Here is a 57,671-nt window from a genome sequence, read left to right as displayed (position 1 = left end):
ATCTTGGTACCACAACCGATGCCAACGGTACCTATACGCTCAAACTAAATCCGGGTACGTATACCCTGCGGATTAGCTTTGTCGGTTACGAAACCATTAGTGTACCTGTAACTGTCTCTACGGGCGAAGCAACCGCCAACGTATCCCTGCGCGAAACAACCGCCAGCCTGAGCGAAGTAGTGGTAACGGGTTCGAGAGGTGCCGGACGGGTAAAAACCGAAAGCCCAGTGCCGGTGGATGTCATCAATATCCAGCAGCTAACCACGCAGGCGCCCCAGAACAACCTGAACCAGATCATGAATTTTGTGGCCCCTTCGTTTACGTCCAACACCACGACGGTAGCCGATGGTACCGACCACATCGACCCGGCTCAGTTGCGGGGTCTGGGTCCCGACCAGGTGCTGGTGCTGGTGAACGGAAAACGACGTCATCCTTCCTCCCTGGTGAACGTAAATGGCTCACCGGGTCGTGGCTCCGTTGGTACCGACCTGAACGCCATCCCGGCCTTTGCCGTGGAGCGGATTGAAGTCCTGCGGGATGGTGCATCGGCACAGTATGGTTCGGATGCCATTGCCGGGGTTATCAACGTAAAAATGAAAGAAGCGACCGGGAAACTGGCCCTGTCGGTATATGGCGGTGGCAACTTTTCGCAGGGATCGAATAATTTCAAAGGCGGTATGGACGGTGGTAATGTTCAGGTCGATGCCAACTACGGCGTTCGGATTGGTAAAGCGGGTTTTATCAACGTAACGGGGTCGGCCCAGATGCGTAATCCCACCAGCCGGGCCATGCCTACCACGGGTAGTATTTTCAATGCGTATAACGCCATTGAATACAGCACACAGCAGGCCAATGGCAATCTGGCCACCCTGCCTACCAGTATTGATGCCATCAAACGAGGTGCTTTGAGCGTGCCCTACTTCGATGCGACTACCCAGACCAACATTGCCGGAGCAACGACCATTGCTGGCCTGCGGTCTCTTCTGGGTGCCGACGTAACGGAAAATGAGTTGACCCGCCGTGGCCTCGTTCGGAGTGATTTCAACATGCGCGTGGGTCAGTCGAGTTTGCAGAGCCTTCAGTTCTTCGTTAACTCAGCCATACCCATCAACCAGAACCACGAGTTTTACGCGTTTGGCGGCTACGGAAATCGCCGGGGTAATGCTGCCGGCTTTTACCGCCGACCTAACCAGAGCCGTACCTACACACCAATTTTCATCAATGGTTTCCTCCCCGAGATCCATTCTGAAATCATCGACGCATCGGCAGCCGCTGGTTTCCGCGGAAAGTTAGGTTCTTTCCGGTACGACCTGAGCAACACCTTTGGCTCCAACACCTTCGATTATGGCGTAGAAAACACGGTAAACACTACCCTGCTGGCTAACTCTCCTACCGTATTCAAAGCGGGCGGGCTGAATTTCAAGCAAAACACTGTCAACCTCGACCTGAGCCGGAAGTATAATGCGTTTGCCGGACTTAACCTGGCCTTCGGAGCAGAGGCTCGTTTTGAAAGCTACCGCATCAAAGCGGGTGACGAGAATTCCTGGGCGCAGTACGATGTAAACGGGAGGGTAATTACTACCTCGACGCAGGCTCCGCCTACGGATTTCTTTGGGGCAGCCCGTCCGGGTGGCGCACAGGTATTTCCTGGGTTTCGGCCGGCCAACGAAACCGAAACGAAGAATGCCAATCGTAACAGTGTAGCCGTGTACGGTGATGTCGAAATTGACTTTACGGATCGGTTACTGGTAGAAGGCGCTGTGCGTTTTGAGAACTACTCCGACTTCGGCAGTACGACCAACTTCAAACTGGCTACCCGTTATAAACTAACGAACAATATCAATATCCGGGGCGCGGCCTCAACTGGTTTCCGGGCACCATCGCTGGCGCAGATTTACTTCAACTCCACCTCTACCCAATTCGTTGGTGGTGTTCCGTTTGAAGTAGGTACGTTCAGCAATGCGTCGCAACCCGCCAAACTGCTGGGTATTCCACAACTGAAGCAGGAAAATTCGCGGAGTATCAGCGCCGGTTTCACGGCTACGGTACCCAGTGCGGGTCTGACCATCACGGCTGATGGTTACTTCATTGGTATCAATGACCGCGTAACCCTGACCGACCAGTTCTCGCGGCCAAGTGGTGCGCAAACTGGTGCGGGCCTTACCTTGCAACAGTTGTTCGATCAGGCAGGTGCCACAGCGGCTACTTTCTTCGCCAATGCCATCGATACCCAGACGAAGGGAGTTGATATTGTTATTTCGCACCGGTTACGGCTGGGCAACAACCTGTCACTTAGAACGGATCTGGCCGGTACCATTTCGCAAACCGAGCAGGTGGGTGGCATTAAGTCGTCGCAGATTCTGGCCGACAATGGTCAGGTAAACCGCTACTTCTCAGAAGCTTCCCGCGTGTATTTGCAGGAAGCGGTTCCCCGTGTGAAGTTCACGATGGGGCATAGCCTGACTGCCAACAAATTCGATTTCTTCCTTCGGAATGTGTACTTCGGTAAAGTTACCGACCCCAACACGGTCGACGTGAACGGCGATGGGCTGGTAGGCGCTATTGTAGTAAATGGTCAGGCAGTAGAAAACGAACACCCAATCTGGGGTGCCAAAGTAATCACCGACTTCTCAGTGGGTTACGCCATCACCCCTATCGTGAAAGTAGTGGTTGGGGCCAACAATATCTTCGATATTTACCCTGATAAAAACCTCGGGCCGGTAGCGGCAAGGCGACCAAACGCCACGTTGGACGCTGGTGGCAACATCACCTACGCGGCTGCACCATCTACCATCGATTTATCGAACGCCAACCAGTTCGTGTATTCGCGTAACACATCGCAGTTTGGTATGAACGGCCGATTCCTGTTTGCCCGTCTGAACTTTACGTTCTAACCGGTAAACGGGGGCGTTATCCTCTCGTTGACAGATTGCATAAAAAAAGGAGAGACCGGGCAGCCGGTCTCTCCTTTTTCGGTAATACCCATCAAAAAATGGAACCATCCGTTCGTTTTTCTCTATTTCGGCGCCATCCGGATCGCACCGTCCAGCCGGATAACCTCGCCGTTCAGCATGGGGTTTTCAATGATGCTTTTGACCAATAGGGCATACTCGTGAGGCCGACCCAGCCGGGAAGGGAAGGGCACCTGCTGCCCCAGCGACAGCCGGGCTTCTTCCGGCAATGCCGCGAGCAAAGGCGTTTCGAACAAGCCGGGAGCAATGGTCATCACCCGGATACCGGACCGGGCCAGATCGCGGGCAATGGGAAGTGTCATGCCAACAATCCCCCCTTTGGAGGCTGCATACGCGGCCTGCCCCATCTGCCCATCGTAGGCCGCTACGGAAGCGGTATTGATGATAATACCCCGTTCTCCGGCAAAGGGCTCAGGGGCGGGTTCGTTATGTTCCATCGCCAGCGCAGCCAGCCGGATTACGTTGAACGTGCCAATCAGGTTGATGGATACCACCTTCTGAAAAACGGCCAGCGAGTGCGCCCCGTACACACCCTCTACTTTGCCGAGCGTTTTTCGGGCTTCGGCCACACCGGCACAATTGACGTTGATGTGCAACGCGCCAAAGGTGCCAATAGCCATATTGACCGCAGCCTGTACACTGGCTTCATCGGTCACGTTCGTTTTGGCAAACCGGACTTTCCAGCCCAGTTCCTCGGCCAACGCATTACCCCGTTCGTCGTTCAGGTCCAGTATCACCACGTTGGCCCCCTGCGATACGAGCAGCCGGACGGTGGCTTCCCCCAAACCGGACGCTCCTCCGGTAACCAGGGCGGTTGATTTATTGATGTTCATAGAGTTTGGAGTTTATTTCACCAGTCGTTTCGTCTGCGCCTGAATCCGTTGCTGCAATGTCGACAGGTCGATTTCCTGAACGGATTTTCGGGTGTCGATGGCCAGACAGGCTGCCTGTGCTGCCGATTGGGCCAATACCATAAACACCGGTTCCATCCGAATCGAGCCGTAGGCAATATGACTGGCCGACAAACACACTGGCACCAGCAGGTTTTGAATACTGCCCTTTTTGGGGATAATGGCCCGGTAACTGACCGGGTAGGGCGGGAAGCCACCCACCTGTACGTCGCCCTCGTTCCGCACCATCGGCACCCCATTGGCATCGCGCACGATGAGCCGCTGGCAGTTGTGCGAATCCATCGTGTAGGCCGCCATACCAATGGGGTCGGGCACTACGGCTTTTCCTTCGCAGTTGGCCTGGGTCATCACGTATTCACCCACCAGCCGGCGCGCTTCACGGATGTAGAGTTGAGGGGTAAAATTATCGGTATCGGTGTATTCATCCTTAGGGTAACCCCATTGCAGCATCTCGTCGCGCAGGTGTTTAGGCATACGCGGGTCGTGGCCGATGAAGTAAAATAAGCCTTTGGTGTACTGTTCATGGGCGCGGATGATGGCGGCCCGCTGGGCGTAGGTACCGTTTGGGTAGTCGTAATTGGCCCCAATCATGTCGGTAGACAAACCCCCGCAGTTGTTGATGTCGGTTTTACGGTTGGGCATCATGATGAAGTGCATCAGGTTCCAGGTCAGTTCCTTCGGCACGTTCTTCACAATTTGCCGCAGCAGCAATTCATACTTCGTGGAGTCATACCCGTCGGGGCGGGTGATGGCAATACGATTGGCTGGGTCGTCGGTAAAGCAGAGCCGGTAATTGTAGGCCTGTACGGTTTTGTCGCCCGTGCCGTTGGGGGCCAGTTTTGTCGTGTCAATACCCCAGAGCAATCCGCTTTCGGACTTACCGGGAATCACATAGGGGTCAACACCGTCCGGAAACTGGTGCTTATCCCGAAACTGAACGCCATTGAGGGTTTCGTTGTACTGACTGTTGGCTTCGCGACCAACGGTAAACTCAACCCCGGCCTGCGCCATCAAATCCCCTTCGTACGAGCAGTCGATGAACTGCCCGGCCCGTACAGTCCGGTTTGATGCCGGACTACCCGATGAAGCGGATTCAACGGTGATTTCCTGAATCCGGTTATCCTGGGTTTTGGTACCCGCCAGCCGGTAGTTGTACCAGACCGGCACGTTGGCTTCGTTGATGTACTGGTTAAACACGGCTTCGGCCACGTGCGGCTCAAAGGTCCACTGTTCCGGCTGGCCGTAATGCCGCCCAATCCGTCGGTAATAATCCCGCGACAAGCCTGTAATGGCCTGCTTATTTCCAATATCGGTGGCTCCCAACCCACCCGATGACATACCGCCGAGGTGACGGCCCGGCTCAATCAGCACCACCGATTTTCCCGCCATCTTCGCTGAATAAGCCGCAATTACGCCCGCCGACGTGCCACCGTACACACACACATCAACCGTGATGGATTGACCAACGACCAGGAGATGACTTAGAAAGCACAGGAGTAGGGCAGTACAAAACCGGTTCATAGCAGAGGGCTGGTTCAGGTTATATATGATAGAACCTATTTGACTAATACGCGGTATTGAGATATCCTCTGCGTCGAAATGACAAAAGGATAAGTGTGTATATCTTACAAAATAGCCATTAACTCTTTCCAGTGCCGGATATCGTAGGTTGGTTTGTCATCTACAACTATAGCCAGCGGGTTATAAAAAACGGTGTCCAGATTCACGCTTTTGGCCCCCAGAATATCGGCTTCGTAATTGTCACCAATCATCAGGCTTTCAGCGGCTGTGGTGCCGCTAATCTGCATGGCGTAGGTAAACACCAGCGGGTCTGGCTTCTTGGCATTGGCGGTTTCGCTGGTGATAACGTTCGTAAAATAATGACTGATACCCGCACTATCCATTTTGGTTGCCTGAATTTCGGCAAAACCATTGGTGATGATGTGTAACGTGTAGCGTCCCTGTAGGTAATCGAGGAGTTCCAGTGCCGAATCAAGCAGGTGCGACTTACAGGGTAGTAACTTCAGATATTCAGCGTTGAGGTCTGCTCCGATAACCGACGCGTCGATACCCAGCGCCTGAAACACCATCGGAAAACGATGCTGCCGGATATAGCTGTGCTCGATCAGGTTTTTGTCGTAATCGCCCCACAATTTCCGGTTGATGGTGATAAAATGCCGGCTGAATTCATCGGCAGAGGCAACACCCGCATCGGCCAGACCGAACGTATCGAATAATTCGGTAATGCACTCCGATGAGTTACGGTCAAAATCCCATAACGTGTGGTCAAGGTCGAAAAAGAGGTGTTTGTACATAGAAATGGGCATTCAGTTTACGGTACTCGGTTTACGGTGTGAGATAAAACCACAAACCTAAACCGAATACCATATACTGAATGCGTTAATAATCCAGCTTTAGCCGCTCAACGGGCTGGTCGTTAACCAGATGACTATCAACAATTTCATTAATATCTTCCAGTTGAACGTTACCATAGTAGGTACCTTCCGGGTAAACCACAACGGTAGGACCGAAGGCGCAGGCATCCAGGCAGCCCGTTTTCTGTGCCCGCATTTCTTTTAATAGTCCGCGCTCGGCAAGGGCGGCCTTAAAGGCGTCGACCAGTTCATTGCCGTGGGCCTCGCCACACGATTTTTTTGGAGCGGCTTTCTGGTTGGTACAGACAAAAACGTGCTTTTTGTATTTCATGACAATTGGTTATTGCTCAAAGGTACGAATGAACCCGGTGTCATTGGCATGGGGCCCATTCCCGAACGAATTTTATCCGTGCGTACGAATCAAAAAAAAAGAAAACAAAACGGATTGACATTATCTTGTAGGTACATTAATTAATTCGACCTTTCGTTCGAATGAGTAAGTTATCCCTCCCCTACCCCTAACGTATCGTGTATAAACAACTCCCTGTTATCAATAGCCGTACGCTGCCCACCCCGGCATTGGCAGGCGAAGGAAAAGCTACTGACAAGGCTAATTTTTCTGCCCTGTATGACCGCTTTGCGCCTATTCTGCTCGGTGTCATTACGAACATCATACCGGACAAAGCAGCATCGGTTGTCGTGCTGGAAGACGCCTTTTTAGCTATTCATGCGCAGCTGGACCAGTTTCAGCCGGGGAAACAACCCTTGTTTACGTGGCTGTTACACATCACCCGGAACACTGCTATCGACGCTCTCCGCAAGCGCCGACAGATCCTGCCGGGCAACCTGAAACTCTCCGAAACGGGAGAAGTCATTCGCGTAGCTGACCCTGGTGCCCCTGCTGATGCCCAGCAGACGGCGTTGCTCGATGCTGTTCTGTTCAAAAACTGCACACCCCAGGAAGCGGCTCTTTCGCTGAACATTCCTGTCGAACAGGCGCAGCAGCAATTGCGGCTGGCCGTGCAGAACCTGCGTCAGCGATCCGACGTTTAATGACCTTTTTGAACGGTTACCTGCAAAGCACCCCACGCCCGGTTCAGTACCCGGTCAACTTGTTTCCAGTCGGCTTCAGTTGCTCCTCCATCTCTCCTGCCGGCTTCATCGCTCAGCCGCATGGCATCGGCACGCAGTGGGCCGTAGATAGCAAAGTTCCTCGTGGGTTGATTATACAGAGCTGCCGATGTCTGCATCAATGCATCCGACAGGTCGCTGTACGAATACCGGTCCCGCTGCCGGTGTACAATCCACCACTCCAGTTCCATTTCTGCCACCCGGGATATGTTGAACTGTTCGATAGTGAGCGACTGGATGGATTCATAATAGGCGACCAGGTCGGGTAGTGTTTCCTGATAATCGGCACGGGATTTTCCCTGTTTAAATGTGAATGCCGCTTTGGTTGCCTGAAATGCCAAAACGACCGACCGCCAGAAAGGAGCGTGAAACTGCTGCCGCAATCCACCCGCCAGCTGCCAGAATAATAGCGCAGGATTTTTATCGTAGTAGGACCGCCACATGGCCGTTTCCAGCCGGGCCACTTCCGCCGGGTCGAACTGCCGAATGCTGGTCTTGCGGGGTACGTACAAATCGGTGAGCACCCAGAGTAGTAAAGCCAGCAGAACACCCCACCAAAGCCAGCGAGCTTGTTTAGATACGGAGGAAAGAGCAGGCTTTTGTTTGTAGGTTTCCATACTGTTGGCGTAATATCAGGACCGGGCAACAGACTATATACTGTCCGCAACGCCCAATTGGTTTTAACGACAGACAAAACCCCATCGGGACATAAATATCCCGATGGGGTTTTGCAGACAGGCACGGCTGGTACTGACAGAGTTACGCGGTCTAGGTTTTCTTGGTGACTGTTTTTTTCTTGGGAGCGGCAGTGCCCGGTCCGCTTTGCTGGGTCATAGTGACCGGGTCCCAGTACACTACTTTTTGCTCGAAATAGCTTTCATTACAGGCCAGTACCGGTGCAGCCGCCCGGAAGCCGAATACGGGGTCTTCTATCGTGCCCTGGCTGCCTTTGCGAACATTCTCGAAGAAGTCACCGAAGTGTTTGGCATGGGCATCATCATCTTTAGGCGCTTCGAACCGTACCTCTTTCACGGGTTCGGCTTTGCGGGTTTCGGGGGGATATTTAGCGTCGTACTGCTTCACAAATTCCTGCTGTACGGGTTCGGTGAAGGTGAAGAAACTGTCATACCCGCCGTAACCGGGGGCAATGGGCAGTTTCTTTTTGGTCATAATCAGGTTGTTTTCCGAAAACTCGATTTGCCCCTCGTTGCCAATGATGCGGGTAACATCGTTGATTTTACCAGCGTTGGCAAAGTTGACCCGCAGTACCATCTGGAAAGCCTCGTGCTGGTCGGTTTTTGGGTAATCCATGATGCACGACATCACGTCGGGTACATCGCGGCCATCTTTCCAGTAGGCCAGATTGCCCGACGAAAAAATACGCGTCGGGCCTAACGTGTTGGTTACGAAGTGAACGCCCGTGATGAGGTGAATGAACAGGTCGCCCGCTACGCCCGTTCCGTAGTCGCGGTAGTTGCGCCAGCGGAAAAAGCGTTTGGCATCGAACGGATGTTTGGGCGCATCGCCCAAGAACCGGTCCCAGTCGACGGTTTTGGTAGACGCATCGGGTGGGATGGAATATTCCCAGGCCCCGATGGCATTGAACCGGTCGTTGTTGGATTCGATGTAATTGACAGCCCCGATTTCACCCGCCTGCACGAGCCGTTTGGCTTCCTGGAAGGCCGCGCTGCTGATGCGCTGGCTACCCACCTGCATGGTTTTACCCGACTTTTTCCAGGCATCTACCACCGCTTTGCCTTCGTTCAGGTGCTGTACCATTGGTTTCTCGCAATACACGTGTTTGCCCGCTTTCAGGGCAGCAATAGTGACGTGGTCGTGCCAATGGTCGGGCGTAACGACGAGTACAGCGTCGATATCCGGACGAGCCAGTATTTCGCGGAAATCGCGGGTGGCAAACAAATCTTTATCTTTGCCATAAGCTGTTTTGGCGTGTTCGAGCCGACCGTCGTATAAATCAGCCACACCCACCAGTTCTACATCGGGATTACGAAGGGCCGCCTGCGTATCAAAATTGCCCTGGATGCCCATGCCAATAGTGGCAAAACGAATTTTGTCATTCGGGCTGATTTTGGCCAAATTCGGAATATAAGCCGGGAAGCCAAAGGGTTTAGCCAGACTTTCGGTAGCTGCCAGTGCTGATGCCGCCGACAGGCTTTTTATAAAGACACGTCTGTTGGATTGCATAAAAACGATTGCTTGCAGTATACCGGGTAAAGCAGTTGTTCCCTGAGATTTACCCGACGGGCTGCTACCCAGCATTGCTACAAATCCGGAATTTCATTGATTCGAACTTTCATGCGGGGCTTTTCATTATCCGGAACGATAACAATAAACGAATTGCTTACGGTCTCGCCGTTTCGCAGCACATAACCCGCCTGAATGTTGGTTGTCGAGTAGGCATCTTTACCGTCGGCCGTCTTTATTTTTTGCTGGTACGGCACCGTAAAAGGGCGAGCCAGTACTTTCCCGCTTTTATTAGTCATTCGTTTGCCGGTGGCATTCAGGCAGTCAAATTCGGCTAGCTGGTTGGGGTCGGTTGAGCTAAAGAGAGTTGGTTTGGGGAAAAATAGTTTCGAGCAGTTACTCTTGTTCGTGGCGTAAATGGCCACTTCATACCGCATAAACGGGCCACCACTACTATCGACCTGACTCTCGTTTTTAATCTCGAAGCCATAATCAATACCGTTTAGCTGGGCAGGTTCACCGGGTGTTACATCGTACGCCTGCTGGGCAAAAAGAGCGCAGGTCGTTGTCATCAGTAGCAGGAAACAGGTAAAAAATCGGTTCATAAGCGTAGTAGCTGGTTAATAGGAGTCGCAAAAGTATAGATGGAACCCGCTTTATTGCAAGAGGGGGCGGCTGGTAAAAGAAGAGTGGGAGATGCCGGGTAACTCCTGCTCATTCCACGCTTATTATTGGACCAAGAAACGTCGTTTGTCTGCTTGTATGATGGCCTTTTTTCCAGCCCGTATTTTCCTGTTTATTGCCGTTTGCCTGCTTTGCCGGATAGACGACGGGCTTGCCCAGCGAAGTAATTCCGCCTTTCGGGTTATTGCCTTTTATACCGCCAAAAATGATAAGGCGCACATTAGCTTTGTTCACGAAGCGAACCGTTGGTTCTCCAAGATGGCGGCTACGCATCAGTTCACCTACGATTCAACAGCTAACTGGGCTAACATGAATGCCGGGTTTCTGACTACGTACGACGTTGTGCTTTTTCTGGATACCCGCCCCGAAGAACCCGCACAGCGGGAGGCATTTCGCCAGTATATGGAAAAGGGAGGAGGCTGGATGGGCTTCCATTTTTCGGCGTTTGCTCTTACCCCTTCCACCTATCCACAAAACTGGGACTGGTATCATAATGAGTTTCTGGGTTCGGGTACCTACAAAAGCAATACCTGGCGCCCTACCTCAGCCGTCCTGCGCGTGGAAACCTCGAAGCATCCGGCCACGAAGGGATTACCCAAAACCTTTACCTCCGCCCCCAACGAGTGGTACCGCTGGACGAACGACCTGCGTGCCAATCCGGACATTGACATTTTAGTGGCCATCGACTCCACCAGTTTCCCGCTGGGCACCGGTCCCAAACCGCACGAAATATGGAACAGCGGCTATTATCCGGTGGTATGGACCAACCGGAAATACAACATGATTTACCTGAACATGGGCCATAACGACATCGATTACGAAGGCAAAACGAATCGGGAACTATCCTCTACCTTTGCCAGCGAAATACAGGACAAACTCATAATCAACAGCCTGCTGTGGCTGGGGCGTCGAAAAAAATAGCGGGAAGGCACTTGCTGCCGGTAGTTTAGTGCCGATTCGTACTTATTTAACAAACCGCCTGAACAGTTAGTAAATCTCCGTGAATTCTCATCTTTTTATCAATGAATAGTCTATCACTCTCTGCCCGGCAACTGCTTCGTTTGCTGTTAGTCACCGGAACCACCGTTTCACTCTACGCTTGTCTGAACAGCCAGAAAGCGACTACTCAGTCGGTGTCGGCATCCGCGACCGAGTCGGTAGCAGCGGCTCCGGCTGCGATGGCCCCTGCGGCTCCGAAACGGATTTTGATTTTCTCCAAAACAAAAGGCTGGAACCATACGTCCATCCCGGCGGGAATTGCCGCCATTCAAAAACTCGGCCGGGAAAATAATTTCCGGGTCGATACCACCAAGAATGCCAACTACTTTAACGACGATAGCCTGAAGCAGTACCAGGCTGTGGTGTGGCTGAGCACAACCGGCAACGTACTCAATTCTGTGCAACAGGCCGCTTTCGAGCGGTATATTCAGGCGGGGGGGGGCTACATGGGCATCCACGCGGCTGCCGATACCGAATACGACTGGCCCTGGTATAACAGACTGGCAGGCGCCTATTTTGCCAGTCACCCCAGCCAGTCCAACATCCGCAAGGCAACGGTCGATGTGCTGGACAAAAATCATCCCTCCACCGCCCACCTGCCTGACCATTGGGAGCGCACCGACGAGTGGTACAACTACCGTTCGCTCTACTCTGACCTGCACGTGCTGGCTAACCTGGACGAAAATACCTACGAAGGTGGCATCAACGGAAGCAATCATCCCATTGCCTGGTACCATGACTTCGATGGTGGACGGGCGTATTACACCGGCGGTGGGCATACCGACGAAAGCTACACCGAACCACTGTTTGTGCAGCATTTGCTGGGTGCCCTGAACTGGACCATGAGTTCGGGAAAAGCCCTCAATTACGGCAAAGCTTACGCCGTGGTAACGCCCGAAGAGAATCGGTTTGTAAAAACCGTACTGGTCAATGACCTGAACGAGCCGATGGAACTGGCCATTGCCGACGATGGTCGCGTATTTTTCACCGAGCGCAGCGGGAATCTGTCGGTCTATGATGCCAAAACGAACTCCCACCAGCTGGTACATAAGTTTGATGTGATAACCAAAACGGGCCACGGCGTGCAGGGAATTACGCTGGATCCCAACTTTGCCACCAACCATTTCCTGTATATCTACTACACGCCCCGGTTCGAGAAAGACCCGTTCTATAACCTGTCGCGCTTTGTGGTGAAGGACGATAACACGCTCGATGTAGCGTCCGAAAAAATCCTGCTAACAGTGCCTAGCATCGACCAGCCGGGGTCACACCACGGCGGTTCGCTGACGTTCGACCCGGCGGGAAACCTGTACCTCTCCACCGGCGACCATACCAACCCGTTCCCATCCAACGGCTACGCCCCCATCGACGCCCGACCCGACCACCTGGCGTCTGATGCACGCGGAACGGCGGCCAATACCAACGATTTGCGGGGTAAAATTTTACGTATTCGTCCTCAGGCTGATGGCACCTACACCATTCCCGATGGAAACCTGTTTCCAAAAGGAACCGAACCGTCGGACCGCGCCCAAACACGACCTGAAATTTATACGATGGGTCTGCGGAATCCGTATCGTATTGCCATCAACCCAAAATCGTCGGTTCTGTACTGGGGTGAAATTGGCCCCGATGCCGGTAAAGACAGTACGCTGGGACCGAAGGGATTCGATGAGTTTAACCACGCCAAAAAAGCCGGTAACTTCGGCTGGCCACTGTTTATCGGCAATAGCCAGCCTTACGCCGAGCTGGATTTTGCGACGAACGTTGTGGGACCGCGTTTCGACCCGAACGCGCCGGTCAACAACTCACCCAAGAATACCGGGCTGAAAAACCTCCCGCCGACAAACCCCGCCATGATCTGGTACCCGTACGGGGTGTCTAAAGAATTTCCGGAGCTGGGGCAGGGTGGCCGGAGTGCGATGGCCGGTCAGTTTTACACCTACGATAAAAATTCGCCGTCGAAAAATAAATTCCCGGAGTACTACGACGGGGCCCTGTTCATCTTCGACTGGATGCGTAACTGGACGCTGGCCGTTCGGGTAGATAAAGATGACAATTACATTCGTAATGAGCCGTTCATGGCCGCCAATGGCGATTTCCGCCGACCTATCGACCAGGCATTCAGTAAAGAAGGGGTTATGTACATGCTCGAATACGGGTCGGTGTACGGAGCGGATAATGACGATGCCCGACTGGTGAAAATTGAATACAACACCGGCAACCGTCCGCCTACCGTTCGGGCTATGGTGACTGATTCCGTGGCAATGGCCGTGCACAGTTCCCGCTCGTACCTGACCTCCGACGGTCGGAATGCGCCCTCCAGTCGCGAAGCCACCGGGCAAGCTCCCCTACGCGTAAGGTTCAGTGGGCGCGGCACCGACCTCGACGACGATAACCTGACCTACGAATGGCTGTTCGATGGCAAGACCGTTGGGGCTACCAAGCCAAACGCGACCTACACCTATACGAAGCCGGGTGTGTATAATGCTATTCTGAAAGTAACGGATCAGACGGGTCAGGTGGGCATGGATACCATTGCGGTGAAAGTAGGTAACGCCCTGCCACAAGTGACCATCACGACCCCCGATAACCGGTCATTCTTTTGGGAAAACAAGCCGTTCGTGTACACCGTACAGGTAGCCGACAAGGAAGATAAAACCATTGACCAGAAGCGGGTAAAGGTGGTGTACGAATACAGTGCCCAGCCCGGTGGTACACCCACAGCGGCCCCGCAACAGGGCCACCAGGATTACGCCGAGATTGGTAATGGGTCCATCGGTAAAACGCTGATGGCCGCCAGCGACTGCAAGGCCTGCCACATTATTGACAAACCGTCCGTTGGCCCCACGTTTCTGGCCGTTGCTGACCGCTACAAAGGGCAGGCTGGCAGCATCGAGCGACTGGCCCGGAAAATTATTGAAGGCGGGGGCGGGAACTGGAGCAAAGACCACATCATGAGCGCGCACCCGCAGGTGCCGGTGCAGGATGCACAGGAGATGGTGAAGTACATCTTCTCGCTGACCGATGCCCGCCAGCAGAAAACCATTCCGCTACAGGGTCAGATTACCCTGAAGGAGCACAAAGCCGAGGAACCACGCGGACAATATTCCATCGTGGCCTCCTACACCGATAAGGGCGGTAACGTAGTAGGGCCACTGACTGGTACTGACGTAGTTACCCTGCGCAACGCAACCGTGAAAACCATCAACGCCGATGCCTACGTAGGCTTTAATCGCTTCGGTAACCGGCTCACGGCGGGTAACCACAAATCGTATGTGTTGCTGAAAGGAATCGACATGAACACCATCAAATCGCTCACCTACGAGTATTCGTCCCAGAACAAGGACGGCTACATTGATGTCCGGCTGGATTCCTACGCCGGACCGGTCGTCAGCCGAACGCCCTACACGTCCACGGGTGCCTGGAATAAAACCAACGAAGTAACGGGTACCTTTGAGAAACCGTTTACCGGCAAACATGATGTGTACATCGTAGTGATGAAACCCGACAAACCCAACGACGGAATCATTCAGCTGAACAGCATTCGGTTTAATCAGTGAGGAGCGAAAAGGCCGTAAGGAGTAGATATTAGCTATTCAGGATTGAATAAATCATTTTCTTGTCATTTCGACGGCAGGAGAAATCTCGACATAGCTTATTAGTCAAGCTTGAGATTTCTCCTGCCGTCGAAATGACAAACATGGAATGATAAAAAATCAATGTAAACCACAACTACATGAATGAAGCAAAATTTAATATCGCCATATTAATCGACGGGGACAATGCGCAGGCGAAACTGATAAAAGAACTGATCGAAGAAGTGTCGAAATATGGCAAGGCAACTATTCGCCGGATTTACGGGGACTGGACAACGCCCCACATGAACAGCTGGAAGGAAACAATCAACCAGTTTTCAATTAACCCCATTCAGAAGTTTTCGTACACCGCCGGGAAGAACTCGACGGATAGCGCCATGATTATCGACGCGATGGATATTCTGCACGGTAACAGCGTCGATGGGTTCTGCATCGTGTCCAGTGACAGCGATTATACGGGCCTTGCCAAACGGATTCGGGAGCAGGGTATGTTCGTGATGGGCATTGGCCGGAAAACGACCCCCATTGCCTTCGTCAATTCCTGTGAGATATTCACGTTCAGTGAGAATTTGCAGTTGGAAGAGGCAGAGGTTTTAGAAGAGGAGACGCCAAAAGAGCCGTCCAAGTCGAGACCGGCCAGAAAAGAGCGCCCTAAAAAAATAGAGACTACCGAAAAATTCCCGAGGGTCAATATGAACATTATCGACAAGGCCTTCGATATTGCCATCAATGAAGATGAAGAGGCTCATATTTCCAAACTCGGGCTGGCCCTGCGAAAGATTGACCCCAGCTTTGACCCCCGAACGTACGGGTTTAAAACCCTGACCCAACTGCTGGCGAGTCTACGGAAATATGAAATCGTTCGAAACCAGGTCAATGGCCTGAACCATCCCCGGTTGAAATTAAAATAACGGCAGCACCTGTAAACAGATTCGGTAAAAAACTTTACGGTGGCAAACGGGTTGTTTAGTCGTAGAAACTTCGTTGGTTTCTATTGACTCAACAAACGTTCTTTTCGCTATGCGTGCCATCCTGTTTTTTATTTTCATTAGCCTGTACGGCTCCATCGCATTCGCCCAAGGCGACTCATCAAAAACGACAAAGATGCCCGTACGGCGGGAAGTGTTTATTCCGGGAGTTAACACGCCAATTTCCGGCGGGGGCATGACAGCGCAAACGCCGGTTAACTCAACTATGCCCGCGCCGGATAATGGCAAGAAACGCAAAACACAGCCCCCCAGTGACCCACGAGCTTTCGGCGTGTCGATTCCACTGGAAAAAGATAAAGCAATGAAGGATACGCTGAAGTAGTTTGAGGTTTAAAGTTTGATACCATTTTCTAAAGCGCTGACTTCAAGAGAAATGACATCGACCGTCAAACGACAAACAAAATCATTGCTTTAGCTGGTGGGCCGGTCGGGCAAGGGCATGGACGCGTGAAACTCCTGGTAAATTCGCTCCATGTACTCGTCCAGCAGGCTCAGAATACGGGCCCGGTCGGGGGAGTGCACGATTAACCCAACGTGATACTCCTTCTTCATCCGCCAGTATATCTCCGACTCCGTAAAAATCGACAGGTCGGGCCACTGATGCCGGGCCAGTGATATAATCAGACCGGCATACTGCCCCGTATCGGCAGGTGGCACATAATGTTCTTTTTTAGCCATAGCCACCTCCAGCTTGGCCCATTCGCGCCAGAGATTGACCCCCGAAGAAGCTTCGACCAGTTCGGCAATGTTGGCCCCTCCTACCCGCGAGGAGGTTTCCAGAAAGTACAACTCCCCATCGTGGTCACCCCGGATATATTCGGAATGAGAGGCACTAAAGCGCATCCCGAAAGCCGATAGTACCTGGTCATTTATCTGGCGCAACGCCATTGTTTCGGGCGTATCGAGCGGTAAGGTAGCGGTGCGGAAGACCCCTCCCCCATGTGCCACCTCCATCGGCGTGGCCAGATACTGACTCACCCGCGAAAAAACCGCTTTCCCATCCACCGACAGCGAATCGACATGGTATACTTTCCCCGGTTTAAACTCTTCGATGAGGTACGTAAATCGGTTATCCCCCAGCAACTTGATAGCTGACCAGGCTTCTTCCAGCGAGTGTACTTTGCGGATGCCCGTGGCGGAGGCTTCAGAACGGGGTTTTATTAGCCAGGGAGCCTCCGTCGTTTGCAGGAAAGCAGTAACGGTTTCATCGTGGAAAAGTGAACAAAAAGCCGGCACGCGGATACCAGCCTCAAAAGCCCGCGTCCGCATAGCCAGCTTATCCCGGAAATAACGGGCCGTTGTTTGCCCCATACCATCAATGCGGAACGTTTCCCGAACGAGAGCGGCTTTCTCCACGTCAAAATCATCCAGCGCCACTACCCGATCTATTCGGCGGGACTGCATCATGTGGCCCAGCCCAATAATCATTTTTTCCAGATCCTCCGGTGCATTGCTGGGCGATGACAGAAAAAAGAATTCGTCGATAGCTTCCCGCGGCCAGTCTTCATTGGCCAGTTTCTGGTCGGTCAGTAAATAAACGGTGTTCCCCAACTCCTTGCAGGTCCGCATAAACTCCTGCCCCTTCAGAAAGGTGGCAATGCACAAAAAAGACAACTGACTCATAAGCAAAGGCGTTTGTTCGACGAAAAAGAAGCGGCCAAAATAGGAGTCCAGGAATTTCTTCTACCGGATTTCGGCCATTAACATCCTCAAATAAGCGATTAATAGTCGAATACCAAATCCGGTTGCGTTTTTTTGTGACCCAAATTCGGTATCAGCGAAGGCCATACCCGCAATATCCAGGTGCGCCCAGGTAGGGTGATTCTCCGTAAACACTTCCAGAAACTTGGCCGCACTAATGGAACCGGCAACGGGTTTGCCACTAAAATTTTTCACATCGGCCACGTCTGATTTGATGTCTTCTTTGTACACATCCCAAAGTGGCATTCGCCAGAGTCGCTCGCCGGTTTTGTCAGCGGCCTGGGTAAGCTGCGTGGCCAGTGCATCGTTCTGCGTAAACATCCCTCCCGCGTTCAGGCCCAACGCAGCAATGACACTCCCCGTCAATGTGGCCAGATCGATGAGGATATCGGGCTGAAAATGGCGTACCATGTAGGTCAGTCCGTCGGCCAGAATGACGCGTCCTTCGGCATCGGTATCGATAATTTCGATGGTTTTACCGCTGTAGGACGTAATCACGTCGCCGGGTTTGGTCGAACGACTATCCACTGAATTTTCGGTGGCGGGCACGATACCTACTACGTGAATCGGCAGGTTTAGTTTGGCCACTACCTCCAGCGTTCCGAGTACGGCAGCTGCCCCGCCCATGTCGCTTTTCATGAGGTGCATACTGGTCGATGGTTTGATGGATAGCCCACCCGTATCGAACGTTACCCCTTTGCCCACCAACCCAACCGTAAGCCCGCTGGGATTGGTTGCCGGTTTATGTTCCGCAATAATCAGCACGGGGGGAGCTTCACTGCCTTCGCTCACGCTCAACAAGGCACCCAGTTTCTGTCTTATGAGTTCCTCCCTGTCCAGTATCGTTACGGTGTATCCGTGTTCACTACCCGACAGAACGGCCCAATCGGCCAGGGTCTGGGGTTTTTTGTAGTTGGAAGGGGCATTCATCAAATCAAGCATCTGCCGATGCGTTTGGGCAATGGCTTCGGCCCGGACCAGAGCTTCTTGCGCTGCGGTCCGCTGACTGTCTGCAACGAGCAGCGTCAATTGCCCGGTTTCCGAATAAAACACCGACGTTTCAGTCTTATCCGTCTGGTACAGTTTAAGGTCATAGCCGCCCCAGCGAATGCCCAGCACAGCGGCTTCCACCACGCTTCCGTCAAAGGCAGTCAGGTCGAGGGTGAGCTGAGTTGGTAGTGTTTGCCGATGGTCGAAAAAGAATTTCCGGAGCGTTTTCAACCAGTCCATCTCCTGCGGACTGGTGCCCAAACCAACCAGCCACGTCGTTACCTCACCGGCATAAAGGGGCAACACGCTGTTAGCATCCGCTTTAAAATCGCGCTCCAGCACGGACAAAGGTACCTGATGCGTCTTTGCGAGTTGGGTTAACTGGTTAGTCAGCGTGTCGTCCTGTAGCAGCGGTTTGATCAGGTCACCAGCAGCCGATTCCTGTGTAGAAAGGGAAATTATCATTGCTTCATTAGGTTGTTTATTCATAAAATAGCCATTCCACGGCCTTGGGAAACTCACGGCTCCAGTGTACTTCCTGATGGGTGCCCGCGGGGTCTACCGACAGATGAATATCAATAGGCTTACCGCTATATCTCTGCCGCAGCAGGGTTTCGTTGAATCGGCGGATGCTGGGCACCATATAACTCGATTCCTTCTCGCCCCCGTAGGCGTATATTTTCATGGGAACCGGAGCCTGCAACCGAATCGCGTCGAAGTAAATTTTGGGCGAAATCCAGAGGGAGGGCGAAAAAACCATCAGTCGGCCAAATACATTGGGGTGCATCAGACCGGCATAAATACTGATCAGTCCGCCCAATGAACTGCCGCCAATACCCGTATGTTCGGGGTCGGGCAGGGTACGGAAGGTCCGGTCTACGAGCGGCTTTAAGGTACGGCGGATAAAGTCCAGGTAAAACTGCCCTTTTCCGGTACCGGCGCGGGTACGGTGGAAGGTGAACTCCCGGATACGTTCATCGTGCGCATGGTCGATAGAAATCAAAATTACTTCGTGGTGGTTTCGAGCTGCCAGAAGCGCCATTTTCTGGTCGACCTCCCAACTGCCGTACCCGGCACCACCCCCAAAAAGATTCTGTCCGTCGTGCAGGTACAGCACCGGATAGTGTTTGTCTGTTTGCTCGTAATCGTGCGGAAGTAGCGCATGAACCCGGCGCACCTGACTAATGCCCGGCACCCTGAACTCCTCCCCCAGCAAGTCAATTTTGGGTAGCAATACCGGGTTGTAGGGGGAGCCAAACCAACGCCAGTGGGGTACATGTTCCCGTTTTACACCGTCCGTTCGCAGGGCGGTCCGATTGGCAACGCCCTCGCCGGAGGCATCCAGTTCTACGTGGTCCCAACCTCCCCGCGTGTACTTATATTCCAGTGTTTCGGGTAACTCACTATCGGCCGGGAATTCGTATGCAAACTGCCCCGGGCCAACGGGTCGCATTTGAAACGCCCGTACATCAGGAAGCCATTCGCAGAAGTTACCCGACACGAATACCGGGCGGTCGTCAATGCTGGGCGTAGTTAATTCCAGCCGTAGGGATGAAGCCATACGTACAGAATCGGATACCACTGGCAGATGGTTCAGATTAGGTCCGGAAAATTCCCCCGACCGGGCCGGATGCTTCGCTTACCGGAAGTCTGTCAGACAGAGTTCATTCGTCGGTTGAGTCTACCGCCAGGGCAATCAACTACTCCTACAGTCAGTGATTAACACCGGGTAGGTACAGAGCTATTTAAAAATATTCTAAATAGTTTATTAGACTTAGTCTAAATAGTGTTTACCTTTGCAGCAGTTAGTACAAACTCCTGAATTACGTTATGCCTACACATACTTTATTCGTACGCCTTCTTGCTTTATGTCTTGTATTTGGTAGCCTTGTTGCCTGTAAAGACGAGGAAAACCCACTCACCATTACCCCTCAGCTTCGCCAGCAGGTAGCCTACACCAAATTAACCGACACAACAACCTACGCTACTTTTTTTGTCGATAATAACGGCGCAAAAACAGTTGACCTTACCACGGGAAACAACCGCCTGCTGATGTTCAGAGCCATTAACACCTACCTCGGCACGGCCGCTGGAACGGGTGCTGCGCTGGATGCTACGGTACTAAAGAATATGTTCTCGAATACCGCCAGCCCCTTTTCGGGTACGGCCAATACAGGTCTGAACACAGCGGGTGTACAATTACGTAATGTGACAGCCTCTTCGTTTTCGGCAACGGACGCCGAAAAGGAACGCCAGACGATTGAGGCCGCTTTCCCGGCTATAGCCAACGCCAGTAAATCGGTATCGGCGGTAGCGTCGGAAGGGAAAGCCGGGAAACTGGGTACGTACCTGGTCGATGAAAAAGGCATTGAATGGGGTCAGATTATCCAGAAATCGCTCATTGGTGCTTTTCAGCTCGATTACATTAGTAACGTACTCCTGAGCGACGCCCGCCTGTCGGCTGATAACACAACGCTGGTGGCGGGTAACAACTACACCCAACTGGAGCAAAACTGGGATGAAGCATTCGGCATCCTCACGACGAACGGTGCATACGGCGGTAAAACTACGGCTACCTCATCGGGTGAGAGTTTCATTGGCTCCTACCTGTGGGAATACAACAGGGAGGACTTTCCAAAACTGCACAAGGCATTACTAACCGGACGGGCCGCTATTGTGAACAACGATACCAAAACGCTGAACGAACAAGCCACATTCATACGCGCAGCTATGGAAAAAGCCATTGCCAACGCGGCTCTGGGTTACCTCGGCAAGTGGAAAACGGGTACGACTGATGCCGCCCGCGCTCACGCCATTGGCGAAGGACTGGGCTTCATCTACGGCCTGCGGTACGCGAAGTTAAATAAAGGGGATGCTGCTTTTTCAGACAGTATACTCAACAACCTGGTCTACTCCGCTCCTACTGGCTTCTGGGCGTTGACAAACGCCAAAATTGATGCCGCGACCACAGCCATCAAAACAAAGTTCAATTTATAAAGTCAGCCTACTTAAACAACTATACAGCGCTCTGCACCAGGCAAAGTGCTGTATTTTATAAAACAATATGATACAAGTCAACTGGAAACAACTTGGGTTTGCCTGTGCAGTTGTAGGAACGCTCTGGGCCTGCTCCAGTAGTAATACCAATGACCCATCGCCCGTAACGCCAACGACCTCAACCGACCAGGCTGGTAGCGACCGCAAGGCCATGCTGACCAACCTGGCCGACAACATCATTCTGCCGAGCTATGCCAACTTCAAGACCCGGCTCGATGTAATGGTGACGAAGGCCGATGCCTTTTCGGCTAAACCCGACAAAGCTACCTTAACCGAGCTTCGGCAAGCCTGGGTCGATGCTTATACCGAATGGCAAAAAGTGGAGCTCTTTGATGTAGGGCCAGCTGAGCAATATACGCTTCGTAATTTTTTTAATATTTACCCCGCCAATACCACCAGTATTGACGAGTACGTTGCGGCCGGTGCGGGAACATTTGATGTACCAGCCTCTTATCCCAAACAGGGTTTTCCGGCGATGGACTACCTGCTCAACGGCCTGGGCGATACCGACGATGCCATTGTAGCCCGTTACACTACGGCTGCCGACGCGGCTAAACGCCTTGCTTACCTGAAACGGCTGACGGCTCAGATGACATCGCAGTTTGGAACGGTTTACACGGCCTGGAATACGGGCTACCGGGACACGTTTATTAACTGCACCGCCCTGAATGCCGGTTGTTCAACCTCCAAACTGGTCAACGGCTACGTACTCAATTACGAGCGCTACATCCGGTCGGGTAAATTTGGGATTCCGTCCGGTGCAATGACCAGCGGCACCACTGCTCCTGCTACCGTTGAAGCTTTTTATAAGAAAGATCTGTCGCTACTGCTGGCCAAAACGGCTCACCAGGCCTCCGTAGACTTCTTCAACGGAAAAAGTGTTAAAACTGGTCAGGAAGGGCCGGGCTTAAAAAGTTACCTGAATGCGCTTGGCGTTAAAGACAGCAGCACCGGCACACAGCTTACTGATCTGATCAATAAACAGTTCAACGCAATTACGCAGCAGCTAAACACGCTGAAACCTGATTTATACAACGAGGTAAGGACCAACAACGCAGCCATGGTGGAGACCTACACCCAGATGCAAAAAATTACCCGGATGCTCAAAGTGGATATGACCACCGCTATGAGTATTATAATTACCTATACGGATAATGATGGGGATTAAGAGTAGTGTACGGTTTTCGGTTTATGGTTTTCGGCCGCGTAAGGCAGAATTTTTCACCCCTGGTAGAAGTAGTGCCAGTTTACCAAAAACCACAAACTACAACCCATTTACATCTGCCGCTCCTCTGGCCGTTTTCCGGATACTGTTTGGACTAATGCTCTTCGGGAGCATTGTTCGTTTCTGGAGTAAAGGCTGGATCAATGAACTATACATCCAGCCCCGGCACTTCTTCCCGTTTTACGGGTTCGAGTTTGTTCAGCCATTGGGGTCCTACACGTATCTATTATTTGCCGTTTGTGGTCTCTCTGCCCTGCTGGTAGCTATTGGTTTGTTGTACCACATCGCCAGCATCAGCCTGTTTTTAAGCTTCACCTACATTGAACTGATTGACAAAAGCACGTATCTGAACCATTACTATTTTACGAGTATGGTTAGTTTACTGCTGATTTTCCTGCCCGCCCACGCCTATTTTTCAGTGGATGCTTACCGTCGGCGGAGCTTGTTGGCCAGCCATATTCCGGCCTGGTGTCTCGCGTCGTTAAAACTACTGGTGGCCCTGCTCTATGTATACGCCGGTCTGGCCAAACTGAATAGTGACTGGCTAGTACACGCTCTCCCGCTGCGCATCTGGCTTCCGGCGCATAATGATTTCCCGATTATAGGCTTTCTGTTTAATTACGCGTGGGTTCCTTACGTGTTCAGTTGGTTCGGCTGCCTGTATGACCTAAGTATTCCGTTTCTGCTCTGGAATGCCCGAACCCGCCCCTTGGCCTACGCTGCCGTGGTCATTTTTCATGGTTTAACGGCGCTGCTGTTCCCAATCGGTATGTTTCCGTATATCATGATCGTTACGGCGCTGATCTTTTTTTCACCCGATTTCCACCAGGGTGTTATCCGGAAACTAAGCGTTTGGCTGGCTCTACCTGTCACTTTTCTGGCGGTTCATCGTACCTACCAGTACCCGGTTTTTCGGGAGCGGATCCTGCTGGGCTTTCTTTCCCTTTTCTTTTTATTCCAATTGCTGTTTCCATTTCGCTACCTGCTCTACCCCGGTGAGTTGTTCTGGACCGAAGAAGGGTATCGTTTCTCCTGGCGCGTTATGCTGATGGAAAAAGCAGGCTACGCCCAGTTCACAGTCAAGGATGATGCAGGGCACCAAACCATTGTGAATAACACCCAGTTTCTGACACCATTACAGGAGAAAATGATGAGTACCCAGCCCGATATGCTCCTGCAGTATGCCCACCTGCTGCGGGACCATTATCGCCGGCAGGGGTTTATAAACCCGCAGGTTTACGTGGACTCCTACGTGGCACTCAACGGCCGGTTAGGCAAACCACTGGTCGACCCCACTACGAATCTGGCGAATGAACAGGATTCATTCCGCCATAAACCATGGATTACTCCTTTCAATGACACGATTTACGGTTTTTAGTTTTCTGATTAGTGTGTTGGTTGCCACCACGGGATTTGCCCAGTACCAGCTTTCCGGAACCGTGCTGGACCAGCAGGCTAGTGTACGCCTGAGCGGATGCACCGTTTATCTGAACGATGGGAAACGCACCGCTACCACGGATAGTCTGGGGACGTTTGTATTCACGAATCTGCCCAATGGGTCGTATACCCTCCAAACTACCTGCCCCGATTTCAAAGCAGCCAGAATAACCGCTGCGATTGATGGAATTGACCGCGTAGTTACGATTGCCCTGGCAAGTCGGCTTGAGACACTCAGCGAGGTTACCGTAACGGATAAACAAGCTGATTTCGGCTTTACCCGGATGCGGGGCGTAGAAGGAATGGGGATTTACGAGGGTAAAAAATCGGAGGTGATCATTCCGGAACAACTGGTAGCCAACTTATCGACGAACAATGCCCGGCAGATTTACGCCCGTGTGGCGGGTTTGAACATCTGGGAAAATGAAGGTGCCGGTTTACAGCTGAGCATTGGCGGGCGGGGCCTCGACCCGAACCGGAGTTCCAACTTCAACGTGCGGCAGAATGGGTATGACATTAGTGCGGATGCTCTGGGTTACCCCGAAAGTTATTACACCCCCCCTATTGAAGCCGTGGGCCGGATTCAGATTGTACGCGGGGCGGCTTCACTTCAGTACGGAACGCAGTTTGGTGGACTGCTCAACTTTGTCATGAAAAAGCCTGATACCGAACGCGCCTTTTCGCTAACAGCTCGCCAAACCATTGGGTCATTTGGCTTTTACAATGCTTTTACCAGTGCCAGCGGTACGGTGGGCAAATTAAGTTACTATACATTTTTCCAGTATAAGAAAGGCGATGGCTGGCGCCCCAATTCACACTTTACCAATTACACGGCCTACGCGGATCTGGATTACCGGTTTTCGGAGAAAACAACGGTGGGGTTCGATATTACCCAGATGTATTACCTGGCCCAGCAACCCGGTGGGCTGACAGACGCCATGTTTGCCGATAACCCTCGCCAGAGCAACCGTGAGCGCAACTGGTTTGCCGTGAACTGGACCATGCCCGCCCTGCACCTCGATCATAAAATCAATACCAACAACGAGGTTAATCTGCGGGTATTCGGGCTGAATGCGTACCGCTATTCGCTGGGTTTCCGGCCAAACCGGGTAGCTAGCGTCGATGACAACAGCGAACGGGATTTAATCAAAGGCAACTTTACCAACTGGGGGGCCGAAGCGCGCTACCTGAAACGGTACTACCTGGGTAAACAGCAGGCGGTGCTGCTGGTAGGTAGCCGGTATTATCATGGTTTCAACCAGAGCACCCAGGGGTTAGGCAGCACCGGTAAGGACGCAGATTTCAGGTACATCAATGACCCCAATGCCATCTCGTACGATTACCGTTTTCCCAACCGGAACCTGGCCCTGTTTGCTGAGAATATCCTCTACATAGGGGAGAAACTTTCCTTTACGCCCGGCCTGCGCTACGAATACATCTACACCACAGCCGACGGCTTTTATGGAACCACTACCCGCGATTTGGCCGGGAATATCATCAGTTCAGTACGTACCAATGAATTCCGGACCAACGGACGCGCTTTTTTGCTGGGTGGCCTGGGAATCAGTTTTAAGCCAACCACACAGCTGGATATATACGGTAACCTGTCGCAGAACTACCGTTCCATTACCTTCAGCGATATGCGGATTGCCAATCCATCGCAGGTGATTGACCCTAACCTACAGGACGAAAAAGGATACTCCTTCGATCTGGGTATTCGCAGTACCCAAACCACGCTTTACAATTTTGATGTCAGTGCCTTCTACCTCCGGTACAACAACCGCATTGGCGAGGTTCAGTTCTACGACCAAAACGACCGTATTCTTCGTCGGCGGGGTAATATTGGCCAGGCGGCTATTATGGGCCTGGAAACATACGTCGAGGCCGATTTGATTCAACTGACCAATCCCGCTACTCCTACCCTGAGTGGGGTACTTTTTACCAATGTAGCCCTGATAAACTCTACCTACAGGGCCAGCGAAATAGCGGGTGTCGTGGGAAATCAGGTTGAGTTTGTGCCGACTGTAAACCTGAAAAGTGGCGTGCGTATTGGCTACAAAAACCTGAAAGCTTCTTTCCAGTATACCTATCTCTCCGACCAGTTTACGGATGCCACCAACGCACGCGACGGGGGCGTTTCGGCCGTTATTGGCCTGATTCCGGCCTACAGCATTATGGATGCCAGCCTATCCTATCAGTTCAGCCGGTTTCGGCTGGAGGGTAGCGTAAACAATCTGGCGAACAAGGCTTATTATACCCGGCGGGCTACGGGCTATCCCGGCCCCGGTATTCTCCCCTCCGACGGCCGGGGCATTTACCTGACAGTACAGATGAAATTGTAAGGAACTACAAAGCGGGTACCAACTGCATGGCTATTTTTTGGTAGTCTGTTCGTAGGCTACCACATCGTTATGCCCACGGAATTTTGATAAACCATTTCGGTGTATATTTTACATAAATCGATCAACCGAGGGCTGACACGCACCGGTTCTACACCCTTATTTCCCTTATCTCCAATTACCATGTGTAGTTTTCGGTGCATCTTTAGGGCCACGTAAAAAAGAGGTTATTCACCTACCCGGGAAACCATGAAGAAGGAAATGCACATAGCACGAGCACTCATTTTAGGGGTACTGACCTACCTAATAGCCACCGCTGCCTACGCGCAGATTGGCCCAACCCGGGGCCGTGATACGTCGTTTACCGTGCAGGGCTCCTACCAGCGTGAGAAGAAATACCACCCTGATATAACCCTGGCCGATTCGACCCTGCCGCCCGGTGTTCATATCGCCCGAAGCATCCCGTACAGCACCCCCACACCCGGCCGCAAGCTGTTGCTCGACGTGTATACGCCCCCCGTTTCGGCAAAAAAACTATTTCCCGCCGTGCTGATGGTTCACGGTGGGGGCTGGCGTTCCGGCGACCGGTCGCATAACAACACGCTGGCCGGGCAACTGGCCACCAAAGGGTTTGTGGCCATCCCGGTCGAGTATCGGCTATCGACGGAAGCGTTGTATCCGGCTGCGGTGCACGACCTGAAAGCGGCCCTCCGCTGGATGCGGGCCAATGCCCGTACGTACGGTATCGACCCGAAACGGATAGCCGTGCTGGGCTTTTCGGCGGGTGGGCAGTTGGCGGCACTGGTTGGCAGTACTAACCAGAATCCGGCATTGGAGGGGGCGGGTGGCAACGCCCGGTTTTCGAGCAGCGTGCAGGCCATCGTCGATATTGACGGAGTGCTGGCGTTCATCCATCCCGAATCGGGCGAGGGGGAAGACTCGAAGTCAACGTCGGCGGCTACGTACTGGTTTGGGTACGGCAAAACCGAAAAACCAGCCCTGTGGCGGGAAGCGTCTGCGCTAACGCACATCGACAAAAACACCCCGCCTATCCTGTTCCTGAATAGTTCGGTAGACCGTATGCACGGCGGACGGGACGATTTAATCAAGAAGCTCGATGCGTTCGGGACCTATTCGGAAGTGCATACGTTTGCCGATGCGCCCCATACATTCATGTTCTTCAACCCCTGGTTTACACCCACGCTGACGTACATCACTGATTTCCTGCACCGGGTACTGCCGGGTAAGTAGGCGATTGAGTACCCCGAAATAACGCGTTCGATCTACTTAGTATGGAACCATCCGCCCCTGCGCATCATCCACATGCGGGCGGCTAATGTCCAGTCCATCCAGCACCAGTACACCCTGAATGGACGACTGCTTATCCGGATCCTGCTTCCACGACCACACCAGCTTACCCGCCGGGGTGTATTCCAGTATCTGCGTACCACTGGCCCCGTGGTCGGCGCCGTGCCCCTGCCAGTTTGCCACTACCCAGTTTCCATTGGCCAGTACCTGAAAACCAGCGTAAAAATGAGGATTCACGACTGGCGGCCCACTGATGCTATCGACAAAAACACCTTTTTTATCGAACCGCTGAAAATTAGCCGAATAGCCCCCACTAACCAGCGTCTGACCATTACCCAGCCGTTGCGCCTGCCAGGCATGCTGCGCTTTTGCCTGCTTCGTTAGTGTTGCCTGCCACATGATAGAGCCGTCCGGTTTACCTTCAAAAACCCGGTCGTTGGCTGTAATCAGGAACGTACCTTCCGTCGTTTCGCGAATCAGCCGGACGTAATTGAAGTCCGGGTAATTGATGGTTCGCTGTACTGCCTGATTCTGGTCCAGTTCAATCAGAACGATACCCTTTTTCCCCTGCCAGTTCAGGCCAGCCAGCACTGTATGCCCATTGCGTAAACGCCGGGCGGCAACAGTGCCGTCGTAGGTGGTCAGTTCGGCTACTTTGTCGCCCGTTTTAATGGCGCGTTCCTCATAGCCTTTGCCGGTACCCAGCATCACCCGCCCCTGCCCAACCAGTTGCATATCCCTACCCGCCGGAATAGCAATGAAATAGTTTTTTTCAGGATGCGCCAGGTCAATATAATTCAGTTTGGATAGTCCTTCGTCGCGCAACAAAAGCTGTCGGGACGCATACCGATTGTCGGAAGGCTGCGCAACACTATGCTGGCACAGCATCAGGGAAAAGGCAAAAAACAGATAAATGAAGAGGCTATTTCTCATTGGATGAACAATTGATTGAATTGACGTTGCCCCAGGGCGTGTCAGAGTTCCTTTCTTATAATTTTCCATTCGAGTTGACGGCCTGCTGAATGGTGTCAATGTTGCCACTCCCATCCTGCGCCACGGTAAGCGTTATCGATGTAGCAGGCACTAGTATCGCCTGACTTCAGGCATGACTCGTAAAAGCAGTAAGCAACTAGCAAGCAACAGGTAGTTCATTTGATTGACTGGGAACGAGTTCAACACCCTTCCCGAATGAGCGATGAGCCATACGGCCTATTTATCGAGAGAAGCCTAAAGACAATAGAAGTAACAGCAGCCGAAAAATACCCGATTCAGCGGCCCGACTTTTCATAAAACCTCCTCTATACGTTGAGTAATACCCGGTATGCCCGTCTGATCTTATCCCGAAAAAGTCCGTTTATACAGTAAGAAAAGCGGGAATCCTGACCCCAAATGGCTATTATTGCCGTATGGCACATCAACATACTACCGACCATGCGGCCAATGATCACGCCGGGCATAGCCACGGCCCCGTGGTGCTGACCAGCATCAACCGGGCTCTGATTATTGGGGCCGTGCTCAATACGGTCTATGTACTGGTGGAGTTCGGCATGGGGTTTTATTACAACTCACTGGCGCTGGTGGCCGACGCGGGGCACAACCTGAGCGATGTGGCCAGCCTGCTGCTCTCCCTGCTGGCGTTTCGGCTGGCGCGAGTCCGGCAAACCCCAAGTTTTACGTACGGCTACCGAAAGAGTACAGTGCTGGCCTCCCTGACCAATGCCGTTATTCTGCTGATCACCATCGGAGCCATTCTATGGGAGAGCTTCCAGCGGTTCCGTCACCCCGCCCCAGTAGAAGGTGGCGTTGTGGCCTGGGTAGCCGGGTTAGGGCTGATTGTCAATACGATTTCGGCCCTGCTTTTTTTCCGGAATAAAGAACACGACCTCAATGCGAAGGGAGCCTATCTGCACCTGGTAGCCGATGCCCTGGTATCGCTGGGTGTAGTGGTGGCGGGTATCGTTATCAGCTACACCGGCTGGGTCTGGCTCGACCCCGCCATTGGTGTTGTGGTTGCCATTGTCATTATGGGGTCGACCTGGAGTCTGTTGACCGATAGCCTGCGGTTGTCGATGGACGGGGTTCCGGCGGGCATCAATATGGAAGCGGTGCAGACCGACCTGCGGGCAGTTAAGGGCGTTCAGGATGTGCATCACGTACACGTATGGGCTATGAGCACCACCGAAAATGCCCTGACGGCCCACCTCGTCTTGCAGGACGACCTGTCCGGTGATCAGATTAGTTCGCTCAAGCGCGATGCCCGTCACCGACTCGAACACCGCAACATCAGTCACGTCACGCTCGAAACAGAGACGAGCAGGCACGACGACTGCGAATCCGAAGAATGCTGACGATTTTCAGAAGTTCTATCCTTGTTGACTTGAGCCACACAGGTTATATAAATAAAATTTGTTCGGGCGAAAAAACACGCCGAAACTGCTCTCGTTTTTTTCCTTTGCTAAAGCCCTCCAGGCTAATGTGAACGATTTTAAAAAGGGGAGTTGACGAAAACTCCGTCACATATGCCCTTATTTTTGGAGCGAAAAGAGATTGATGCTCCCACAAGAGCGTGGGCGTATCCAGCAAGATAAGGGTAAATAATAGCTTGTCAAGATTCTGCTGAAAGGGTAAATTTTTGTCAGCGGTGATGAAAAACGCAAACGCACCTTCATTTATTTTTTCGCTTAGAACGCCATTTTTAAATCCCTGCCAACCCATATCAACGAGTGTATAGACATCTAACTCAGCCAGCACGGTTTTTAGCCGAACATCAATTTGTTCGTCAAGAAGTAGCTTCATGATTTCTTTTGCGGGGAGGGACCGACACTTGTCTGGCAATATCAGCTAATACCTGATTGACCATTTGGCGGCTGATATGCGGATAACCAAGTAGAAATTCATCTATTGAACTGAATTGCAGGTAATCGAATAAAGCCCGAATCGGCACTCGTGTCCCGTTAAAAACAGGCGTTCCTCCCAGAATATCGGGGTCAGAAGTAATACTAGTTGCTTTCATAGGATTAGCCATCATTATTCAAAGATACCAACTCGCCCGCTTAATTCAGCGCAGGTAGTTGAATCACAAACGTCGTTCCCTCCCCTTCCTGGCTTTCCACCGTCAGGCTTCCACCGTGTCCCTTGGTAATAATGTCATAACTCAATGACAAGCCCAGACCCGTGCCCTCCCCCGTAGGCTTGGTGGTGAAAAAGGGTTGGAATATCTTGGCCTTGACAGCCTCAGGAATACCCGTCCCATTGTCGCTGACTCGGATTTCTACTTTCCCATTGGCCTGAACGGTGCTGACCGTGACGTTAGGTTGGTAGTTATTTAAACCTGTAAGGTCTTGAAGACCTTGCAGGTTTTTGCTCCGTTGCTGCACAGCGTAAAAGGCGTTGTTGTAGAGGTTCAGCAGCACCCGGCCAATCTCCTGGGGTACCACGTTAATCATACCCAAATCAGGCATAAAGTCCGTGACCAGTTCTGCATTAAATTCTTTGTCTTTAGCCTTTAGGCCGTGATAAGCCAGCTTGAAGTATTCATCGGCTAGGGCGTTGAGGTTGGTGGGTTGTTTCTCGCCGGTGGAGCTGCGAGAGTGTTCGAGCATACCCCGTACAATGGCGGAGGCCCGGCTGCCGTGGTGGGTGATCTTTTGCAGGTTCTGCTTTAAATCGACCAGTAGTTCGGCTTCCAGATCGGTATCGCGGTTGGGCTTTTGTTGTTCTTCTTCGAGTTCGGTGACCAACTCGGCACTCACTTCCGAGAAGTTGTTGACGAAGTTCAACGGGTTCTGAATCTCGTGGGCTATGCCTGCTGTTAGCTCGCCCAGGCTGGCCATCTTCTCTTTCTGGACCAGTTGGGTTTGGGTAGCTTTTAGCTCGGCCAGGGATTGTTCTAATTGACTGCTTTTTTGATTGATCTCCTCTTTCTGTCGCTGCAAAACGGTATTGGCTTTCTGTTTCTGGGCATACCCATACACAATGAAGCCCAGTAATGCTGCCAGTAACCCAAACCCAGCCAATAAATACGTCCGTTGCTGGGTCTGGTTTTTGACTTCGGTTTGGGAAAGCTCCAAGGCCGTGGCTTTCAGGGCTTGCTCTCGCTGAGAGAGCGCCAGTTGCTTTTCCTTGTCCTGTTTGGCCGCTCTCTCCTGGAGGTATTGAAGCCGCTGCAAGTCCCGTTCTTTATTGGCCAGCTCGGCGGCCTGGGCCTTGAGAATCAGCGCCTGCGCCTGTTGACTAGTCAACAGGGTTTGTTTTTGGAGTTGGGCAGCGGTGAGTTGCTGCTGAAATTGGAGGGCCGTTTCTTTTTTATCAAAATCATACTGAAGGGTGGCGACGGCAATTTGGTTACTGTTTTGCTGGTTGATGACCAGGTCTTTGGTTTTGATGAAGTCTTGATAATTGGCTAAAGCGGCCTGTGGATCGCCCAGCGCGTCCTGAATCTGGCTCCGGGTTTGATAGGCTCGATATAAGTACCTTAAATCACCCTGTTCTTTTGCCAATACTAGGGCACTGTCGGCATAAGCGCTTGCTTTTTGTAGCGTACTGGTTTTATTGCTTCTTAGTAGCGTCGTTAAGGAAGTAGCGTTGCTGTCAATGGCAATTTTTAAGTACAGTTGACTAAGGTTGTTATAACTTCTTACTAATATGGTTTTATTTCTATTTGCTTTACTTATGTTCAGTCCGTTTTGCAGATAGGTAAGCGCTTGCGAATAGTTAGCCAGGTTAAGATAGCTCTGCCCCACGTTGTCAAAGTTCAATTCCTTAGGTGGACCTTGAAACCCCATGGCTTCATTTAGTTGCAGCGATTTTAGCCGATAGTCCAACGCTTTATCATACTCACCTTGTTCGCTGTATACGTTACCAATATTGTTCAGACTAACCACCACTCCGGTTTTACTGCCTGATTCCTCAGCACCTTTCAGGGCTTTTTCATAGTTAGCTAAAGCCTGGGGATAATTGGCCAGGGATGAGTAAATATTACCCATATAGAGTGTTATAGTACTAGTTGCAAAAATTCCGAATTTATCCTTCCTTTCTTCAGCAATCTTCAAGCCACTCAAGTAAGCCGTCATGGCCTGGGGATACTTGGACTTGTTTTCATATCTAATTCCTAAACCAAGATAGGCAAGAAGCATGCCTCTTTTCCAAGCCAATTGCCGGGCAAGTTCCAGGGCCTGATTGGCGTAGTTGATATCTTCATTTGGACTGTACGGGAATAGGAAGAACCTGGGCTAGTACGGGAATAGGAAAAACTTATCGCATTTAGCAGCAAAACACGGTTAGTATCGGGTTTGGCACGGGGCAGTTCGGCCAATAGCGAATCCAGTCGGGCTTGGCCTGTTTTGGGTTGGGCAATGGCAGGGCCATACGCCAGGGAAAGGAGCAGGCAAATCAGTAAAAGTCGGGGCATGGCGGGGAGGAAAGAAGGAGATATCAGCAAGGTACCCTAATAAAGACAGGAACCTGTCAGGGGAAAGAAACTAATTATAAACGAGTGGGTTTAGACTCGTTTCAGCGGCCTTAAACGCGTCCGCCACCGGCTCGAACACCGCACCATCAGTCCCGTTATGCTCAAAACGGAAACGAGCATGCAGGAAGACTGCGAGTCGGAAGACAGTTAAAAACTGGCCTTCACACCCTGATTGATGGGGTAAAAAGTAGATAGCGCCTGCTGGGCAATCTGTATCAGGCCGGTTCGCGTACTTACCTACTGATAAGTACCATCTGCCTGATGGATTGAGCTTGTCAACATACCCCTTAAAACTCACCTTATTTATGGTTACTGTAGGACTACTGGTACGGCTGGAAGCCAAGTCGGGCAAGGAGCAGGTTGTCGCTGATTTTTTAAAAAGTGCGTTGTCCATGGCGCAGAATGAACCCGCTACCGTTACCTGGTACGCCGTTCAACTGGGACCGTCGACGTTTGGTATTTTTGACACCTTTCCGAATGATGCCGGTCGGCAGGCGCACCTCAACGGACCCATTGCGGCTGCGTTGATGGCTAACGCTGCGGACCTACTGGCGTCGGACCCCGTTATTGAAATGGTCGATATCCTGGCCGCCAAATAAGCCGGAGCTATTCTCGCTCAACAGCACAGTAAAAAGCCGCGTCAACACCCGTTGAACGCGGCTTTTATTAGTAGTCCTGCAGTCACACCACCGAACAGTGCTTATTCCAGCGTTACGTGGCTGATGGCGAAACCGTGCTTTTCATTCAACGGAGTAGTGGAAGTACCCGACCCAATGGAGATTTGCAGGGTTTCCACATCGGCCAGATTCAGTAGCATGAGAGATCGAATAGACCTTACAGCGAAAGGGCATTCTTCCCGGCTTTCAGTACAGAGGTTTTCCCTTTCCAAACAAAACTTCCGGTTGTTTTGGGAGGAAGTGTGATGTCAGCTTTTAGTGCTCCTTTCTCTACCTTGTAAGCAACGGATACCTTCCCGTTCGGATGGGGAATTTCTCCGCTGATGGCGTCAATAGTCCCTAAATGAGGAGTGATTTTTACTTTGGCAAAGCCGGGTGCATCGCTGTCGATGCCCAGGACGGTTCGGAAAAACTCCACGTTGGGGCTCGATCCCCAGGCGTGGCAATCGGAGCGCGACGTGTTCACGTCCGAGGTTTCAGCCCAGGTGGTCAGGCCCGATGCCATATTTTCGCGCCACTTACCCAACCAGTTCAGATAGTCATCGCCCAACCCGGCTTTGGTGAGGGCCTGATGCAGATAAAACTTAAAGTAGATGGAGGCCGGAGTTAGTGCGGTATCGGCCAGCATCGTTTTGGCAATCGCTGTCGCCTGACTGCCCTGGGTCACCCCCGACAGAATAGCCAGTGAATTGGCGTGCTGCGAGTACGTATCTTTCGTTTCGGTATCGGCAAAGAGGTTTTTGGTCGTATTCCAGTATTTACGCTGAATTGTCTTTTTTAGTTGCTCGGCCCGGCTTGTATACTGGCGTCCCAGCTCTTTCAGGCCGAGGTTAGTTTCCAGTTCGGCGGCTAACTGATAGGTCCACAGCAGTTGCATATCCAGTATTGCCGACTCCCCGTTTTTTCCGATAGGGGGCATGCCAAAATCCCAGCCTTTGCCTTGTGTCCAGTCGGTAAATAACCAGTAAGGAACATTCTTCAGCGAGCCATCGGGCTGCTGATAGCGTTCAAAAAACGACATCACCTGCCGGGCACCGGGCAGTTTGTCTTTAATGAACAGGCTGTCGGGCCGGTACTGGTAGTAATCGTGGAGCATGGCTACCCACCAGAGCGAGAACGTCGGTATCTCCTGATGCAAATCGGTTGGGTAGCGGCTCAGGGTAATGCCTTCCGCAAGGCGGGAATGATCCATCAGGGTCAGCCCGTAGCGCAAAAGCCGGTCATCGCCCGCATAGTAGAGCGAGACCAGGCCCTGTATACGGGCATCGCCGATGTACTGTAATTGTTCGTAATACGGGCAATCCATGTAGGTTTCGAAGGCACAGAGCCGGGCGGTTCGCCAGCCAATGTCGAGCATTTTTCCCAACTCGGGGTTTTGACTTTGCAGTTTGGCATTGACGGTAAAGGGGTAACCTGTAAACGTACCGTAGATGTCGTCGATCACGAGCGGTTCGGCTTTGGTGCTCACCACCAGGCGCACGTACCGATAGGTTCGCCACCAGAGCGGGGTATAAACCTGATTGGCCGTACCATCGGACAGGAGAATATCCGCTTTGCCGATAAATATTTTCCCGTCGATTTCGTCCCGGTTTCCTTTGGGCAGTGAGGGTAATCTCGGACCGCTAACGTTTTCATTCTTCCGAATATAGAGCCCTTCCGAGTATCCGATGGATACCCCCGCGCCCAGCCCCCCGCTAAACTGGAGCGTTGGATACGCGTTGGTCAAAAAACCCTGATCCAGCAGGATAGTAGCCGTTGTATTGGCGGGGATGGTCACTTTGGCGGGGGTGGCCGGAAACCCGGCGGGTACGTCGACCCCGGTTGCTTTCCGGGTAGTAGCTAACCGCTGGGTTGTCATTTCCATGGCGGGAAGCGGGGATGGCACCAGCATCCAGCCCGACGAATTAACGGCCGCATCTTTGGTGACACCGGGGCCAATCTGGCGGGCGCTGACCCATTTACTGTCGTCGTACGCTGTTTTCTCCCAGCCTTTCAGGTGCTTGCTCATGTCCAGTAGTTCGGCAGGCCCGGCTACGTAATAGCCCGGAACCCGAACGGCCAGCGGCTGGTAGCTTTCGTCCTTACTGGTTTTCCAGGTATCGTTGGTATTCAGCACTTCCTCGGCGGGGCCGTTGCCCTGAAGGATAAAGGCCGTCAGGAAGGAAATCTGGGCTTCGGGCTTGAACCGACCATCATTCCAGACCACTGCCGCCACCGTATTTTGACCTGCCTGTAGGTAGGGAGCCAAATCCAGCGTTTCGAAATTCCAGAAGTACAGATCACCCCGCGCTGGCCCCTGCGCTACCTGCTTCCCATTCACAACGAGCTTATACCGGTTGTCGCCCGACACGTGAACAACGAATGAAGTCGGTTTACTGCTCAACTCAATGGTTTTCCTGAACTTATAGACCCCGTAGTCTTTAAGCGTGAGATCCGATGAAGCCGTGAACCGATTGATGGGCCGACCGGGGCCGGTAATCCACTGGGCTTTCCAGGGTTTTTGTAAAAGGTCTTCCCGGATGGGCTGTGCCCTTAGCTGGGGAAGTGGTGCCACCAGCGTTATGACGTAGATAAAAAAGATAGATAGCTTTATTCTCATTGGAACAGGTCTGTTAAGGGCATTAGGGGAATTACCCCAACCCCGCTCCTTATGTCAAGGGGAAGGGGTTGGGGTACCTTGGAATAAAATACACAAACAACTGATTATCAGCCAACGGCTACGGCTCATGGCAACCTATAATCGTCCGACAGATCGCCACATGGCCAGTTCCTGACTGAATCGGTTGTTGATCACTTCGCAGGTAGCGTCAATCCGCATGGTTGGCCGGGTAGTAAGGTTATAGGCGGGCCATACCGGTACATCTTTGGCGGCTGGTTTACCCGTGCGGGCGAAGGTTGTCCAGAGTTCAGCAAAGTGGTGCGAGGCCGTAAACCGTTCGGGCCGGTTGCCGCCGAAGAAGCTTTCTTTCGGTGCTGAACCGTCGCGGGGGGGCAGTTCATTATTGAACTTGAACGAAATATCCATGGCGTGGGGCGTTCCCATGGCATAGTCGGTACCGGGAATCTTCTTCTCGGACTTGTAGCCGAAATTGTATAGATAAGCTGGTGCCCCGCCCTGTTTGGTCTTCTTCTCGGCAATATCCACCGAACCCAGGCCCATCATGGTAATGGACGATACGGCAATAAAAATATCCGGTGCCGTAGCATTAGGGTTCGCTTTCCGGTAGATGTCGATAATTTTGGGGGTATCCTCGCCAAATTGCGGTTCCAGTCGTTTGGGTAAGGTCTCAAACGTTAGTTTAGCAAATTCGGTATCCTTACGCTCCCAGGCGAAAAAGGTGAATTCATCTTCATTCCAGCCTACCAGCAGGGGTTTATCGCGGGAGATGGCCGGGGCCGTTGGGTCGAAGGGGTTATGCGGCAGTACCACGCCATCGACCACCGGCGAAAAACCACCCGCTCTCCGTTCCATCAGGGGTTTCCGGTTATTCTTCTCCTGGAATGGCGGAGCAAAGGGTAACTTCGCCTGCATCGCCAGTAAATCTGCCGCCGGTATATCCAGCAGTTTGCGCCAGTCTTTTGGGGCTATGTTCAACTCTCTGAGCAGCATGGCCGTCGTTTCGGCAGCTGTCTCTTTGGAAGCCATCCGAACACCGGGTCCACTCTCGATGGAGGCTTTGTTGAAGTAAGGAGCCGCTGATGGCATGGCGTACAGGCAGGACGTTTTAGCGCCCCCGCCCGATTCACCAAAAATCATGACGTTGGCCGGGTCTCCACCAAAACGGGCAACGTTGTCATGCACCCATTTCAGGCCATCCACAATGTCGAGCATCCCCATATTGCCCGAACCGGCGTACTCAGGTCCGGCAATGTCGTCCAGATACAGAAAGCCCAATAACCCTAAGCGGTGGTTAGTCTGCACAACCACTACGTCGAAATTACGGGCCAGGTTTGACCCATCCTGCCCCCCCGAAGCACCTGAACCAATCACAAAACCACCGCCGTGACTGTAAAACATCACGGGCCGTTTCTTATTGTCGTTAGCCGGTGTCCAGACGTTCAGAAAAAGACAATCCTCAGAAGGGGCGGGTTCGTTCCGACGCGGACTCTGTATGGCTGGTGCGCCAAACTCAAGCGCATCCCGTACACCTGTCCAGGGTTCAAGCGGAGCAGGCCGACGGAACCGCCTGTCGCCCGAAATTCGACCGCCATATGGTATGCCTTTAAACAGGTTTACGCCGTCCTTCCGTGCCCCACGCAGGCGACCGTAGGTGGTGTCTGTGGTAACAAACTCATCGTCCTTGCCAGCCGAAGAAAATCCAGACAGGGGAAGTGAGAAGGCTGCGGTCGTTAATGACAGTTGTGCCAAAAAATCTCTGCGGTCAATCAGGTTCATGGTAGTTTCAGGAATACTAAGGTGAAATCATCGTCTTTTTTTATTAAGAGTAAAAAGACAGAAAATTATTGGAAAAGTCTAATTGTAAATTCTTACCTAGTGATAAGAATTTCTTATTAACCACTGCTTGGTGAAGGTGACGTTTTTAATCACTTCCGGTATTGCTCATCGCTGACTTTCTCCAGCCAGTCAACTACGTTCCCGTTCAGGTTTTCCTGCATGGCGATGTGGGTCATACTGGTAGTGGGCGTGGCCCCGTGCCAATGCTTCTCGTCAGGCTCAAACCAAACCACGTCACCCGGACGAATCTCCTCAATTGGGCCGCCCTCCCGTTGCACCCAGCCACAACCGGCAGTAACAAGCAACGTCTGCCCCAGCGGATGGGTATGCCAGGCCGTTCGCGCACCGGGTTCGAAGGTGACACTCGCTGCGGCAGCCCGTCGGGCGTCATTGGCCGCAAATAAGGGGTCAATGCGCACAACACCACTAAACCAGTCTTCCGGCCCTTTAGCTGAAGGCTGCGAACCAATTCGTGTAATGTCCATAATGACTATCGCTTTGAGACAGAATAGCACCTGACCTACAGATACTTAACAACTTTAGCGGGAACTCCCGCCACTACGGTGTTTGGTGGCACATCGCGGCTCACCACGGCACCGGCGGCAACGACTGAGTTTTCGCCAATGGTGACACCCGGCAAGATGGTGGCTCCCGCGCCAATCCAGGCGTTGCGTTTGATCACAATTGGGCGGGGAATCAGCGTTGTTCGATCCGCCGGGTCCAACGGGTGGTTTTCGGAGGTAAGATTCACTCGTGGCCCAATCTGAACCTCATCTTCAATAGTGATGCCTCCAATATCCAGGAACGAGCAGGCATGGTTGATAAAAATGTTTTTACCCAGCCGGATAAACCGGCCAAAGTTGGTATGGAATGGAGGAAAAATCGTGGTCGACGGGTCGATTCCGATTCCGATAATATCGCTCAGTTGGGTACGTACCTGATCGATGTCGGTAGCCGTTGCGTTCATCTCGACGCACAACCGGATGGTACGCGCTACAACTTCACCAAACTGGCCATACTCCGGGTCATCCTTACGAAGTGGCTCACCAGCTTGCAGGCGCTGGAAAATATCGGTTTGGTCTGAAAGAGCACTCATAGAGTAAAAGAAGGCAGTAACAAAACTAAAAAGAGGGGGTCTGCTCAAACGAACAGGCCCCGTTGATGATGAATGTAATGCGTTACCGGAACCGTCCGGGCACTACAGCGTTGCCATGTCGATCACAAACCGGTAGCGCACATCACCTTTCAGCATCCGTTCGTAGGCCTTTTCAACGTCCTGAATCGGGATGAGTTCAATGTCCGAAACAATGTCGTGTTCAGCGCAAAAATCCAGCATCTCCTGCGTTTCGGGAAGCCCGCCAATACTCGATCCAGCAATGCTTTTCCGGCCGGGAATCAGGCTAAAGGCCCGCAGAGCCGATGGCGTTGGTGGCGCACCCACGCAAATATGCACCCCGTCCGTTTTTAGCAGGGACAGGTACACATTGTAATCGTGCTCGGCAGAAACCGTATCCAGAATAAAATCATAATAGCCTGCTACCGATTCGAGTTGAGCCGGGTCGCTGGTGACTACAAATTTATGGGCACCGAGTTTTTTGGCATCTGCTTCTTTATCAGGCGAGGTGCTCAGAACGGTTACCTCGGCCCCGAAGGCTACGCCAAATTTTACGCCCATGTGCCCCAGGCCACCCAAACCCACAACCGCCAGTTTATGGCCCTTACCCACGCTCCAGTGCCGCAGGGGTGAGTAGGTCGTGATGCCGGCACAGAGCAGGGGAGCCGTAGCGGCCAGGTCCAGCTTGTCGGAAATATGCAGCACAAAATCCTCATGAACTACAATTGTGTTGGAATAGCCACCGTAGGTAGGCGTCTTTTTATCCTGTTCCAGCCCATTGTACGTCTGGGAGTGGCCATTGGTGCAATACTGCTCCAGCCCATGCTGGCAGTTATCGCAAACGCGGCAGGAGTCGACCAGGCAGCCCGTACCGGCCAGATCGCCCACGGCAAACTTACTTACCTCGGTCCCAACCGCCACCACGCGGCCAACAATTTCGTGACCGGGCACCATGGGATACATGCTATTGCCCCACTCGCCCCGAACCTGGTGAATATCGGAATGGCAGACACCACAGTAACGAATATCGAAATGAACATCGTGAGCACCCAGTTCTCGACGTTGGAAATCCCAGGGAGCGAGTCCCGAATCTTCGGTTTGAGCCGCGTATCCTTTTGTTGTAATCATTGTTTGTTTTAGTTAAAAATCTGGCGTAAATGACCTTTAGCCAGCCGTTTTATAAGCGATAAGGCAGGGTTAATGTTTTCCTGCCCGAATCCGACCGGCTGACCTTAATCCAGCTTTACAAGCTGTAAGTAAGGATGCTACCGTGCCAGCAGCGTTTTCCGTTTCGTTGATTGTCTTTATACGCGTGTGTTGATTCAAGCCTTCTTAAACAGTCCGCAACAGCTTGTCGGGGGTAATGGGCAAGTCCCGGACACGCTGGCCCGTGGCGTTGAAAACCGCATTGGCTACCGCACCGGCAAAACCGATCAGCGCAATCTCGCCCATACCTTTGGCACCCATCGGGTTAATGATGGGGTCGGGCTTGTCGATCATAATCGTTTCGATGGCGGGCACGTCGGCGTGAACCGCTACGTGGTAGTCGGCGAGGTTATTGTTCACGAATCGGCCAAAGCGGTGGTCAATGACGGCTTCTTCCGTCAGGGCCATCCCAATGCCCCCCGCAACACCCCCAATCATCTGACTGGCCGCCGTTTTGGGACTGATAATCCGGCCCGAATCGGCCACGCTCACAGCTTTAGACACGCGCACCACACCCGTTAGCGGGTTGACCCGTACCTGCACGAAATGCACCGAAAACGAATACATCGAGTACTTGCCCAGTTCCGGCCCGCCTTTCGAATCCGCACTTTTGTCGACTACTGTCAGATTGTTGGTCCACATTAGCTCGCTGACAACTATTTTTTTTTCCGGTTCCTTTTCAACGAAAAGCACCCCATCGGTCAGCGTCAACTCATCCGCCTGCCGACCCGCCAGGGGACTACCGTCTTTGATAGCTAATTCAACCAATTGATTTTTGATTTTCGTACACGCATCGTACACCGCCGACCCTACCGCCGAAACAATGGCCGAACCACCCTGCGTGGGCGCTTTCGGCAGGGACGTATCGCCGTAGGCCACCTTAATCCTGTTGAGCGGCACACCCAGTACGTTGTGGGCAATCATGGTCAGGGCGGTGCCCGTGCCGGGGCCAATGTCGGTTACGGCGCTCTGTATTGTCAGCGAACCATCGGCGTTAAGCAGGGCGCGGGCCGAAGCCTCCCACCGGAACGCGTTGAACGTTCCGGTGCTCATACCGTAGCCAATGAGCCAATCGCCCTCGCGCTGACTGGCCGGTTGGTTTTGACGTTTGTTCCAGCCAATGGCTTCGGCTCCGCGCTGATAGGCTTCTTTGAGGTTTTTGCTCGAATAAGGTCGGTTATGTTCAGGATCGGTTTCGGTATAGTTGCGCAGACGGAACTCGATGGGGTCGAGCCCCAGCTTGTGGGCCATTTCATCCATCGCCGATTCCAGCGCAAAGGCCCCCGTTGCTTCACCCGGTCCGCGCATCCAGATGGGCACGCTCCGGTCGAGCCGCACGATGCGGTAGCGGGTGCTCACGTTCGGGCATTCGTACATGAACTTGGTCATGTTGACAGTCGCTTCCGTAAAGTCTTCGTAGCTGGCCGTTTCGGCCGTGGCCGCGTGGGCAATCCCGATTAGCTTGCCGTTGGTATCGGCGCCCATATTGATGGTCTGCACCGTATAGGGCCGGTGGCCCACCAGCGTAAACATCTGGTTGCGGGTGACTACCAGCTTCAGCGGGCGTCCAATTTTTTTGGCAATGGCCACCACCGCCGTTTCCTGCGGCCAGGTACGTAGCCCCATACCAAAGCCGCCCCCCATAAATTCGGTATGCACATGGATTTTCTTGGGGTCGATCTTGAAGGCTTCGGCCATCGCGTTTTGCGTAGCATTGACACCCTGCGTTTTGGCGTAGATCATCAGCGAATCTGCTCCGGTCCAGTGGGCCAGAATACCGTGCAGTTCCATCGGGTTGTGCACCTCAACAGGAATCGTGTAGTTGGCTTCCAGCGTAACGGGTGCCGACTGATAACCGTCGGCTTTGCCCCGCAGGTAATCGCTCGAACCAGGCCTTCCGGGGGCAATACCTTCGGCTAAGTGCTTTTCCAGATCAGTCCGGGCCGCCTGTTTGGCATAGGTCGCCTTCACCAGTGAAGCCGCATACGTGGCCCGCTCGTAACTATCAGCCACCACCATCGCAATGGGTTGCCCATCGAACAGAATTTTGGGGGTGTGCAGTATCCGGTATTTCTCTTTTGTATCCGGCTTGGGCGCTGGTCCGTCGGCTTCTCCGCCAACGGGGGCGTCCCAACCCGGAATGGGGGGCATGTTCTGATGCGTAAATACCCCTAGTACGCCCGGTGCGCCCTGCGCTTTTTTGGTATCGATACTGGCGATGGTACCACGGCCAATTTCGCTCCCGACAATGACGCAATAGGCCATGTTGGGCAGCTCAAAATCGGCGAAATATTGGGCTCCGCCGGTTACTTTCATCCGTCCATCGATTCGGTCGATAGGCGGATTTTTCAGGTCTTTTGTCATGATCAGGCGGTTTTAGTGGCTGTTTTCAGCGCGTCGATAATCGAGTTGGGCGCGAGGGTGAGTTTGAAATCATTCTCGCCGTAGCCTTTCGCGCCGTTCATTGCGATCGTGGCAGCCTGTTTAAAATTGGCCTCCGTAGCGGATTTGCCGCGCAAAAACTGCTCGGCTTCGGTCAGCCGCCAGGGCTTGTGCGCTACCCCGCCCATTGCCAGCCGGATGTCCTGGATTACGTCCCGCTTCATATCAACTGCCACGCCTACCGAGATAAGCGCAAAGGCGTATGAGGCCCGGTCGCGTACTTTCAGGTAGTGCGAATTGTCGGCAAACTTGTTAGTTGGAATGTCAACGGACATAATCAGTTCGCCGGGCAGCAGCGTGTTGTCTTTCTGGGGTGTATCGCCGGGGAGCCGGTGGAAATCACTGAACGGAATTTTCCGGTCGCCCTTCGGCCCCGACACGTTTACCGTCGCATCCAGTGCCACGAGTGCAATGCACATGTCACTGGGATGCACAGCGATGCACTTCGTTGAGCCCCCAAAAATGGCGTGCATCCGGTTGTAACCGTCGATAGCCCCGCAGCCCGACGGGCCGTTTGGCTTCCCCTTGTCCGGACCGGCCTGCACGGGGCTGCGCTTGTTGCAGGGCATAGACGTATCGTAAAAATAGGGGCAACGGGTGCGCTGCATCATGTTTCCGCCTACGGTCGCCATGTTACGTAGTTGCGCTGAGGCACCGGCATTGAGGGCCATCGACAGCAACGGAAAGTGTTTTTTCACCAGCTCATGTTCGGCCACGGCTGAATTCTTCGCCATGGCCCCAATCCGCAGACCAGTTGCCGTTTTCTCGATGGTTGCCAGCGGTAGTTTGTTGATGTCGACCAGCCGCTCGGGTACCACGACCTCACGTTTTATCAAATCGATGAGGTTAGTGCCGCCTGCCAGAAAGTACGTGCCGCTTTCCTGAGAAAGGGCCGAAACGGCGGCTTTGGGGGTTGTCACCCGCGTATATTGAAATGGATTCATACCCTGGCCCCTCCTTGTTTTACGTCCATAATCGCATCCACAATATTGGCGTAGGCGCCACAGCGGCAGATGTTCCCGCTCATATATTCCCGAATCTCGTCGGGGTTGTTGGCATGTCCTTCCCGGATACAGGCTACAGCCGACATGATCTGGCCGGGCGTGCAGTACCCGCACTGGAAGCCGTCGTGTTTAATGAAGGCTTCCTGCATGGGGTGCATCTGATCCACGCTGCCCAGCCCTTCAATCGTCGTCACTTTACAGCCTTCGGTGGTCATGGCCAATGTGAGACAGGAATTGACTCGTTGACCATCGACGTGTACGGTACAGGCCCCGCATTGACCGTGGTCGCACCCTTTTTTAGTACCCGTCAAGTGAAGTTGCTCGCGCAGGAGGTCGAGCAACGTTACGCGTGGCTCAATGGAGAGTTTTTGCATCGTACCGTTTATGTCGACCTGAAGCGGCAGCTGCTCAATAGCAGCGGCCAGTTTTTCGTCCAGGCCGTTGTGGATGGCGGCATTGGCAGCTGCTGGCGTTAGGGCCAGAGCTGCCAATGCCGATGACTGCTTTAAAAAGTTTCGTCGGGATGAATCGGATGAGTCTAACTCATCACCGAAATGTTCATGCTGGTTCATAAAGCGAGTTTTAGTAACGTTCAGATACGCGTATGGATGGTAATAAAACCGTAAGGATTACTCTAGGGCAAACGTGACCATCACGTTTCCAGAACCCAGGGCGGCAGCAAGCCCCGTCGGGTTGTCGATTCGCCCCATTCTGGTATAACTGTAGGGAGTGGAAAACGATTTGTAAAAGAGCACCAGGGTATTAGCTCCGTACAGCATCAAATCGCCGTTTTGAATGGCGCCGGGATTCGATGCCTTAACGGGTAGGTTGTCAGGTAAATCAGCGTACTTCTCATTGCCGTTCAGTTCGGTCATCGTCACGGTCATGGGCAACCGTGCTTTGAATGCAGTGGCTGTAGCATTATCATACAGCGTGGCTGTGAACGTACGGGTTCCAACCTTAATTCTCATTTGACTTTCGTTTAAATTAGGCGTACTATTCCCCTTAGTGATGTCCGCTGCGGAGTTTACCAACATAGCCTCATTTTTATCGCGGGACGCTAAGCTGGTGAACAACGAAGAAAGGATGAAACCGATGACAAATGAATAGTTCATGGTATTTATCTTTTAACAGACTTCCTTATCCAGCACATTTTTCCGGTCATTATTAACTCCTTTGGATTTGAGCAACTGGATTTGCGGGCAAACAAGACCGCGCTTATTTTTTCAGCGAAGCCATGTCAATGACGAAGCGATATTTGACACCACGGTTCAAAGGCGCTTCGGCTGCTTCTGTGCCGAACGCTTTACTATTTTTTACGTCTATCATGTCAAAAAATAACCCGTATTAACCCTTGTAAAAAACAGTGTTGAAGAAGGCCTGCATTTGAGCTGCGTAGGGTACACCGTACCGGGCAAATGTTGCTCTTGTGGCTGCGTCTGGCTTCCAATCAAAAAAGGCGTGCCCGGCACCGTCCACCTGACTGTATTGAACGGGTTGTCCGGCCGCTTTCAGCACATCTACATACCGCTGCACCACGTCATGGGTGACGAGTGCATCTGCGGTGCCACGCACAATGAAGTGCGGAAGAACACGGTCGCGAACGTTGGCAACATGCTTTATGGGAGAGATGGCATCCCAATACCCCTGGTCTGTTTGCTCCACAAACATTTTGAAGTCAGCCGCATCGGACGGCCCATAACTGGGTGCCACAGCCTTGATCGCCCTGGTAATCTCATTCTTTACGTCGACAATTGATTTTCCTTTCGGCAGGTAGCTTGGCATATACTGGTAAACTCCACTCGTTATACCAAAACCACCGTCGCCAATAAGTGGACTAAGGGTTGCCGCTGCTTCAGCTAAATGACCACCGGCACTGTCGCCCGTAACCGCAATGCGGGTTGGATCGCCACCGTACTGTGCAGCATGTTCCTGGATATGCGCTATAGCCCCAAAAACATCATCAATCAATTGATGCATGTGAGTAGGCTTTGTTTCTCCATCCAGCTTGTTAATCCACCGGTAGTCAATACTGAATACGACATAGCGGCCACCTTTCACCAGTTCACGCGCCAGGCTCCGCATGATGTCTTCATTGTTGGAAGACCAACCGCCACCATGAATAATGATGATACACGGAAGATTTTTGGCCTCTTTCGGTGAGAAGACATCGTACTTCAGGGGCTTGATTCCTGGCTTGGCATAAACGATGTCCTGCGTTACATTGATGTTCTCCACCAGTGAACCGGGAACAAATGTTGCCCCGACAGCCATGTCTTTTGTCACGGCAATTTTCGTGGTAGGCGAAAAGCTCTCGTAGCTTGTCGTTCCCCACATGCCTCCCTTTACGGTGTAGTAAACCGCATCCAAACTAAAACCGGATGCTGGCTTTGCTTTAACGGTTAGTATGGTGCCCGCCGGTAGTTTACCGTCTTCCGGAATGGTGGGCGTAATTGTATAAGAACCGTTTTCGGCCGGAACAAGCGTTACGGTATATGTTTCAACCGGCTGTGCTTTTGAAAAAGTGATTTTGGCAATTGCATTCATAGTAGTAACCAGTGATATGATTACTGAGGCTACCAGTAGTATCAGTAGTTTACAAGTTGATTTAGTCATCTGCTTCATGGCTTTTTGCTTTAATTATCTTTGGTGTATTCTCCATCCGAAACCGGGTGCAGCCATTTCACAATTCCTTTTTCCGTAATGGGCAGGATATAGATTTGCTGCATACCGGTATCAGGACTGGCACCGTGCCAGTGCATGACGTTGGGCGGGCACTTTACTACATCGCCTTTCCTGATCGTTTGACGGGGCTGGCCTTTTATCTGGTGGTAGCCCACGCCATCGGTAATGAGCAGCATTTGTCCGGCCGGATGAATGTGCCATCGGTCCGCCGAAGCGGTTGCTTCGGGCACCCGGCTCGAAAGAGACGTTGCCCACCAGCGTATTGTACGTACGGGTTGACAAGTGCCTGGCTGCCGCTTCGCCCATACCACTGCTTGCCCCTGTAATGACGATCACCTTCCCTTTACTATTATTTTTCATATCACCCATTGATGCTGAGTTTACCAATCAGCTTATCGAGAGTAATGGGGTATTCGCGAACCCTAATCCCTGTGGCGTTATAAACAGCGTTGGCAACCGCGGCCGCTACGCCAACGATACCCAGTTCACCAATACCTTTGGCCTTCATGGGCGACATGGTCGGGTCGAGGTCTTCGAGCAGTACGACTTCCTGATGCGGAATGTCAGCATGAACGGGCACTTCATAGCCTGCCAGGTCGTGGTTGACAAAGAAACCAACCTGTTTATCCACCACCAGTTCTTCCATCAGGGCCGCGCCCACGCCCATTGTCATGGCACCGATGACCTGACTGCGGGCGGCTTTGGGATTCAGAATACGCCCGGCATGGCAAACCGCCAGCATTCGTCGGACCCGGATCTCCCCGGTATAGCTGTTTACGCCCACTTCCACGAAATGAGCCCCGAAGGCATCCTGCGCATACTCCCTGGAAAGGGTTCCGTAGGTCATTTCATCCTGGACAACCAGCTCGGTGGCTTTAGCTGCGTCGCCCAGCGGATAGCTGCGGTTACCCCCGCGTACCTGTCCACCCACAAACTCGGCTTCCTCGAGGCTAACGCCCAGTGAATTGGCCACCGCTTCACGCAGTTTGACGCAGGCGGCATATACGCCCGATGTAGCGGAGGCCGCTCCCCACTGTCCACCCGAGCCGGGTGATTCGGGAAACGTTGAATCGCCCAGTTTGACGACCACTTTATCTAGGCTAATGCCCATCATCTCGGCCGCCGTTTGCCCGATAATGGTGTAACTACCCGTTCCAATATCGGTCATATCGGTCTCGACCGTCACGATGCCTTCCCGGCTCAACCGAACGCGGGCGGCCGACTTCAGGATGGGTGCCCCCCGGATGGCCGATGCCACGCCCATCCCGATCAGCCATTGACCCTCTCGAACGGTGCCGGGTTTAGCTTGCCGCTTGTTCCAGCCAAATTGCTTGGCCCCGGTTTGCAGACACTCGACCAGTTTGCGGGATGAAAATTTACGGCCGGGTTTTCCGGGGTCTTCCTGCGTATCGTTTTTAATACGGAAGGCCACGGGGTCCATGGTCAGTTTTTCGGCCAGCTCATCCATGGCGATTTCCAGCGCCATCATCCCTGTGGCTTCCCCCGGTGCCCGCATGGCACTTCCTTCGGCCAGATCGAGAACGGCTAACCGGAGTTGGGTAAACCGATTGGCGCCCGCGTACAGCAGCCGGGTCGCTGCGGTGGCCGTTTCGGATATTCCGCCGGGCAAATTACCTGACCAGCTTTCGTGCCCGATAGCGGTGATGGTTCCGTCGGGAGTGGCCCCAATGCGGATGCGCTGGATCGTGGCGGGACGGTGGGTCGTGTTATTGGCAATCAGCGGCCGGGGCAGGGTTACTTTTACCGGTCGACCCGCGGCCCGTGCCGCCAGGGCAGCCGCGATAATGTCGGACAGGACGGTACCTTTCCCGCCGAAGCCGCCACCAATAAAGGCCGATATGAGCCGGATATTCTCTTTCGGGATACCCAGCACCGTAGCTATGTCCCGAACGCCCCAATTGATCTGTTGAATGGATGCCCAGCACGTCAGCTTATCCCCGTCCCATTTGGCAATGGTTGCGTGAGGCTCCATCATGGCATGGGTCTGGTCGGGGGTGGTGTAGGTTTCGTCCAGCTTGACCGGGGCCGACGCAAAGGCTCCCTCAAAATTCCCCACGTTCGTTGTCGGGGGTGGACTAAACTGACCCTGCTTGATAAGGGGTGCCGAGTCTTTGGCGGCTGCCAGATCGAACGCTCCTTTGGTTTTTGTGTAGCTTATTTTCAGGAGTGAAGCCGCAGCGCGGGCCTGCTCGAAGGTCTCGGCCACCACCACGGCGACCGCCTGGTGGTAATGGTCGATGTCTGGCCCGGCCAGCAGCCGGTCGACGTAGAACTGACCCGTCTTGAGCGGCCCGGCACTGGCCGCCGTTACGATGGCTAGTACACCGGGCGCGGCTTTTGCTTTCGTCTGGTCGATGGCCTTTATGCGGCCTTTGGCAATGCCCGCACCCACAACGTATCCATAAGCGGGATTCGTAACTTCGTCATTGTGTTCGTAGGCGTATGTAGCCGTTCCCGTTGTTTTCAGCGGGCCTTCGATGCGGTCGGTTGGTTTCCCAATGACCTTGAGCTGGTCGATTGGGTTGGTTCCGGCAGGCGTTTCAAATTTCATGTCAGTGCTTGGCTTCGTTTAAAACGGCCGCCAGGGTTCGTTCAACCAGGGCTAGCTTAAACTCGTTTTCTTTGGTGGGTCGGGCTCCTTTCAGGAGTTGAGCGGTAAATGCCTTCGCCCCGGATGGCAGCAGTGGTTCGGCCGACTCAATCCGCCAGGGTCGGGGGGCTATCCCCCCAACAGCTACCCGGCCTGTGCCATCTTTCTTGAGAATAGCCCCTACTGAGACCAGGGCAAAGGCGTAAGAGCTACGGTCGCGCACCTTGTGGTAGATATGTACCCCACCCACGGGTGGCGGCAGGACGACAGTGGTAATCAGTTCGTTTTTCTCCAGTGTCGTTTCCAGGTGCGGAGTCTGGCCCGGCAGGCGGTAAAGCTGGTCCAGCGAAAGGGTTCGTTTGGCCCCGTTGGCTTTTACCGTTTCAACCGTCGCATCGAGGGCGCGCATAGCCACGGCCATGTCGCCCGGATAGGTAGCGATGCACGAAGTACTGGTACCGATGATGCCCAGTTGCCGACTAAATCCGGCAATGGCCGCGCACCCGCTGCCGGGCACGCGCTTGTTACAAAGCTGGTTGGTATCGTAAAAATAGGGGCAGCGTGTACGTTGCAGCAGGTTACCGGCCGTAGTAGCCTTGTTGCGCAACTGCCCCGATGCGCCCGCCAGCAGCGCCCTGGCCAGCAGCCCGTAATCCCGGCGTACGATGGGGTGAGCCGCCAGATTCGTATTGCTCACCAGGGCGCCGATGCGCAGACCGCCAGTTGGGGTTGATTCGATCTTGTTGAGGCCAATTTTACCAATATCGATGATATGCTGTGGGGCTTCGATTTCCAGCTTCATCAAATCGAGCAGGTTGGTACCCCCGGCTAGGAATTTAGCCCCCGGCGTTCGGGCCGAGGCAGCCGCGGCTTCGGCGGGTGTGCTTGCCCGCTCGTAGGTGAAAGTTTTCATAAGCCTTTGTTGATTTAGGGCTGGCTACGGATTAATTAGGATCGGGTATGAGCTGGTGATTTAGGCTTGCTTCTGAGCCACTTCACTCATCGCTTCGGCAATATTGGAGTAAGCCCCGCAGCGGCAGATGTTGCCACTCATCCGTTCGCGCAGTTCCATATTGGTGACCTGTGGTGTATCCAACAGACTGGCGCTCACGTGGCTGGGTATGCCGGCTTTAATTTCGTTGAGCACCGCTACGGCTGAGCAAATCTGACCTGGGGTACAATAGCCACACTGATAGCCATCATGCTTGATGAATGCCGCCTGCATGGGATGGAGCTTGTCTGGTGTTCCCAGCCCCTCAATGGTCGTGATGGTATCGCCCTGATGCTGGAGAGCCAGCGATAGACAGGAATTGATCCGCTGGTTGTTGACCAGTACTGTGCACGCGCCACACTGCCCGTGGTCACAGCCTTTTTTGGTGCCCGTAACGTGCAGGTGTTCCCGGAGGGTATCGAGCAGGGTCGTTCGGGTATCCATTTCCAGGTCGTGGGATTGCCCATTCACGGTAAATGATACCTTCGCCAGCGACAGGGGAACTGAATGCGGAGCCGCCTGGGTGCCCATCACGTTCGCCAGGGTGATAGCGGCAATCGCAGCGGTCGTTCCAACAATCATTTCACGCCGACTTATCGTCGACTCGTTTGTCTCTTCCATCGTATTCCGATTTATGGGGTTAATCAATATCCACTTCGCTATATAAATCAGTGTACTAGGTAGTGTTACTGAGGGCGTACCTAGATCAGTATTTACGGCTTGAGGCCATTATGCCAAAGCGACAGGTGACCCTTGATATTACTTTCCATCATGTTGTACCATCTAATTTTAGATTGTGACTCACTTAGCCCCATATTCCTCATCCGAGACCGGGTGCAGCCATTTCACAATTCCTTTTTCCGTATTGGGCAGGATATAGATCTGCTGCATACCAGTATCAGGGCTGGCACCGTGCCAGTGCATGACGTTGGGCGGGCACTTTACTACATCGCCTTTCCTGATCGTTTGCCGGGGCTGGCCTTTTATCTGGTGGTAGCCCACGCCATCGGTAATGAGCAGCATCTGTCCGGCCGGATGAATGTGCCAGTTGCTTCGGGCACCCGGCTCAAAATAGACGTTGCCCACCAGCGTATTGTACGTACTATCATTGGCAACCAAACTGTAGGCCCATGCCTTACCGGTGAAGTTTTGGGCCGGTCCTAATTCCCCTTTAGGAAAAATAGCCTCTACTTGATTACTGCTTTTATTATCAGCAGCTTTCTGACTACAACCGACAGTCAACAGAAGCAGGCAAATGCTCGCTGACAACATTTTTATCTTTGTCATAATGAGTTTCATTTTATTAAGTTAGGTTAACCAATAAGCTCAATAGTAGCCTGAACCGATCCAGACTGTTTTAAAACACGCATATCTCAATCTATCTTGCCCATAACAATCAAACCATTTGAATAACTGAAGCCTTTATAAAAGATGGCAAGGTTACCCCAAGGTGCATAAAAGGTTATATCCCCAACTGATGGCTTATATCCTGCAGGTGCATCTTTTGTCGGCCGCATAATCCTGAAGGGTAAGGGTCAAAGGCAACAGTGCAATAAAATCGGCAGCAGTTGGATTATCATACATCGTAGCTGTTAGCACAGTTTGACCGATGGTTATTTTTAATTTCATGCACTTCCTTTTTATGTTTTATTTAATTCCATTTGCTGAACCATAGGTGGCTGCCTTTTCTTTTTGAGCAGACTTATTCAAAAGTAACCGTAACGCTTCCGGTGCCCACGGCGGCAGCCAGTGCCGCGGGGTTATCAATACGCCCCAGTTTTGTATAATTGTATGATGTCTGAAACGATTCATAAAAAAGCACCAGCGTGTTGCTGCCGTAGAGCATCAAATCGCCCGTTTGAATGATACCGGGTTTCGTGGCGTTTGTGGGCAAGTCGTTGGTCAGGTCCGTAAACTTCTCATTCCCGTTCAACTCCTTCATGGAGATAGTCAGGGGTAGCCGGGCTTTGAATGCGGTTATAGCGGCATTGCTGCCGAGCGTTGCCCTGAACGTACGGGTGCCAATGGTAATTTTTAATTGATTGCGCATTATATTCGGATCGTTGTTTTCAGTGCCGGATTGCACGGAAACCAGGCCATCATCCGTTTTGCAGGCCATACCACCGATGAGTAGCAGGAGTGGAAAGAAAAATAGAACGAGGATCTTCATTTACAGACGATTATAGGGGTGGCCAAGTAAATCCACTGCAAAATTACCTGGCATCTATAGACTTACTTTTATACATTTTACGGTTTTACTTACCACTTTCACTGTTTCCGTGGTGACCCACTGTTTTCGTCTATAGCTTTGACCTAAAAACAAGTCGATGATCGTCTACGATACCATAAAAAAGTTCTGCGATAGGCATAACAACAAGACGCAGCACCCGCTCATCAGTCTGGTTGATTTAAATAAATCCGCCCCGTTGGAAAGAACGAAGTTTACGCTGGACTTTTATGCCATTATTATCAAGGAGACCCACTGTGGTGATCTGCGATACGGTAACAAATACTATGATTATGCCGAGGGCACTGTCGTCTTTTTTGGACCTGGGCAGATTATCACAAGCGAACCGGAAGGGGAAATCCATCAACCCTTTGGCAAAGCCCTCATCTTTCATTCCGACATTATAAAAGGCACTAGCTTAGGCAAACAAGTTCACGACTATTCGTTTTTCAGCTATCAATCCAACGAAGCCCTGCATCTTTCAGAAAAAGAAAGAGACCTTGTGGATGTCTGTTTTGCGAATATTGCCACCGAAGTTTCTCAAAATATTGATCGGCATAGCAAGAAGTTGATTGTAGCCAATCTTGAATTGCTGCTGAAATATTGTTTACGTTTCTACGACCGTCAGTTTATCACCCGTGAGCATGCCAACCACGGTATTATTGAGCAGTTTGAGCAGAAACTAAATGAGTATTTGGCAGGAGATAAGCTGAAAACCGATGGTGTTCCAACGGTAGCCCGCTTCGCCGGTGAATTGCACCTGTCAGCCAACTACTTTGGCGATTTAATCAAGAAAGAAACCGGCAAATCGGCGCTGGAATACATCCAGCTTCGTCTGATTGATCTAGCCAAAGAACGCATCTTTGATACCTCTAAGTCCATCAGTGAAATTTCTTATGAAATGGGCTTTAAATATTCGCAGCATTTTACCCGGTTCTTCAAGCAAAAAGTGGGTGTGTCACCCAGTGAATACCGCCTGATGAACTAAGCCTTTTACCGGCGATAGTTACGCGTAAGGGGAAGTCTCATTACTTCACTATATGCCCGGTTGACGACAATCCATAATTTCTTCCCCGTTTTGTGTAAGGAGTTTTTGTGACGAAGGAACTAGATGGTTACCGAGCAACCCATCAGCACAGTCATCAAAAATCGCTTGCTGGAAGAAAGTAAAGCGCTGCTGCTTCAAACCGCCCGGACGTTGCAGGAAATCAGCCAGCTTATTGGCTTCGCCGACCAGCCTGATTTTAGTCAGTTTTTCAAAAAATACGTGGGCATTACGCCCAATGAATTCAGGCGCTCACCCATCTCTCCGGACTATGAAGGGTAACACAACCGGGTGGCGACGTACTGGGAGCGTAAACAATATCTTCGGGGTCGTTGTCCTCCCGAAAAGAAACCCATCGAACGACTATTTCAGGTAGGCTACAAACATCTTTACTCAGGGTATCAGCAGTAGTTTTCCGGTTGTTTTCCGTGCTTCAAGGTCGCGGTGGGCCTGTGCGGCATCGGCCAGGGCATAGGTAGGCTGAATATGTACAGTCAGCTTGCCCTCAACCACCCAGTTGAATAGCGTAGTGGCCCGTTCCAGTAACGCTGAACGAGTCAGGATGTAGTGCGCCAGCGACGGACGGGTAAACATAAGCGACCCTTTACTGGCCAGCAAAGCCGGAGCAAACGGCGGTACGGCCCCACTCGCATTGCCGAAGGATACCATCATCCCAACGGGTTTCAGGCAATTCAGGCTTCCCTCAAACGTAGTCTTCCCCACAGAATCGTACACGGCATGAACCCCCTGGCCACCAGTCAGTCTCTTCACTTCGTCGGCAAAATCCGTTTGGGTGTACAAAATCACCTCGTCGGCTCCGTTTTCGCGGGATAACTGCGCTTTTTCTTCTATCGATACCGTGGTAATAACCCGCGCACCCCGCATTCGGGCTATCTGGGTCAGCAACAAGCCAACGCCACCAGCTCCGGCATGAATCAGTACCGTATCGCCGGGGCGAATTGGATACGTGGTAAACGCCAGATAATGGGCAGTCATGCCCTGCAACAGGACGGCGGCCGCCTGCTGATCGGTCATACCATCCGGGATTAACACTAGTTTATCAGCCGGAACGCTGCTGTATTCGGCATAGGCACCGGGCTGCATGACATAGGCTACGCGCTGCCCAACCGTCAGGTCCGTTACTCCCTCCCCCAGTTTTTCAATCACCCCCGCTCCTTCCGAACCTGGCACGTAGGGCAATGGAACTGGATACAGGCCGGTGCGGTGGTACGTGTCAATGTAATTGATGCCGATGGCGGTATGCCGCACCAGCACGTCGCCCGCTTTGGGCGATGGCGTTGGCAGATCGGTGAGGGTGAGCACGTCCGGCCCGCCGGTTTGGGTAAATTGAATGACTTTCATACGGTACACTGTCTGCCGGTTAGTATCAGGTTTGAAGCCGACAGACGCTCGTGCTGGTTTTGAATGGTATTGAAAAACAGCTGTTTTACTTTTTCAAAAAAGGAAATGCCTTAAGCAGCCGCTTCTTCTTCAGTGCCTTAAACGCAACTGCCGTTACCAGGCCACCCACCAAATACCAGCCAACGGTCATGACCGTCGTAGCCTCCGTTCGGCGGGTAGGCGCCGTTCCCAGCCCCATCGGGCCGGGTAAGCCAACCGCACCCAGCCCAGCAGCCAGCCCCAGAGCCGTACCGGCCAGCAGCGCATGTTTGGGTTTGGCAAACCCGATCATGCTGTAGTAGAGCGTATTCGATAGTAGATCACCCCCCAGCGCCCAGGTGTGCAGCTCATCGTCGGCGGGGGGTTTTTCGTCAGCACTTTCCATCACCTTCGAGATGGCACGCATGCCCAGAATATCGGCCCGGGGCGCATCGGAAATAAACCGACGGGCGGTTTCGTGGAGTACGGTAAGCGCGGTGGCACCAATTAACCCACTGCCCAGCGATTGCAGGATTGTTCTGTTAGTTTTCGTCATAGGTGCTTAACTTGGGAGCCGGACCAAATGTTGCCAGAACCTGGTTCGTATATTACCCTGATTTCCCAACCACCCCTACGCCAGTCATATGCCTTTTTCGTTTCGTAATGACCAGCCTGATGAATTTTTAGCTATCGTGCGCGAAGTAGGTCAGTGGCTTGTGGACACCAGCCAAACGCTGTGGAACCTGGACACCCTCACGGCCGATAACCTGATTGATACCCACACGCAGGGCAATTGCTACGTTCTGTACGTCGATGCTGTACCAGCGGCCACGGTTATTCTACAATGGGAAGACCCGCTTTTCTGGCCCGACGTTCCGGCCAATACGTCTGGGTTTATTCACAAATTGGCCATTCGACGGTCCTTTGCCAAACAAAATCTGTTTAGTACCATCATTGATTTTTGCCGGAACGAATGCCGACAACGGGGTATTACTCAACTCCAGCTTGAAACGGATGCGATCCGCCCCAAACTCATGCAGTATTACGAACGCTACGGCTTCACCCCAACCTACCAGCGGGACATTCAGGAATTTGGTCAATCATTCCGGTGTCAATATTATTTGCTCGAATTTTAAGTAGCTTTTTCAACCATTCAAACAACCTGACAACTATGCTCCTTCGCTCCACAAGACAGTCTCTCTTTCTGCTGGCCGGTCTGCTGCTCAGTCACTACAGCCCGGCACAGGCCCCCGCTCTAACAAAACCGCTGCTGGGCTTCGCGCCCGCTCAGGCTTCGGCTGAATACACGCTGGAGAGTCAGTTCGACGCCCAGCTAAAGGCCGATAACCTGCGCGAATGGATGAAAAAACTGGCCGCGCAGCCCCACCACGTTGGCTCCCCATACGACCGGGAGAACGCTCGCTTCATGGCCTCCCTGTTCAAATCCTGGGGCTACGACACCCGTATCGACACGTCGTACGTGCTGTTTCCCACGCCCAAAATCCGGGTCCTGGAACTGGTGAGTCCAGCTACCTACAAAGCCGGTCTGGTTGAAGCACCCGTAAAGGAAGACCCCGTTTCGAAGCAGACCCGCGAGCAGCTTCCTACTTATAATTGCTTCTCGGCGGATGGCGACGTTACCGCCGAACTGGTCTTTGTCAACTACGGCGTCCCCGGCGATTACGACGAACTGGAACGGCGGGGCATCGACGTAAAGGGGAAAATCGTCATTGCCAAATACGGGGGTTCCTGGCGGGGTATCAAACCCAAAGTAGCCGCCGAAAAAGGAGCTATCGGGTGCCTTATCTATTCCGACCCCAAAGACGATGGCTACGCACAGGGCGATGTGTACCCCAAAGGCCCGTTTAAAAATGAAACGATGGTGCAGCGGGGCTCCGTGCTGGATATGCCCGTGGCCCCCGGCGATCCGCTCACACCCGGCTACGGTGCCACGAAGGACGCAAAGCGGCTGGATTACAAATCGGCTCCGACCATCATGAAAATACCGGTGCAACCCATTTCCTACGCCGATGCGCTGCCCCTGCTTAAAGCTATGGGTGGCCCGATGGCTCCCACAGCCTGGCGGGGTGGCCTGCCCATCGCTTACCGGCTGGGTCCGGGTCCGGCGAAAGTACACCTGAAACTCACCTTCGACTGGAAAACCGAACCGGTCTATAACATCATTGCTACCATGAAAGGGAGCGAATTTCCTGATCAGTGGATTATGCGCGGCAACCACCACGATGCCTGGGTAAACGGGGCTGCCGATCCAGTTAGCGGCATGGTGGCGGTGCTGGAAGAAGCCCGCGCCCTGAGCGAACTGGCCAAAACGGGCTGGAAACCAAAGCGCACAATCGTTTTTGCGGCCTGGGATGGCGAAGAGCCGGGCCTGCTGGGCTCGACCGAATGGGTTGAAACCAATGAGGAGTTGCTGAAAAAAAATG

General features: G+C 52.7%; 49 protein-coding genes and 1 pseudogene (2 of these 50 cut by a window edge). 17 read left to right on the top strand and 33 right to left on the bottom strand.

Going from position 1 to position 57,671, the window contains the following annotated elements; translation table 11 throughout:
* A protein-coding gene (locus B156_RS0107240; RefSeq protein WP_018619000.1) for a TonB-dependent receptor crosses the window boundary here: on the top strand, window positions 1-2,894 show its 3' portion. Its footprint begins 157 nt before the window's first position; 2,894 of the gene's 3,051 nt are visible here — the last part of the coding sequence; its start codon lies off the left edge, out of view; it ends in the stop codon at window positions 2,892-2,894.
* A gap of 122 nt (window positions 2,895-3,016) precedes the next feature.
* Here B156_RS0107240 and B156_RS0107235 read toward each other — a convergent pair whose 3' ends face one another.
* From B156_RS0107235 to B156_RS0107220, 4 genes are all read right to left on the bottom strand, one after another.
* Window positions 3,017-3,805 (bottom strand): 3-hydroxyacyl-CoA dehydrogenase, encoded by a 789-nt coding sequence (locus B156_RS0107235; RefSeq protein ID WP_018618999.1) that lies wholly within the window; start codon window positions 3,803-3,805, stop codon window positions 3,017-3,019.
* Window positions 3,806-3,817: 12 nt separating this feature from the next.
* A complete protein-coding gene (locus B156_RS0107230; protein ID WP_018618998.1) occupies window positions 3,818-5,404 on the bottom strand; it encodes an FAD-dependent oxidoreductase in 1,587 nt (528 codons plus the stop codon).
* Window positions 5,405-5,508: 104 nt separating this feature from the next.
* Window positions 5,509-6,198: a YjjG family noncanonical pyrimidine nucleotidase gene (locus tag B156_RS0107225; protein ID WP_026260664.1), complete on the bottom strand. Its 690-nt coding sequence runs from the start codon at window positions 6,196-6,198 to the stop codon at window positions 5,509-5,511.
* Between the two features lie 85 nt (window positions 6,199-6,283).
* On the bottom strand, window positions 6,284-6,589 hold the full coding sequence (locus B156_RS0107220; protein WP_018618996.1) for a (2Fe-2S) ferredoxin domain-containing protein: 306 nt from the start codon (window positions 6,587-6,589) through the stop codon (window positions 6,284-6,286).
* A gap of 197 nt (window positions 6,590-6,786) precedes the next feature.
* On the opposite strand from B156_RS0107220, the gene B156_RS0107215 reads away from it, so the two are divergent.
* Complete coding sequence (locus B156_RS0107215) at window positions 6,787-7,311, top strand: RNA polymerase sigma factor (protein WP_018618995.1); 525 nt, start codon at window positions 6,787-6,789, stop codon at window positions 7,309-7,311.
* Here B156_RS0107215 and B156_RS0107210 read toward each other — a convergent pair.
* The 3 genes from B156_RS0107210 to B156_RS0107200 form a co-directional block, all read right to left on the bottom strand.
* Window positions 7,308-8,006, bottom strand: coding sequence for a hypothetical protein (locus B156_RS0107210; protein WP_018618994.1), 699 nt, complete (start codon window positions 8,004-8,006; stop codon window positions 7,308-7,310). The genes B156_RS0107215 and B156_RS0107210 overlap by 4 nt on opposite strands.
* 151 nt (window positions 8,007-8,157) lie before the next feature.
* Window positions 8,158-9,594 carry a Gfo/Idh/MocA family protein gene (locus B156_RS0107205; protein ID WP_026260663.1) on the bottom strand — a complete coding sequence of 479 codons (1,437 nt, stop codon included), beginning with the start codon at window positions 9,592-9,594 and terminating at the stop codon, window positions 8,158-8,160.
* 77 nt (window positions 9,595-9,671) lie between these two features.
* The gene (locus B156_RS0107200) at window positions 9,672-10,199 is read right to left on the bottom strand and encodes a hypothetical protein (protein ID WP_018618992.1); all 528 of its coding nucleotides are present in this window, start codon (window positions 10,197-10,199) and stop codon (window positions 9,672-9,674) included.
* 157 nt (window positions 10,200-10,356) lie between these two features.
* Here B156_RS0107200 and B156_RS0107195 point away from each other — a divergent pair, with 157 nt between their 5' ends.
* From B156_RS0107195 to B156_RS0107180, 4 genes are all read left to right on the top strand, one after another.
* On the top strand, window positions 10,357-11,199 hold the full coding sequence (locus B156_RS0107195) for a ThuA domain-containing protein (protein WP_018618991.1): 843 nt from the start codon (window positions 10,357-10,359) through the stop codon (window positions 11,197-11,199).
* 101 nt (window positions 11,200-11,300) lie between these two features.
* A complete protein-coding gene (locus B156_RS0107190) occupies window positions 11,301-14,837 on the top strand; it encodes a ThuA domain-containing protein (protein WP_018618990.1) in 3,537 nt (1,178 codons plus the stop codon).
* A gap of 176 nt (window positions 14,838-15,013) precedes the next feature.
* A complete protein-coding gene (locus tag B156_RS0107185; RefSeq protein ID WP_018618989.1) occupies window positions 15,014-15,784 on the top strand; it encodes an NYN domain-containing protein in 771 nt (256 codons plus the stop codon).
* A 109-nt stretch (window positions 15,785-15,893) separates the two neighbouring features.
* Window positions 15,894-16,184 carry a hypothetical protein gene (locus tag B156_RS0107180; protein ID WP_018618988.1) on the top strand — a complete coding sequence of 97 codons (291 nt, stop codon included), beginning with the start codon at window positions 15,894-15,896 and terminating at the stop codon, window positions 16,182-16,184.
* Window positions 16,185-16,273: 89 nt separating this feature from the next.
* Here B156_RS0107180 and B156_RS0107175 read toward each other — a convergent pair whose 3' ends face one another.
* From B156_RS0107175 to B156_RS0107165, 3 genes are read right to left on the bottom strand one after another with little or no spacing between them, the layout of a single operon-like run.
* Entirely contained in the window at window positions 16,274-17,485 is a 1,212-nt protein-coding gene (locus tag B156_RS0107175; protein ID WP_018618987.1) for an ATP-grasp domain-containing protein, read from the bottom strand.
* 60 nt (window positions 17,486-17,545) lie between these two features.
* A complete protein-coding gene (locus B156_RS0107170) occupies window positions 17,546-19,018 on the bottom strand; it encodes a leucyl aminopeptidase family protein (RefSeq protein ID WP_018618986.1) in 1,473 nt (490 codons plus the stop codon).
* A 16-nt stretch (window positions 19,019-19,034) separates the two neighbouring features.
* The gene (locus tag B156_RS0107165) at window positions 19,035-20,114 is read right to left on the bottom strand and encodes an alpha/beta hydrolase (protein ID WP_018618985.1); all 1,080 of its coding nucleotides are present in this window, start codon (window positions 20,112-20,114) and stop codon (window positions 19,035-19,037) included.
* 269 nt (window positions 20,115-20,383) lie between these two features.
* Between B156_RS0107165 and B156_RS0107160 the strand changes: the two genes are divergently transcribed.
* The 5 genes from B156_RS0107160 (at window position 20,384) to B156_RS0107140 (ending at window position 27,862) form a co-directional block, all read left to right on the top strand.
* Window positions 20,384-21,550, top strand: coding sequence for a DUF4856 domain-containing protein (locus B156_RS0107160; RefSeq protein WP_018618984.1), 1,167 nt, complete (start codon window positions 20,384-20,386; stop codon window positions 21,548-21,550).
* 67 nt (window positions 21,551-21,617) lie between these two features.
* Window positions 21,618-22,778, top strand: a complete 1,161-nt coding sequence (locus B156_RS0107155) for an imelysin family protein (protein WP_018618983.1) — start codon at window positions 21,618-21,620, stop codon at window positions 22,776-22,778.
* Window positions 22,765-24,213: an HTTM domain-containing protein gene (locus B156_RS0107150; protein ID WP_018618982.1), complete on the top strand. Its 1,449-nt coding sequence runs from the start codon at window positions 22,765-22,767 to the stop codon at window positions 24,211-24,213. Before B156_RS0107155 ends, B156_RS0107150 begins: the two co-directional genes overlap by 14 nt.
* Window positions 24,191-26,614, top strand: coding sequence for a TonB-dependent receptor domain-containing protein (locus tag B156_RS0107145; protein WP_018618981.1), 2,424 nt, complete (start codon window positions 24,191-24,193; stop codon window positions 26,612-26,614). The genes B156_RS0107150 and B156_RS0107145 overlap by 23 nt, the downstream gene beginning before the upstream one ends.
* Window positions 26,615-26,872: 258 nt before the next feature.
* Window positions 26,873-27,862, top strand: a complete 990-nt coding sequence (locus B156_RS0107140; protein ID WP_018618980.1) for an alpha/beta hydrolase — start codon at window positions 26,873-26,875, stop codon at window positions 27,860-27,862.
* A 36-nt stretch (window positions 27,863-27,898) separates the two neighbouring features.
* On the opposite strand, the gene B156_RS0107135 is transcribed toward B156_RS0107140, so the two are convergent.
* Entirely contained in the window at window positions 27,899-28,852 is a 954-nt protein-coding gene (locus B156_RS0107135; protein WP_018618979.1) for an NHL repeat-containing protein, read from the bottom strand.
* Between the two features lie 473 nt (window positions 28,853-29,325).
* Between B156_RS0107135 and B156_RS0107130 the strand changes: the two genes are divergently transcribed.
* Window positions 29,326-30,267 (top strand): cation diffusion facilitator family transporter, encoded by a 942-nt coding sequence (locus B156_RS0107130; protein ID WP_018618978.1) that lies wholly within the window; start codon window positions 29,326-29,328, stop codon window positions 30,265-30,267.
* 43 nt (window positions 30,268-30,310) lie between these two features.
* Here B156_RS0107130 and B156_RS30210 read toward each other — a convergent pair whose 3' ends face one another.
* The 3 genes from B156_RS30210 to B156_RS0107120 are packed head-to-tail and all read right to left on the bottom strand — an operon-like array spanning window position 30,311 to window position 32,991.
* Window positions 30,311-30,715 (bottom strand): hypothetical protein, encoded by a 405-nt coding sequence (locus tag B156_RS30210; protein WP_018618977.1) that lies wholly within the window; start codon window positions 30,713-30,715, stop codon window positions 30,311-30,313.
* Window positions 30,699-30,932: a DUF433 domain-containing protein gene (locus tag B156_RS30745; protein ID WP_084757675.1), complete on the bottom strand. Its 234-nt coding sequence runs from the start codon at window positions 30,930-30,932 to the stop codon at window positions 30,699-30,701. The genes B156_RS30210 and B156_RS30745 overlap by 17 nt, the downstream gene beginning before the upstream one ends.
* A 40-nt stretch (window positions 30,933-30,972) precedes the next feature.
* The gene (locus B156_RS0107120; protein WP_018618976.1) at window positions 30,973-32,991 is read right to left on the bottom strand and encodes a tetratricopeptide repeat-containing sensor histidine kinase; all 2,019 of its coding nucleotides are present in this window, start codon (window positions 32,989-32,991) and stop codon (window positions 30,973-30,975) included.
* Between the two features lie 703 nt (window positions 32,992-33,694).
* Here B156_RS0107120 and B156_RS0107110 point away from each other — a divergent pair.
* Window positions 33,695-33,988 carry a putative quinol monooxygenase gene (locus tag B156_RS0107110; RefSeq protein WP_018618974.1) on the top strand — a complete coding sequence of 98 codons (294 nt, stop codon included), beginning with the start codon at window positions 33,695-33,697 and terminating at the stop codon, window positions 33,986-33,988.
* 235 nt (window positions 33,989-34,223) lie between these two features.
* Here the strand turns inward: B156_RS0107110 and B156_RS0107100 are convergent, their stop codons facing one another.
* From B156_RS0107100 to B156_RS0107015, 17 genes and pseudogenes are all read right to left on the bottom strand, one after another.
* Window positions 34,224-36,665: an alpha-L-rhamnosidase-related protein gene (locus tag B156_RS0107100; RefSeq protein ID WP_018618972.1), complete on the bottom strand. Its 2,442-nt coding sequence runs from the start codon at window positions 36,663-36,665 to the stop codon at window positions 34,224-34,226.
* 135 nt (window positions 36,666-36,800) lie between these two features.
* Window positions 36,801-38,462 carry a carboxylesterase/lipase family protein gene (locus B156_RS0107095; protein ID WP_018618971.1) on the bottom strand — a complete coding sequence of 554 codons (1,662 nt, stop codon included), beginning with the start codon at window positions 38,460-38,462 and terminating at the stop codon, window positions 36,801-36,803.
* 149 nt (window positions 38,463-38,611) lie between these two features.
* A complete protein-coding gene (locus B156_RS0107090; RefSeq protein WP_018618970.1) occupies window positions 38,612-39,007 on the bottom strand; it encodes a (R)-mandelonitrile lyase in 396 nt (131 codons plus the stop codon).
* Window positions 39,008-39,042: 35 nt separating this feature from the next.
* On the bottom strand, window positions 39,043-39,618 hold the full coding sequence (locus B156_RS0107085) for a sugar O-acetyltransferase (protein WP_018618969.1): 576 nt from the start codon (window positions 39,616-39,618) through the stop codon (window positions 39,043-39,045).
* A gap of 102 nt (window positions 39,619-39,720) precedes the next feature.
* Window positions 39,721-40,764, bottom strand: a complete 1,044-nt coding sequence (locus B156_RS0107080) for an NAD(P)-dependent alcohol dehydrogenase (RefSeq protein WP_018618968.1) — start codon at window positions 40,762-40,764, stop codon at window positions 39,721-39,723.
* Between the two features lie 204 nt (window positions 40,765-40,968).
* The gene (locus tag B156_RS0107075) at window positions 40,969-43,206 is read right to left on the bottom strand and encodes a xanthine dehydrogenase family protein molybdopterin-binding subunit (protein ID WP_018618967.1); all 2,238 of its coding nucleotides are present in this window, start codon (window positions 43,204-43,206) and stop codon (window positions 40,969-40,971) included.
* Window positions 43,207-43,208: 2 nt separating this feature from the next.
* Window positions 43,209-44,228, bottom strand: a complete 1,020-nt coding sequence (locus B156_RS0107070) for an FAD binding domain-containing protein (RefSeq protein ID WP_018618966.1) — start codon at window positions 44,226-44,228, stop codon at window positions 43,209-43,211.
* Entirely contained in the window at window positions 44,225-44,860 is a 636-nt protein-coding gene (locus B156_RS0107065) for a (2Fe-2S)-binding protein (protein WP_018618965.1), read from the bottom strand. The genes B156_RS0107070 and B156_RS0107065 overlap by 4 nt, the downstream gene beginning before the upstream one ends.
* Window positions 44,861-44,917: 57 nt before the next feature.
* Window positions 44,918-45,259, bottom strand: a complete 342-nt coding sequence (locus tag B156_RS0107060; RefSeq protein ID WP_245563698.1) for a cyclophilin-like fold protein — start codon at window positions 45,257-45,259, stop codon at window positions 44,918-44,920.
* A 376-nt stretch (window positions 45,260-45,635) separates the two neighbouring features.
* Window positions 45,636-46,835: an alpha/beta hydrolase gene (locus tag B156_RS0107050; RefSeq protein ID WP_018618962.1), complete on the bottom strand. Its 1,200-nt coding sequence runs from the start codon at window positions 46,833-46,835 to the stop codon at window positions 45,636-45,638.
* A gap of 89 nt (window positions 46,836-46,924) precedes the next feature.
* Complete coding sequence (locus B156_RS28870; protein WP_342664401.1) at window positions 46,925-47,203, bottom strand: cupin domain-containing protein; 279 nt, start codon at window positions 47,201-47,203, stop codon at window positions 46,925-46,927.
* Window positions 47,204-47,334: 131 nt separating this feature from the next.
* Window positions 47,335-49,545, bottom strand: coding sequence for an aldehyde oxidoreductase molybdenum-binding subunit PaoC (gene paoC, locus B156_RS0107040; RefSeq protein WP_018618960.1), 2,211 nt, complete (start codon window positions 49,543-49,545; stop codon window positions 47,335-47,337).
* Window position 49,546: 1 nt separating this feature from the next.
* Window positions 49,547-50,497 carry an FAD binding domain-containing protein gene (locus B156_RS0107035; protein ID WP_018618959.1) on the bottom strand — a complete coding sequence of 317 codons (951 nt, stop codon included), beginning with the start codon at window positions 50,495-50,497 and terminating at the stop codon, window positions 49,547-49,549.
* Window positions 50,498-50,557: 60 nt separating this feature from the next.
* Window positions 50,558-51,196, bottom strand: coding sequence for an aldehyde dehydrogenase iron-sulfur subunit PaoA (gene paoA, locus B156_RS0107030; RefSeq protein ID WP_026260662.1), 639 nt, complete (start codon window positions 51,194-51,196; stop codon window positions 50,558-50,560).
* Between the two features lie 180 nt (window positions 51,197-51,376).
* Entirely contained in the window at window positions 51,377-51,874 is a 498-nt protein-coding gene (locus B156_RS0107025; RefSeq protein WP_018618957.1) for a cupin domain-containing protein, read from the bottom strand.
* Between the two features lie 74 nt (window positions 51,875-51,948).
* Window positions 51,949-52,204 (bottom strand): annotated as a pseudogene (locus B156_RS32550) (cyclophilin-like fold protein).
* Window positions 52,205-52,277: 73 nt separating this feature from the next.
* Complete coding sequence (locus B156_RS0107015) at window positions 52,278-52,745, bottom strand: cyclophilin-like fold protein (protein ID WP_018618956.1); 468 nt, start codon at window positions 52,743-52,745, stop codon at window positions 52,278-52,280.
* 157 nt (window positions 52,746-52,902) lie between these two features.
* On the opposite strand from B156_RS0107015, the gene B156_RS0107010 reads away from it, so the two are divergent.
* Together B156_RS0107010 and B156_RS0107005 are read left to right on the top strand one after the other, a co-directional pair.
* A complete protein-coding gene (locus B156_RS0107010; RefSeq protein WP_018618955.1) occupies window positions 52,903-53,790 on the top strand; it encodes a helix-turn-helix domain-containing protein in 888 nt (295 codons plus the stop codon).
* Window positions 53,791-53,913: 123 nt separating this feature from the next.
* On the top strand, window positions 53,914-54,129 hold the full coding sequence (locus tag B156_RS0107005) for a helix-turn-helix domain-containing protein (protein ID WP_018618954.1): 216 nt from the start codon (window positions 53,914-53,916) through the stop codon (window positions 54,127-54,129).
* A 111-nt stretch (window positions 54,130-54,240) separates the two neighbouring features.
* Here the strand turns inward: B156_RS0107005 and B156_RS0107000 are convergent, their stop codons facing one another.
* Together B156_RS0107000 and B156_RS0106995 are read right to left on the bottom strand one after the other, a co-directional pair.
* Complete coding sequence (locus B156_RS0107000) at window positions 54,241-55,209, bottom strand: quinone oxidoreductase family protein (protein ID WP_018618953.1); 969 nt, start codon at window positions 55,207-55,209, stop codon at window positions 54,241-54,243.
* 85 nt (window positions 55,210-55,294) lie between these two features.
* On the bottom strand, window positions 55,295-55,783 hold the full coding sequence (locus tag B156_RS0106995; protein WP_018618952.1) for a hypothetical protein: 489 nt from the start codon (window positions 55,781-55,783) through the stop codon (window positions 55,295-55,297).
* Between the two features lie 88 nt (window positions 55,784-55,871).
* Here B156_RS0106995 and B156_RS0106990 point away from each other — a divergent pair, with 88 nt between their 5' ends.
* Together B156_RS0106990 and B156_RS0106985 are read left to right on the top strand one after the other, a co-directional pair.
* Complete coding sequence (locus B156_RS0106990) at window positions 55,872-56,363, top strand: GNAT family N-acetyltransferase (RefSeq protein ID WP_018618951.1); 492 nt, start codon at window positions 55,872-55,874, stop codon at window positions 56,361-56,363.
* Window positions 56,364-56,398: 35 nt separating this feature from the next.
* Window positions 56,399-57,671 carry the 5' portion of a M28 family metallopeptidase gene (locus tag B156_RS0106985; protein WP_018618950.1) on the top strand. Its footprint extends 1,001 nt past the window's final position, so only the first 1,273 of its 2,274 coding nucleotides appear in the window; it begins with the start codon at window positions 56,399-56,401; its stop codon lies beyond the right edge, outside the window.

Source organism: Spirosoma luteum DSM 19990, from assembly GCF_000374065.1.
Classification (GTDB): Bacteria; Bacteroidota; Bacteroidia; order Cytophagales; family Spirosomataceae; genus Spirosoma; species Spirosoma luteum.
The sequence above is the reverse complement of the archived record's forward strand: the minus strand, read 5'-3'. Positions and strand labels throughout refer to the sequence as shown.

Coding starts and splice junctions, on each gene's coding strand:
- B156_RS0107050 (WP_018618962.1), bottom strand. CDS start 46,835: ATGAATGCAATTGCCAAAATCACTTTTTCAAAAGCACAGCCGGTTGAA.
- B156_RS0107005 (WP_018618954.1), top strand. CDS start 53,914: ATGGTTACCGAGCAACCCATCAGCACAGTCATCAAAAATCGCTTGCTG.
- B156_RS0107010 (WP_018618955.1), top strand. CDS start 52,903: ATGATCGTCTACGATACCATAAAAAAGTTCTGCGATAGGCATAACAAC.
- B156_RS0107070 (WP_018618966.1), bottom strand. CDS start 44,228: ATGAATCCATTTCAATATACGCGGGTGACAACCCCCAAAGCCGCCGTT.
- B156_RS0107170 (WP_018618986.1), bottom strand. CDS start 19,018: ATGATAATTTCCCTTTCTACACAGGAATCGGCTGCTGGTGACCTGATC.
- B156_RS0107230 (WP_018618998.1), bottom strand. CDS start 5,404: ATGAACCGGTTTTGTACTGCCCTACTCCTGTGCTTTCTAAGTCATCTC.
- B156_RS0106990 (WP_018618951.1), top strand. CDS start 55,872: ATGCCTTTTTCGTTTCGTAATGACCAGCCTGATGAATTTTTAGCTATC.
- B156_RS0107150 (WP_018618982.1), top strand. CDS start 22,765: ATGATGGGGATTAAGAGTAGTGTACGGTTTTCGGTTTATGGTTTTCGG.
- B156_RS0106995 (WP_018618952.1), bottom strand. CDS start 55,783: ATGACGAAAACTAACAGAACAATCCTGCAATCGCTGGGCAGTGGGTTA.
- B156_RS0107220 (WP_018618996.1), bottom strand. CDS start 6,589: ATGAAATACAAAAAGCACGTTTTTGTCTGTACCAACCAGAAAGCCGCT.
- B156_RS0107025 (WP_018618957.1), bottom strand. CDS start 51,874: ATGAAACTCATTATGACAAAGATAAAAATGTTGTCAGCGAGCATTTGC.
- B156_RS30745 (WP_084757675.1), bottom strand. CDS start 30,932: ATGAAAGCAACTAGTATTACTTCTGACCCCGATATTCTGGGAGGAACG.
- B156_RS0107165 (WP_018618985.1), bottom strand. CDS start 20,114: ATGGCTTCATCCCTACGGCTGGAATTAACTACGCCCAGCATTGACGAC.
- B156_RS0107195 (WP_018618991.1), top strand. CDS start 10,357: ATGATGGCCTTTTTTCCAGCCCGTATTTTCCTGTTTATTGCCGTTTGC.
- B156_RS0107110 (WP_018618974.1), top strand. CDS start 33,695: ATGGTTACTGTAGGACTACTGGTACGGCTGGAAGCCAAGTCGGGCAAG.
- B156_RS0107160 (WP_018618984.1), top strand. CDS start 20,384: ATGCCTACACATACTTTATTCGTACGCCTTCTTGCTTTATGTCTTGTA.
- B156_RS0107060 (WP_245563698.1), bottom strand. CDS start 45,259: ATGAGAATTAAGGTTGGAACCCGTACGTTCACAGCCACGCTGTATGAT.
- B156_RS0107065 (WP_018618965.1), bottom strand. CDS start 44,860: ATGAACCAGCATGAACATTTCGGTGATGAGTTAGACTCATCCGATTCA.
- B156_RS0107080 (WP_018618968.1), bottom strand. CDS start 40,764: ATGATTACAACAAAAGGATACGCGGCTCAAACCGAAGATTCGGGACTC.
- B156_RS0107085 (WP_018618969.1), bottom strand. CDS start 39,618: ATGAGTGCTCTTTCAGACCAAACCGATATTTTCCAGCGCCTGCAAGCT.
- B156_RS0107145 (WP_018618981.1), top strand. CDS start 24,191: ATGACACGATTTACGGTTTTTAGTTTTCTGATTAGTGTGTTGGTTGCC.
- B156_RS0107200 (WP_018618992.1), bottom strand. CDS start 10,199: ATGAACCGATTTTTTACCTGTTTCCTGCTACTGATGACAACGACCTGC.
- B156_RS0107175 (WP_018618987.1), bottom strand. CDS start 17,485: ATGAGTCAGTTGTCTTTTTTGTGCATTGCCACCTTTCTGAAGGGGCAG.
- B156_RS0107185 (WP_018618989.1), top strand. CDS start 15,014: ATGAATGAAGCAAAATTTAATATCGCCATATTAATCGACGGGGACAAT.
- B156_RS0107120 (WP_018618976.1), bottom strand. CDS start 32,991: ATGACGGCTTACTTGAGTGGCTTGAAGATTGCTGAAGAAAGGAAGGAT.
- paoC (WP_018618960.1), bottom strand. CDS start 49,545: ATGAAATTTGAAACGCCTGCCGGAACCAACCCAATCGACCAGCTCAAG.
- B156_RS0107090 (WP_018618970.1), bottom strand. CDS start 39,007: ATGGACATTACACGAATTGGTTCGCAGCCTTCAGCTAAAGGGCCGGAA.
- B156_RS0107210 (WP_018618994.1), bottom strand. CDS start 8,006: ATGGAAACCTACAAACAAAAGCCTGCTCTTTCCTCCGTATCTAAACAA.
- B156_RS0107135 (WP_018618979.1), bottom strand. CDS start 28,852: ATGAGAAATAGCCTCTTCATTTATCTGTTTTTTGCCTTTTCCCTGATG.
- B156_RS0107130 (WP_018618978.1), top strand. CDS start 29,326: ATGGCACATCAACATACTACCGACCATGCGGCCAATGATCACGCCGGG.
- B156_RS30210 (WP_018618977.1), bottom strand. CDS start 30,715: ATGAAGCTACTTCTTGACGAACAAATTGATGTTCGGCTAAAAACCGTG.
- B156_RS0107140 (WP_018618980.1), top strand. CDS start 26,873: ATGCACATAGCACGAGCACTCATTTTAGGGGTACTGACCTACCTAATA.
- B156_RS0107225 (WP_026260664.1), bottom strand. CDS start 6,198: ATGTACAAACACCTCTTTTTCGACCTTGACCACACGTTATGGGATTTT.
- B156_RS0107235 (WP_018618999.1), bottom strand. CDS start 3,805: ATGAACATCAATAAATCAACCGCCCTGGTTACCGGAGGAGCGTCCGGT.
- B156_RS0107095 (WP_018618971.1), bottom strand. CDS start 38,462: ATGAACCTGATTGACCGCAGAGATTTTTTGGCACAACTGTCATTAACG.
- paoA (WP_026260662.1), bottom strand. CDS start 51,196: ATGGAAGAGACAAACGAGTCGACGATAAGTCGGCGTGAAATGATTGTT.
- B156_RS0107155 (WP_018618983.1), top strand. CDS start 21,618: ATGATACAAGTCAACTGGAAACAACTTGGGTTTGCCTGTGCAGTTGTA.
- B156_RS0107100 (WP_018618972.1), bottom strand. CDS start 36,665: ATGAGAATAAAGCTATCTATCTTTTTTATCTACGTCATAACGCTGGTG.
- B156_RS0107015 (WP_018618956.1), bottom strand. CDS start 52,745: ATGAAGATCCTCGTTCTATTTTTCTTTCCACTCCTGCTACTCATCGGT.
- B156_RS0107035 (WP_018618959.1), bottom strand. CDS start 50,497: ATGAAAACTTTCACCTACGAGCGGGCAAGCACACCCGCCGAAGCCGCG.
- B156_RS0107075 (WP_018618967.1), bottom strand. CDS start 43,206: ATGACAAAAGACCTGAAAAATCCGCCTATCGACCGAATCGATGGACGG.
- B156_RS0107000 (WP_018618953.1), bottom strand. CDS start 55,209: ATGAAAGTCATTCAATTTACCCAAACCGGCGGGCCGGACGTGCTCACC.
- B156_RS0107180 (WP_018618988.1), top strand. CDS start 15,894: ATGCGTGCCATCCTGTTTTTTATTTTCATTAGCCTGTACGGCTCCATC.
- B156_RS0107190 (WP_018618990.1), top strand. CDS start 11,301: ATGAATAGTCTATCACTCTCTGCCCGGCAACTGCTTCGTTTGCTGTTA.
- B156_RS0107205 (WP_026260663.1), bottom strand. CDS start 9,594: ATGCAATCCAACAGACGTGTCTTTATAAAAAGCCTGTCGGCGGCATCA.